This window comes from Kribbella yunnanensis (genome assembly GCF_039529655.1).
Classification (GTDB): Bacteria; Actinomycetota; Actinomycetes; order Propionibacteriales; family Kribbellaceae; genus Kribbella; species Kribbella yunnanensis.
This window is the reverse complement of record NZ_BAAANF010000006.1, coordinates 113,929-171,599: the sequence shown is the minus strand read 5'-3', so window position 1 is coordinate 171,599 and position 57,671 is coordinate 113,929. Positions and strand designations below refer to the sequence as shown.

The 57,671-nt window shown below is 67.1% G+C and carries 43 protein-coding genes (2 of these 43 only partly in view); 17 read left to right on the top strand and 26 right to left on the bottom strand.

Annotated elements, in window-relative coordinates; genetic code table 11:
• Together ABD231_RS10285 and ABD231_RS10280 are read left to right on the top strand one after the other, a co-directional pair.
• A protein-coding gene (locus ABD231_RS10285) for a polymorphic toxin-type HINT domain-containing protein (RefSeq protein WP_344148733.1) crosses the window boundary here: on the top strand, positions 1-4,816 show its 3' portion. The gene continues 1,859 nt to the left of window position 1, outside the view; only the last 4,816 of its 6,675 coding nucleotides appear in the window; its start codon lies beyond the left edge, outside the window; it ends in the stop codon at positions 4,814-4,816.
• Between the two features lie 481 nt (positions 4,817-5,297).
• Entirely contained in the window at positions 5,298-5,843 is a 546-nt protein-coding gene (locus ABD231_RS10280) for a CbrC family protein (protein WP_344148730.1), read from the top strand.
• Between the two features lie 122 nt (positions 5,844-5,965).
• On the opposite strand, the gene ABD231_RS10275 is transcribed toward ABD231_RS10280, so the two are convergent.
• Entirely contained in the window at positions 5,966-6,880 is a 915-nt protein-coding gene (locus ABD231_RS10275) for a GGDEF domain-containing protein (RefSeq protein WP_344148727.1), read from the bottom strand.
• A 205-nt stretch (positions 6,881-7,085) separates the two neighbouring features.
• Entirely contained in the window at positions 7,086-8,303 is a 1,218-nt protein-coding gene (locus ABD231_RS10270) for an MFS transporter (RefSeq protein ID WP_344148724.1), read from the bottom strand.
• Between ABD231_RS10270 and ABD231_RS10265 the strand changes: the two genes are divergently transcribed.
• Positions 8,302-9,066, top strand: a complete 765-nt coding sequence (locus tag ABD231_RS10265; protein ID WP_344148721.1) for an alpha/beta hydrolase — start codon at positions 8,302-8,304, stop codon at positions 9,064-9,066. The genes ABD231_RS10270 and ABD231_RS10265 overlap by 2 nt on opposite strands.
• On the opposite strand, the gene ABD231_RS10260 is transcribed toward ABD231_RS10265, so the two are convergent.
• Genes ABD231_RS10260 through ABD231_RS10240 form a run of 5 tightly spaced genes read right to left on the bottom strand, consistent with a single transcriptional unit; the run spans position 9,044 to position 14,705 of the window.
• On the bottom strand, positions 9,044-10,198 hold the full coding sequence (locus ABD231_RS10260) for a Gfo/Idh/MocA family protein (protein ID WP_344148718.1): 1,155 nt from the start codon (positions 10,196-10,198) through the stop codon (positions 9,044-9,046). The genes ABD231_RS10265 and ABD231_RS10260 overlap by 23 nt on opposite strands.
• Complete coding sequence (locus ABD231_RS10255; RefSeq protein ID WP_344148715.1) at positions 10,195-11,244, bottom strand: Gfo/Idh/MocA family protein; 1,050 nt, start codon at positions 11,242-11,244, stop codon at positions 10,195-10,197. Before ABD231_RS10255 ends, ABD231_RS10260 begins: the two co-directional genes overlap by 4 nt.
• 40 nt (positions 11,245-11,284) lie before the next feature.
• Entirely contained in the window at positions 11,285-12,895 is a 1,611-nt protein-coding gene (locus ABD231_RS10250) for an extracellular solute-binding protein (RefSeq protein WP_344148712.1), read from the bottom strand.
• A gap of 2 nt (positions 12,896-12,897) precedes the next feature.
• Positions 12,898-13,800: a carbohydrate ABC transporter permease gene (locus ABD231_RS10245; protein ID WP_344148709.1), complete on the bottom strand. Its 903-nt coding sequence runs from the start codon at positions 13,798-13,800 to the stop codon at positions 12,898-12,900.
• The gene (locus ABD231_RS10240) at positions 13,797-14,705 is read right to left on the bottom strand and encodes an ABC transporter permease (RefSeq protein ID WP_344148706.1); all 909 of its coding nucleotides are present in this window, start codon (positions 14,703-14,705) and stop codon (positions 13,797-13,799) included. Before ABD231_RS10240 ends, ABD231_RS10245 begins: the two co-directional genes overlap by 4 nt.
• 118 nt (positions 14,706-14,823) lie before the next feature.
• On the opposite strand from ABD231_RS10240, the gene ABD231_RS10235 reads away from it, so the two are divergent.
• From ABD231_RS10235 to ABD231_RS10225, 3 genes are all read left to right on the top strand, one after another.
• Entirely contained in the window at positions 14,824-15,852 is a 1,029-nt protein-coding gene (locus tag ABD231_RS10235; protein WP_344148703.1) for a LacI family DNA-binding transcriptional regulator, read from the top strand.
• Positions 15,849-16,424 carry an HAD family hydrolase gene (locus tag ABD231_RS10230; RefSeq protein ID WP_344148700.1) on the top strand — a complete coding sequence of 192 codons (576 nt, stop codon included), beginning with the start codon at positions 15,849-15,851 and terminating at the stop codon, positions 16,422-16,424. Before ABD231_RS10235 ends, ABD231_RS10230 begins: the two co-directional genes overlap by 4 nt.
• Positions 16,425-16,539: 115 nt before the next feature.
• On the top strand, positions 16,540-18,162 hold the full coding sequence (locus tag ABD231_RS10225; RefSeq protein WP_344148697.1) for an RICIN domain-containing protein: 1,623 nt from the start codon (positions 16,540-16,542) through the stop codon (positions 18,160-18,162).
• Positions 18,163-18,178: 16 nt separating this feature from the next.
• Here ABD231_RS10225 and ABD231_RS10220 read toward each other — a convergent pair whose 3' ends face one another.
• Positions 18,179-20,695, bottom strand: a complete 2,517-nt coding sequence (locus ABD231_RS10220) for an SEC-C metal-binding domain-containing protein (RefSeq protein WP_344148694.1) — start codon at positions 20,693-20,695, stop codon at positions 18,179-18,181.
• 13 nt (positions 20,696-20,708) lie between these two features.
• A complete protein-coding gene (locus ABD231_RS10215; RefSeq protein WP_344148691.1) occupies positions 20,709-21,413 on the bottom strand; it encodes a hypothetical protein in 705 nt (234 codons plus the stop codon).
• Positions 21,414-21,446: 33 nt separating this feature from the next.
• Here ABD231_RS10215 and ABD231_RS10210 point away from each other — a divergent pair, with 33 nt between their 5' ends.
• Positions 21,447-22,244: an aldo/keto reductase gene (locus ABD231_RS10210; protein ID WP_344148688.1), complete on the top strand. Its 798-nt coding sequence runs from the start codon at positions 21,447-21,449 to the stop codon at positions 22,242-22,244.
• Between the two features lies 1 nt (position 22,245).
• Here the strand turns inward: ABD231_RS10210 and ABD231_RS10205 are convergent, their stop codons facing one another.
• The 7 genes from ABD231_RS10205 to ABD231_RS10175 form a co-directional block, all read right to left on the bottom strand.
• Positions 22,246-23,031 carry a hypothetical protein gene (locus ABD231_RS10205; protein ID WP_344148685.1) on the bottom strand — a complete coding sequence of 262 codons (786 nt, stop codon included), beginning with the start codon at positions 23,029-23,031 and terminating at the stop codon, positions 22,246-22,248.
• Positions 23,032-23,102: 71 nt separating this feature from the next.
• Positions 23,103-24,380, bottom strand: coding sequence for an epoxide hydrolase family protein (locus ABD231_RS10200; protein WP_344148682.1), 1,278 nt, complete (start codon positions 24,378-24,380; stop codon positions 23,103-23,105).
• Positions 24,381-24,479: 99 nt separating this feature from the next.
• Entirely contained in the window at positions 24,480-27,095 is a 2,616-nt protein-coding gene (locus ABD231_RS10195) for an ATP-binding protein (protein WP_344148679.1), read from the bottom strand.
• A 9-nt stretch (positions 27,096-27,104) separates the two neighbouring features.
• A complete protein-coding gene (locus ABD231_RS10190) occupies positions 27,105-27,752 on the bottom strand; it encodes a response regulator (RefSeq protein ID WP_344148677.1) in 648 nt (215 codons plus the stop codon).
• Entirely contained in the window at positions 27,749-28,855 is a 1,107-nt protein-coding gene (locus tag ABD231_RS10185) for a sensor histidine kinase (RefSeq protein WP_344148800.1), read from the bottom strand. Before ABD231_RS10185 ends, ABD231_RS10190 begins: the two co-directional genes overlap by 4 nt.
• Positions 28,856-28,872: 17 nt before the next feature.
• Positions 28,873-30,363 (bottom strand): alpha/beta hydrolase, encoded by a 1,491-nt coding sequence (locus ABD231_RS10180; protein ID WP_344148674.1) that lies wholly within the window; start codon positions 30,361-30,363, stop codon positions 28,873-28,875.
• Positions 30,364-30,470: 107 nt separating this feature from the next.
• Complete coding sequence (locus ABD231_RS10175; protein WP_344148671.1) at positions 30,471-31,157, bottom strand: class I SAM-dependent methyltransferase; 687 nt, start codon at positions 31,155-31,157, stop codon at positions 30,471-30,473.
• A 129-nt stretch (positions 31,158-31,286) separates the two neighbouring features.
• Between ABD231_RS10175 and ABD231_RS10170 the strand changes: the two genes are divergently transcribed.
• The 4 genes from ABD231_RS10170 to ABD231_RS10155 all read left to right on the top strand — a co-directional run bounded on the left by ABD231_RS10170 (position 31,287) and on the right by ABD231_RS10155 (position 34,865).
• Positions 31,287-32,045: a carbonic anhydrase family protein gene (locus ABD231_RS10170; protein ID WP_344148668.1), complete on the top strand. Its 759-nt coding sequence runs from the start codon at positions 31,287-31,289 to the stop codon at positions 32,043-32,045.
• Positions 32,046-32,127: 82 nt separating this feature from the next.
• Positions 32,128-32,955, top strand: coding sequence for an NADPH-dependent oxidoreductase (locus ABD231_RS10165; RefSeq protein WP_344148665.1), 828 nt, complete (start codon positions 32,128-32,130; stop codon positions 32,953-32,955).
• Positions 32,952-33,956, top strand: coding sequence for an aldo/keto reductase (locus ABD231_RS10160; RefSeq protein WP_344148662.1), 1,005 nt, complete (start codon positions 32,952-32,954; stop codon positions 33,954-33,956). Before ABD231_RS10165 ends, ABD231_RS10160 begins: the two co-directional genes overlap by 4 nt.
• Positions 33,957-34,046: 90 nt before the next feature.
• Positions 34,047-34,865: an alpha/beta hydrolase gene (locus ABD231_RS10155; RefSeq protein ID WP_344148659.1), complete on the top strand. Its 819-nt coding sequence runs from the start codon at positions 34,047-34,049 to the stop codon at positions 34,863-34,865.
• Positions 34,866-34,878: 13 nt separating this feature from the next.
• Here the strand turns inward: ABD231_RS10155 and ABD231_RS10150 are convergent, their stop codons facing one another.
• The 3 genes from ABD231_RS10150 to ABD231_RS10140 form a co-directional block, all read right to left on the bottom strand.
• Positions 34,879-36,504, bottom strand: coding sequence for an ABC-F family ATP-binding cassette domain-containing protein (locus ABD231_RS10150; protein ID WP_344148656.1), 1,626 nt, complete (start codon positions 36,502-36,504; stop codon positions 34,879-34,881).
• Between the two features lie 179 nt (positions 36,505-36,683).
• On the bottom strand, positions 36,684-38,099 hold the full coding sequence (locus tag ABD231_RS10145; protein ID WP_344148653.1) for an amidase: 1,416 nt from the start codon (positions 38,097-38,099) through the stop codon (positions 36,684-36,686).
• A gap of 1,015 nt (positions 38,100-39,114) precedes the next feature.
• The gene (locus tag ABD231_RS10140; protein WP_344148650.1) at positions 39,115-39,930 is read right to left on the bottom strand and encodes a helix-turn-helix transcriptional regulator; all 816 of its coding nucleotides are present in this window, start codon (positions 39,928-39,930) and stop codon (positions 39,115-39,117) included.
• 102 nt (positions 39,931-40,032) lie between these two features.
• Here ABD231_RS10140 and ABD231_RS10135 point away from each other — a divergent pair, with 102 nt between their 5' ends.
• On the top strand, positions 40,033-40,809 hold the full coding sequence (locus tag ABD231_RS10135) for an SDR family NAD(P)-dependent oxidoreductase (RefSeq protein ID WP_344148647.1): 777 nt from the start codon (positions 40,033-40,035) through the stop codon (positions 40,807-40,809).
• 61 nt (positions 40,810-40,870) lie between these two features.
• Here the strand turns inward: ABD231_RS10135 and ABD231_RS10130 are convergent, their stop codons facing one another.
• From ABD231_RS10130 to ABD231_RS10120, 3 genes are read right to left on the bottom strand one after another with little or no spacing between them, the layout of a single operon-like run.
• Complete coding sequence (locus ABD231_RS10130) at positions 40,871-42,226, bottom strand: ATP-grasp domain-containing protein (protein WP_344148644.1); 1,356 nt, start codon at positions 42,224-42,226, stop codon at positions 40,871-40,873.
• Positions 42,223-43,434: an MFS transporter gene (locus ABD231_RS10125; RefSeq protein ID WP_344148641.1), complete on the bottom strand. Its 1,212-nt coding sequence runs from the start codon at positions 43,432-43,434 to the stop codon at positions 42,223-42,225. The genes ABD231_RS10130 and ABD231_RS10125 overlap by 4 nt, the downstream gene beginning before the upstream one ends.
• 5 nt (positions 43,435-43,439) lie before the next feature.
• Entirely contained in the window at positions 43,440-45,383 is a 1,944-nt protein-coding gene (locus tag ABD231_RS10120; protein WP_344148638.1) for a PEP/pyruvate-binding domain-containing protein, read from the bottom strand.
• 123 nt (positions 45,384-45,506) lie between these two features.
• Between ABD231_RS10120 and ABD231_RS10115 the strand changes: the two genes are divergently transcribed.
• A complete protein-coding gene (locus ABD231_RS10115; RefSeq protein WP_344148635.1) occupies positions 45,507-48,263 on the top strand; it encodes an AfsR/SARP family transcriptional regulator in 2,757 nt (918 codons plus the stop codon).
• On the opposite strand, the gene ABD231_RS10110 is transcribed toward ABD231_RS10115, so the two are convergent.
• On the bottom strand, positions 48,250-48,834 hold the full coding sequence (locus ABD231_RS10110) for a TetR/AcrR family transcriptional regulator (protein WP_344148632.1): 585 nt from the start codon (positions 48,832-48,834) through the stop codon (positions 48,250-48,252). The genes ABD231_RS10115 and ABD231_RS10110 overlap by 14 nt on opposite strands.
• A 104-nt stretch (positions 48,835-48,938) precedes the next feature.
• On the opposite strand from ABD231_RS10110, the gene ABD231_RS10105 reads away from it, so the two are divergent.
• Positions 48,939-49,379 (top strand): OsmC family peroxiredoxin, encoded by a 441-nt coding sequence (locus ABD231_RS10105; protein WP_344148629.1) that lies wholly within the window; start codon positions 48,939-48,941, stop codon positions 49,377-49,379.
• A gap of 83 nt (positions 49,380-49,462) precedes the next feature.
• Positions 49,463-50,629 (top strand): serine/threonine-protein kinase, encoded by a 1,167-nt coding sequence (locus ABD231_RS10100; protein WP_344148626.1) that lies wholly within the window; start codon positions 49,463-49,465, stop codon positions 50,627-50,629.
• Here ABD231_RS10100 and ABD231_RS10095 read toward each other — a convergent pair.
• Positions 50,626-52,884 carry an ATP-binding protein gene (locus ABD231_RS10095; protein WP_344148623.1) on the bottom strand — a complete coding sequence of 753 codons (2,259 nt, stop codon included), beginning with the start codon at positions 52,882-52,884 and terminating at the stop codon, positions 50,626-50,628. The two genes, ABD231_RS10100 and ABD231_RS10095, sit on opposite strands and share 4 nt — an antisense overlap.
• Positions 52,885-53,008: 124 nt before the next feature.
• On the opposite strand from ABD231_RS10095, the gene ABD231_RS10090 reads away from it, so the two are divergent.
• Positions 53,009-54,175 carry a peptidoglycan DD-metalloendopeptidase family protein gene (locus ABD231_RS10090; protein WP_344148620.1) on the top strand — a complete coding sequence of 389 codons (1,167 nt, stop codon included), beginning with the start codon at positions 53,009-53,011 and terminating at the stop codon, positions 54,173-54,175.
• Positions 54,176-54,211: 36 nt separating this feature from the next.
• Here ABD231_RS10090 and ABD231_RS10085 read toward each other — a convergent pair whose 3' ends face one another.
• Positions 54,212-55,390, bottom strand: a complete 1,179-nt coding sequence (locus tag ABD231_RS10085) for an acyltransferase family protein (RefSeq protein WP_344148617.1) — start codon at positions 55,388-55,390, stop codon at positions 54,212-54,214.
• Positions 55,391-55,872: 482 nt separating this feature from the next.
• Between ABD231_RS10085 and ABD231_RS10080 the strand changes: the two genes are divergently transcribed.
• Positions 55,873-56,943 (top strand): acyltransferase family protein, encoded by a 1,071-nt coding sequence (locus ABD231_RS10080; protein WP_344148614.1) that lies wholly within the window; start codon positions 55,873-55,875, stop codon positions 56,941-56,943.
• Between the two features lie 7 nt (positions 56,944-56,950).
• Here ABD231_RS10080 and ABD231_RS10075 read toward each other — a convergent pair whose 3' ends face one another.
• On the bottom strand, positions 56,951-57,671 hold the 3' portion of the coding sequence (locus tag ABD231_RS10075) for an epoxide hydrolase family protein (protein ID WP_344148611.1). Its footprint extends 566 nt past the window's final position; only the last 721 of its 1,287 coding nucleotides appear in the window; the start codon falls outside the window, past its right edge — the gene reads right to left on this strand; the stop codon is at positions 56,951-56,953.

The following is a 57,671-nucleotide window of genomic DNA, read 5'->3' as shown; positions in this document are numbered from 1 at the left end:
GTCCAATCCGACGGTCAGTTTCATCGGTGTGCAGATGCCGAATCGGGTTGATGTGATCAAGGATGCTCGGCCGGCGATGCAGAAGTGGCGAGTCGGCAAGATCAACTCCGAGTCCGGACTGACCACTGACGTCACCTACAGCGTCGCGGACTGCCCGTTGAAACGTGGCGAGGCCGACGCGCCGACGAACGCCAAGCGATGCTTCCCGGTCTACTGGGCGATCGACGGTGCCGAAGAACCGACTTTGGATTGGTTCCACAAGTACGTTGTCACCTCGGTCGTGGCAGACGATCGCGTGACCGATGCGCCGTCTCAGCAGACGCTGTACGAGTACGTCGGCACACCGGCGTGGCATTTCGACAACAGCGAGTTCACCCGGGTGAAGAACCGGACCTGGGGCCAATGGCGGGGCTACTCGAAGGTCAACGTCAGGACAGGACCTGTCGGCAACCAGACCCAGACCCAGTACACCTACTTCCGGGGGATGGACAACGACTACCTCGACAGGGCAGGAACGTCCCGCAAGTCGGTTGCGGTGACCGACAGCCGCGGAGACACCGTCGAGGACGCCGAGCGTTACAACGGGTTCGTCCGGGAGCAGATCACCTACAACGGCTCTGGCGGCGCCGAGGTCAGCAAGACCATCTCGACTCCGTGGACGAGTTCCACCGGATCAGCCGGTGGCTACACCGCGCTCCTTCTCCGGACGGAGTCCACGGTCAATCTGACCCGTCTGAGCTCTGGCAATTACCGGATCACTCAGACAAGTGCAACGTTCAACGGGCATGGTTTTCCAACCGTTGTTGATGATCTAGGCGATACCGCAACCGCAGCCGATGACCGGTGCACCCGCCTGACCTACAACCCGAACGACGACCTGTGGCTTTGGGGCTCGGTCAGCCGCGAGGAGAAGGTCTCAGTCGCTTGCACCGCCACGCCGAACCGGCCCGCGCAGGTCATCTCTGACATCCGCAACTACTACGACAACGCAGGTAGCCTCACAGCCCCCCCGACGCGTGGTCTTACCACCAAGGTCGAGACGATGAGCGGCTGGTCGTCCGGCCCTGTCTACGAGCAGCGCTCCCGGATGGTCTACGACTCGCTTGGTCGCGTGGTCGAGACCTACGACGGGCTCGACCGGCGGACCAGCATGGTGGAGTTCACGCCGAAAGCCGGCGGTCCGGTCACTGCCATGAAGACGACCGACGCCAAGAACTTCACCAACACGACTGAGATTTCCCCGGCCTGGGGATCGTCCTTGGCCGAGATCGATGCGAACCAGCGTCGTACCGACCTGACCTATGACGCCCTCGGACGCTTGACGGCTGTGTGGCTTCCGGACCGGTCGAAGGCCGATAAGGTCACCGCGTCGATGATCTTCAGCTACGTGGTGCCGAACAACGCGCCGAACGTCGTCGTGACGCAGCAGCTGAAGCCGGACGGCACCTACAAGACGAGCAGGACGCTTCTCGACGGCCTACTCCGCCAGCGGCAGGTACAGACACCTGCAGCCAACGGTGCCGGACGCATCCTGATGGACACCAGGTACGACGAACGCGGGAACGTGGCCTTCTCTGACGGCCCCTATCACGACAGCACCTCCCAGCCCTCGAACGTGTTGTTCGATGCCAACGAGCCGAACCTTCCGGCACGGACCGCGAACACCTATGACGGAGCCAACCGGAACGTCTTGTCGCAGTTCATCGTCGCCAACAATGAGCAGTCGCGGACAACGACGACGTACAACGGTGACTCTGTGACTGTGGTCCCGCCCGAGGGCGGCACTACTACAACCACGTTGACGGATGCTCGCGGGCACAAGAGTGAGCTCAGGCAGTACCGGGGACGTGCGGCCACCGGCGCTTACGACTCGACGAAGTACACCTACACCCCCGACGATCAGCTCGCCTCTGTGACCAACGCGGCCGGCAGCGTGTGGAGCTTCGGCTACGACATTCGCGGCCGACGAATCCAGTCCGATGACCCGGACAAGGGAACGACCACCTCGGTCTACGACGCAGCCGACCGCGTCGTGTCAGCCAAGGACGCCCGCGGTCAGCAAGTGTTCTACTCCTACGACGAGCTCGACCGGAAGACCGCCGTCCGCAGCGGCTCCGCGACGGGACCGGTACTTGCCAGCTGGACATACGACACCTTGGGCAAGGGCCTGCTCACTTCGTCCACTCGCACTGTCAACGGCAACGACTATGTGTCGGCTGTCACCGGCTATGACGCCATGGACCGGCCGACCGGCACGAAGGTCGTGATCCCGGAAACCGAAGGCGAGCTCAAGGGCACCTACACCAGCACGACGGCGTACAACCCGGACGGCAGCATCGACTACGCCCGGCTCCCGTCGACACCCGGTCTGCCGGACGAAACGATCAATCTGGAGTACGACGCCAACGGCAACCCGCAGCGAATGGGCGGCTGGCAGGCCTACGTCAGCGAGACCACCTACACCGCATTCGGCGAGCCGCTGCAATACAACGTCGGGCAGCGGACAGGCAAGTCTGCCTACCAGACCTTCAGCTACGAGAACGGTACTCGTCGCCTGTCGGAGATGAAGGTGAACCGCGAAGGCATCGCCCAAACCGACGACACCTTCAACTACACCTACGACGACGCATCCAACGTGAAGTCGGTCTCGCACAAGTTCGGCACCTCGGTCGACCTGCAGTGCTACGCCACCGACTACCTACGACGCACCACCGAAGCATGGACACCCGCCGGCACCTGCGCTGACACTCGCTCCGCATCGACGGTCGGCGGGCCGGCGCCGTACTGGCAGTCCTACACCTACGACGTCACCGGCAACCGCAAAACCATCACCGACCACAAAACCGCCGGCGACACAACATCGACGTACACTTACCCGGCAGCAACGGCTGCACGGCCGCACGCGGTGACCGGTGTGTCGGAGTCGGGGCCAGGCGGAACAGCGGTCGACACCTACGCCTACGACGCGGCCGGCAACATGTCGTCGCGGCAAGTCGGTGGTGACACCGACACCCTCACCTGGGACGCCGAAGGACACCTCGCCTCGGTATCAGGACCTGCGGGTGACACCAGCTTCGTGTACGACGCCGACGGCAACCGGCTGATCCGCCACGACCCGAAGGGCGCAACGCTCTACCTCGCCTCGGCCGAGGTCCGCTGGGACACGGGCGAAACGCAAACTGTCGGCTCCACCAGGTACTACGACTACAACGGCAAAACGATCGCCATGCGCAACGACGCCTCGTCGGTCGAATACCTGATGCCCGACCCGCACGGCACCGCAACCGTGTCCGTCGACGGCCTGACCGCCACCGTGTCGCGTCGCTTCATGGACCCCTACGGGAACCCGCGCGGAACACCATCACCGACCTGGGAACCGAAGGCCAGAGGCTTCGTCAACGGCGTCGACGACCCATCAACCGGCCTGACCCACCTGGGCGCCCGCGAATACGACCCCAAGCTCGGCAAGTTCATCAGCGTCGACCCACTCGTCGACACCGCCGACCCGCAAACCCTCAACGCCTATGCCTACTCCAACGGCAACCCGGCAACCTTCAGCGACCCCGATGGCCTCATGTTCCTTGGAGGCAAGGGCGAAGAAGGAACCGAAACCCGCGGCAACACTTCAGCCCCCGACGAACCCAACGAGACCAACCCCACCACCAACCGCAACAACCACCCCGACACAACCCCGGGCCCCTCGCCCCAACAGGACCTCTCACAGCACCAGCAAAAGCGCGATCAAGCCAAAGAACGCGTCAAGCGCGTCATCAAAGACATCGTCAAGATCCTCGCCGACGAACTCGGCATCACCGACGCAATCAACTGCTTCACCAACGGCGACATCGGCGGCTGCATCTCCACCGGCGTCACCATCCTGTCGTCGCTCGCCGGCGGCATCGCCGGCAAAATCATCGGCCGCTACCTCTTCAAACCCAAGAAGTTCGCCAACCTCATCGGCAACATCACCCGCCTCGCCGACGAAGCAATCGACGCCATCAAGGGCTACCGCAAAGCCGAAGACGACCTCAAACAAGCAGCCAGCTGCGCGATCGGCAACTCCTTTGTGCCAGGAACACTCGTCCTACTCGCCAACGGCGAAACCAAACCCATCGAGCAGCTGAAGCTCGGCGACAAAGTCGTAGCCACCGACCCAGCAACAGGCAAGACATCCCACGAGCCCGTCGTGCGCACGATCACCGGACGAGGGCCCAAACAGTTGGTCGATATCAGGATCATGGCTCTTGATCGCAATGGAGCAGCGCAGGCCGCGACCGTAACCGCCACAGCCGGCCACCCGTTCTACGTACCCGAACGTCGCGATTGGGTTGATGCTGGAGAGCTTCAGATCAACCAGAATCTCGCGGGCTCGGTTCCGGATCAACTGATCCGGGTGACTGGAGTCCATCTGTATACCCAGCCCGAGCGGGTGCACAACCTTACGATCCGAGGAATCCATACCTACTATGTGCTTGCAGGTCCGACACCGGTACTGGTTCACAATGACAGCTGCTGGAGCTCCACAAGAAACAAGACTTCCGTAGAGAACGCGTTCAAACATTGGGACAAGCACAAGACAGAGTTCCCGAATCTAAACAATGCGAAGGAGTATGTGGAGGCAGGGACAACCTTCCTTCGCAGTACCAACAAGAATATTCTGACGCGAACGCGGGGGAATGGAGATTCGGTGCGCTATAATCCAGTGACGAACGAATTTGGCGTCATGGATCGATCAGGTGTTCCGCGGACGTATTTCAGGCCAGATCCAGCAGATCATGGACATGCGACGAACATGGACTACTTCAATGCCCAGTGAGACCTACATGCACTGCCGAGTCTGCGGCCTCCTGCAACCGGACCCTCCATGGGGGGAAGACGAGAGGACGCCCAGTTACGAGATATGTGATTGCTGTGGGGTTGAGTTTGGATATGAGGATTCAACCCCTAAGGGAGTGATCCGGGCTCGAGCGAAGTGGAAGAATTCAGGCTTCCAATGGGCGAATCCAGGCGCTCGGCCTGACGGCTGGGAAGCCGATGTTCAGTTGGCTTGGTCCATGTCGTTCGACGATCGTGAATGAGCGTCGCTGGTGCAGCTCCCCTACTGGGGATCTGGTGGGCCGTGGTCTCCCTGAATTTGCGAGTCGAGTGGAAGGCTGTTGGAGGGGCCCGGTAGACGCTGAGGTATTCATCGGGGACGTCCTGTTCGCTACGTTGCGGAACGGCGAGCGTCCGGGATGGTCCACTCGAGTTCGGCGCACTGGACCATTGGCGAGGCTATATCTGGACGAAGGACGCTGATGAACGGTCCGACGCTTCCGTCATTTCGTTATCATCCACTACCGGTTTCAACGGGCTCAGTGGCGCTGGAGGACGGCGCATGCTCGGTGTGTTGCCAATCGCGAGGAGCCCTCTATACGGGATACCTCATAACGGACGATGGCGACGACGTTCAGGTCTGCCCGTGGTGCATCGCCGACGGCACTGCCGCGGACGCGCTGGATATCTCGTTCACAGATATCCAGCCGATCACCTCCAGTGGGATACCTCCTGAGGTGCTGGATGAGATCGAGTTGCGGACCCCGGGCTTCACCGGATGGCAGCAGGAACGCTGGATGTTCCATTGCGACGATGGCGCCGCCTACCTTGGCACGGCCGGGACCGAGGCGCTGAGGCAGCATAGCGCTGCCATCAAGGCGATCGAGGCGGAAGGACGTGAGAGCGGGTGGTCCGACGATGACATCAGTTCCTACATCAACTCGCTATCCCGTGACGCTCCGCCAACTGCATACCTCTTCCAATGCCTGCACTGCAGCACCTACTTGGCTTACTCCGATTTCACCTAGACGCCCTGAAGGCCTGGAAGCTCATAGGCTTTGTCGAAGAAATGCTGCAGGGCGTCAAAGTCGTCCGCCAGGCGGGTAACTGGTTCAGGTCCAGCACGGGCTGAGGGCTCGACGGCGGCTGATCAGGGGGCCGCGATGACTTGGGCGGAGCCCGTAGTCCGGAAAAAGTGATCGAGATCCAGGTAGAGAACGCCGAGCGACGTGTTGTTGTTGTGAGCCCGTTCCAGCTCTTTGGCGGCGATCTCGTGCCAGAAGGCAGTGTTCGTTAGGCCGGTGTTCAGATCGGTGCGGGCGGCGAACTGGAACTGCCCGACGAGCAGCGCTCGGTGCAGACCGAGAACCGTGATGAGCAAGGCGACCGTGAGCCAGGGCTCGAAGATGAGCAGCGTTGCGGTGCTGGTGCCTAGCCCCAGCGCGCCGGCGACGATGAACTGGTCCGACAGTTGGCCGAGGGCCTTGCGGGCATTCGCCTCGGGGTTGGACAGCAGGACTGCGCCGACGACGAGGGCGAAGTTGATGAGCCAGTAGGCCAGTGCCGCCGCGGCGACTGCGACCAGGCCGATGAGCCCACCGGCGAACCCGGGGTGATTGTCGGGGTTGATCGTCCGCAGGCACATCGTGGCGACGGCCGAACCGAGGACAACCGTCGCGCCGGAGAAGAAGCAACGGTGCGGCGGGCTCCTCCGCAGCCGGGCCCACGAATGCACGAAGCTGAGTGCGATCACCGCGATGGCCAGCGGTGGCGGAAGGATCAGGATGGCTGCGAACATCCACATCGACTTCAGGTTCACGTACGTCGAGCCCTCGGCGACGACTAGGCGGACTCGCTCGATCTCCCGTCCGGCCTCGATGTGGATGGCCGAGCCGGCCACCAGGACGGCGAACCGGATCCAGTCCGGGGAATGCACGTCCGCGCCGATGAATGACGCGCCGAGCACAGCCAGTGCCAACGCATCGATGGCCAGCACGTAGCCGAGCACGACCGAGGGGGCGGACCAGAGCGCCCAACGGGTAGGTAACCAGTTGGACACAGCCACGTCAGTGTCACGACGGTGCCTGCGGCGCAGGCGCCAATGGCGGATACTCAGCATTAACGTTTCCCCCAGCCCCACTCGTCCTCACCGTTCAGAGTAAACGCGATATCACGCAAAGTCACTGCGTTGTCGGATGGTGATGCCGGGCCGGTTTCCGGGAGGAGGTGCGTGGCGATGCGCTCCAACGACTGGCCGTGATCGGTCTCCCTCACACTTCGGCGCGCCGGTACCCCCGGGCGGCGCCTGCAGCGTAGATGACGCCTAGTGCGCCTGCGACGGCCACGACTATGGCCGGTTTCCAATGATCCGCCGCCGCCCCGGCGATGAGGATCCCCATCCCCTGAGTAACCACCAGCGCAGTGCGGGCCAGGCCGATCACCTGGCCGCGCTGCGCATCAGGAATCTCTTGCACGAATGTGGCTTGCGCGAGCGGCATGAAGCACGCACACATTCCCGACAGCATCCACAGTCCTACCGTTACCCACAACCCCGGCTGGAACACGCATCCGATCAGTACGGCGCAGGTGCCGATCGCGAGCGGGCCCATCATGGCCATCCGGCGGGCCGGGGGGATTCGTGATGCCGCGAGGATGCCGATGACCTGGCCGGCCGGGTTCGCGGCGAACAGGATGCCGGCGGCAATGGGGCCGCCCCCGACCGAGGCGGCGTACGGCGTCGCTAGTCCTTCGACGGTGATGTAGAAGCCGGGCACGCAGATGAGGGCGAGCAGGTAGCGCAGTCGGCGGTTGTGCCAGACGAGGCGCGCGCCCGCGACCAGGGAGCCCCACCAGCTCAGCCGGGCGGTCGGGTCGTCACCGAGAGGGACCGGACGTTCTTGGACTCCGAACCGCAGCAATACGGCCGAGACCGCAAAAGAGAGCGCGTTCAACGCCAGCGCCTGGCTGGAACCGAGCAGCGCGACAATGGTGCCGCCAGCCACGAAACCAGCCAGCTGAGCGGCCTGAACGGTCACCGTCGACAGCCCGACCGCCGCCCGGTAGGTGTCACCGCTCATCAGCGTCGCCAGAAACGCCGTACGGGCTGATTGGAACGGCGCGGCGAGTAGCTGCACCGCAACGAGCAGCACGCACAGGATCCACAGCGGCGTACCCGGAATGGCCATCAGCGCCACCAGACCCGCACGGGCGGCATCGCAGCTGACCATGATCCGGCGCCGCGGGAACCGGTCCGCCAGCCCGCCCAGCAGCGGCCCGCTCACAACATCCGGCAACATTGTCAGCGCATACGTCAGCGCCGACAGCCCAGCCGAGCCCGTGCGGTCAAATACCAGCACCGCAAGCGCAACCCGCGCCAGCTGGTCCCCGATCACCGACCCGACCAGCGCCAGCCACGACCACCTGAACTCGGCAACCGCGAAAACCTCCGCGTACGTCGCAGAGCGTTCTGGCTGACCGGGGCGGGACATGAACCTCAACGTACTGACTGCCCCCGCGTCCCTGCTCGCCGTACCGGTGCGCCGTTATCGCTTCGAAGCCGACGGTAGCGTCAAACGTATGACAGACGTGATCCTCCTCCACGGCGCCTGGCACCAACCGGCGCACTTCGACGAACTGGCGGGTCTGCTGCGCTCACGCGGGCTCAGCGTCGAGATTCCGGACCTCTACGAACTGACCCTGGATGAGAGCACCGCCCTCGTCGACGAGCTCGTCGCGGCCTCCGAGCAGCCGCCGTTGGTGGTCGGTCATTCGTTCGGCGGGGTCGTTGCGGGCACCATCCGGGGCGCCAAGGGGCAGATTTTCCTCGCGGGCTGGTTGCTCGACGCAGGCGAGTCGCCCGGTCAGCTACTGGCCGAAGTCGCCGCGGAGACCGGCGCCCCGCCGAAAGGCCTGGCGATGGCCCCCGACGACAACGGGCGCCTCGCCCTGGACCCCGCCGACGCCCGCGTGAACCTGTACGGCGACGTGGACGACGCCACGGCGGCTCGTGCCATCGCGCTGCTCCGCCCTGAGCCACCCGCCATCTTCGGTGCCGCCCCAAGCAGCGTCACCTGGCGCGACACTCCGACCATCTACATCGCCGGCAGCGAGGACCAGGCCGTCCCCGCTGCCCTCACCAAGCGCTTCGCCGGTCGCTGCACAACCTCCGAAACCTGGCCGACCAGCCACTCGCCGTACCTCAGTCAAGCCACCGAGGTAGCCGATCTGATTACGTCATCGTCCGGTCGATGACAGCCTGCGGTACGTCGCCGTGGAGGGCCCGGTAGAACGGGTGATCCGGGGTCAGGTCGGCCCGCCGCATCGCTGTACCGGTGAGCGCCGACGCGTAGAGCGCGGTCACGAACTCCATCGTCGGCCGCGTGCTCGCCAGCGTGGTCTCGTGGGTCCGCCCGGCCAGCAGGTCGTCGACCAACCGGCCGAGTTGGGCCTCGTGGTTGCTCGGTACGTCGTCGCCCGCCGAGGCAACCCACGGATCCGCGCCGGAAGAGACGTCCGATGACGAGCCGGTACGGCGGACGCCCGGATCGAGCCCGAGTGTCGCAGCCCGCGCCGCGTCGGGGACCGGGTGGAACGTCCAGTCCGCGTCGGAGTACCCGTACAAGTGGTTGACCTCGAGCGAGCCGCCGGTGGTGTCGATGCGGATCCGGCTCAGCTCCCGCGGCGACAGCAAGCTGTTGATAACAGTCGCCACCGCACCGCTCTCGAAGATCACCGACGCCATCGACACATCCTCGAACTCCACCGGCCGATCCAGCCGGACCGCAGTCGCGGTCAGCGACTTCCACGGACCGAGCAGATGCAGCAGCAGGTCGATCTGGTGGATGCCGTGGCCGAGCGTCGGCCCGCCGCCCTCGCCCACCCACGTGCCGCGCCACTCGGGATCGAAGTAGCTGACCGGCCGGAACCACAACGTCTCGCAGACGGCGACCTGTGGCTTCCCCAGCGAGCCGTCGGCCAGCAGTGATGCGGCCCGCAGACCGCCCGACCCGTGCCGATGCTGGAAGACGACGTACACCGAACCAGCGCTCGCACGCTCGGCCGCTGCCACCGCGTCCATCTCGGCCAGGCTCAGTACTGGCGGCTTCTCCAGCAGCACGGACTTGCCGGCGGCAAGGATCTCGATGGCGAGTTCGGCGTGACTGCCCGGGGGAGTGGTGACAGACACCAGGTCAGGATCAGTTGCCGCCAGCAACTCGGTGGCGCTCGCGTACGCCGTACCGCCGATCTTGCCGGCGAGCTCCTCGGCCTTGGCCAGGACGATATCGGCCACCCCGACCACCTCGGCCGGGGCAGCGGCGTACGACCGGGCATGGCTGCGGCTGATGTTGCCGCAGCCAACGATCGCGACCTTGAGCACCGTCATTCGGCGGCTCCGCGAATGACTGCCTGCTGCTGTGCGGTCAGCGCCAGCCGCATGGTCTCGAACGTGTGCTCCTGCGGCGCCGCCGTACTCGTTCGATCCCGTACGTCGTTCACGAGGTCGGCGTAGTACGTCAGCTGCACATCCGCACAGTCGATGTACTCCATGCCCTCGTGGTTGACCAGGAAGACGTGGTCAGTGCCCGGCCGCCCGGCGATGTCGACGTACTTGCGCAGCTCGATGTAGCCCTCGGTGCCGAGGATCATCAGCCGGCCGTCACCCCAGGTCGGCAGGCCGTCCGGCGTGTACCAGTCGACCCGGATGTAGCCCTGCGCGTTCTCGCTGCGGATCAGCAGGTCGCCGAAGTCCTGCAAACCGGGCTTGTCCGGGTTGGCGAAGTTGCCGACCGAGCTCGCCACGACCTCGGCGGTCCGCGAGCCCGTGTAGTACAGGAACTGGTCGATCTGGTGCGACGCGATGTCGACCAGGATGCCGCCGTACCGGTTCTTGTCGTAGAACCAGTCCGGCCGCCCGGCGCCACCGCCGAGGTGGCCGCGGTCGCCGATCCGGTGCGGTCCGAGCCCGATGGTCTGCACCACGGTCCCGATCCGGCCCTCGCGGACGAGCTCACCGGCCTTGACCGCCGAGCGCACCTCGAACCGCTCCGAGAACGTCACCGACCAGAACCGACCGCTCTCCGCGACGGCCTTCTCGATCTCCTCGAGCTGCGCGAAGCTGACGCAGCCGGGCTTGTCGGTGACGACGTCCTTCCCGGCGCGCAGGGCGGCGACCGCGATCGGCCCGCGCCGGTCCGGTACGGCGGCCGTCACGATCAGGTCGATCCCGTCCCGCGCGATCAGCTCGGCCGGGTCGTCGACGACCGGTACGTCGGGATACCGCTCCCGGACCTGGACGGCGATCGCTGCCGCCGGATCCTCGGTCGCCATCGCGACGAATTCGGCGCCGGCGGCGATCAGACCGGCGATCTGACCGTGGATGTGGGCGTGATCAAGACCGACGGCCGCGAACCTGACGGTGTTGGTGGTCAAAACAGTTCCCTTCAACGTGAATCAACGGGACGCAGCGTCATTAGCGTGATTGATGGAGTGCCTGGGCGAACTCTTCGGCGATCTTGTCACCGCCGCCACTCTTCCATTTTTTCACCGCACCGGCCCAGGCGGAGACCGGCTTACGGCCCTGGATGATGTCGTTGGTGATCTGGGTGATGTCGGTGGTCAGCTGCGGGCCCTTGCGGACATTGGTCTCGGAGTACATCCCGGCCACCGGATCCGCCACCGCGGTCGGGCAATTCTGCTTCATCGCGGTGAACTCGGCCTCGGCGTCGCCCGGCTTCTCCGGCAGGAAGATCGTCCACGGCGCGTCGGCCGTGTACATGAGCCCGAGCTGAACTTCGCTGAAACCCTTCTTGGTCAGCACCGGACTGCCGTCGACGACCTGGTGGTGCAGCCCCGGCTGGCCGTACTTGCGGAACAGGTACTCCTGGGTGCCGAACGGCGTCGCGAGGAAGTTCAGGTAGGCCAGCAGGGTCTCGACCCGGGCCTCGGACTTCTTGCTGATCGCGGCGAAGCCGATCGCCGGCGCACCCAGCCAGATCCGGCCGGGTCCCGAACCGTCGTGTTTCGGCGGCCCGATGATCGCGATCTTGGCCTCCTTGTCCACCGCGGTCTGCAGGTAGCTCGGCCAGGCGCTGAAGGTGTCCTGGACCAGCGCGCTGGATCCGTTCCCGAACCGCACCTTGAGGTCCTGGTTCTGGCCGGAGAAGCCGTCGGGGTGGATGTACCCGGCGCTCCACAGCTTGCGCAGCGCTTCGAAGACGTCTTCCTGCGCCTCGTGCTCGAGATTGCTGACGAGCGTCTTGCCGTTCTCGCTCCAGTTGTTCGGGATGTCGAACATGTTCCGGACGAACTGGGTCGGCGAGCCCGCCAGCGCGAACCGGTTGTTCCGCTTGTCGGTCAGCGCCTTGCAGAGCTCGAAGAAGTCGTCGAGGTTCTTGATGTCACCCTGCAGTCCCTGCTTGGCCAGGATGTCCGCCCGGCTGTAGAGCGTCTGCGAGCTGATCGCGCCGCGGGGGATCGGTACGCCGAAGATCCGGTTGCCGAAGATGCACGGGTTCCACGCGGTCTCGGGGAGGTTCGCGAGGAACGGGTACTTCTTGATGTTGTCGCCGGACAGGTGTGGCGTCAGGTCGACGGCCTTTGCCTCCAGCAACTGTGGCACCTGGGGAACCGCACCGACCAGGAAGATGTCGCTGAGCCGGTCGCCCGCGACCACGGTGGCGAACTTCTGCGTGTAGTCGACCGACGGCGTCAGGTTCACCGTGACCGGCGATCCGACCCGCTTGTTGAATTCCTGCCAGAAGCTGTTCTGTTCGAGTCGCGGCGGGATCGGCGTGTTCGTGTAGGTCAGGACGTCGATCGGTTTGCCGTCACCGGGCGGAGTCTGGATCGCCTGCACCGGATTGGCGGGGTAGCGGGTGAAGGCGTTCGGGATGTTGTACTCCGCACCCGGCAGGTCGGCCTTCACCTCGGTATAGCGCTGGTACGTCGGCCGCACGCCGGCGGCGGTGCCGCCGCCTCCGGTCTCGCCGCCGCGACCTTCGTTGGAACAACCGGCGAGGCCGATGGCCGCGGCGCCGGCGAGCAGGGTACGGCGGCTCAGCCGCGCATCGTGATTACTCATTCTCAGCCCTTCACTGCTCCGGTCAGCACGCCCTTGGCGAAGTGCCGCTGGATGAACGGATAGACACACAGGATCGGGACGACCGAGATCATCAGGATCGCCATCTGAATCGAGGTTTGCGGCGGCAGCGCCTCGCCGGCTGCACCGAGGTCCTGGGCACCGATCTCGACGCCGTTGACCACGTAGGTCCGCAGTACGAGCTGCAGCGGCCACTTACTGGGGTCGTTCAGGTAGAGCAGCGCACCGAAGAAGCTGTTCCAGTAGCCGACCCCGTAGAAGAGCCCGACCACCGCGACGACCGCCTTCGACAGCGGCAGGCCGATGTGCCAGAACAGCTTCCACTCCGAAGCGCCGTCGATCCGGGCCGAGTCGAGGACCGCGGCCGGCAGACCGATGAAGTACGCCCGGACGACGATCACGTTGAACGCGCTCACCGAGGTCGGCAGGATGACCGCCCACAAGCTGTCGAGCAGCCCGAACTGCTGAATCACCAGGTAGCTCGGGATCAGCCCGGGGTTGAAGAGCAGGCTGATCAGCACGAGCAGCAGCAGCGGCTTGTTGCCGACACTGCCCCGGCGGCTCAGCGCCCAGCCGAGAGTGCACGTGAGGAACAGGGCGATCGTCGTACCGGCAGCGGTGATGAAGGCGCTCACCAGGAGCGCCTGCGTCACCGTCCCACCGGACAGGATCGATTGGTACGCCGACAGGTCGAATCCGTGCGTGGGGAGCAGCACGAAGCCGCCGGCGCGGATGACCTCCTCCGGCGAGGACAGGCTGGTGGACACGACCCCGACGAACGGGAGCACGACCACCGCGCAGATCGCGGTCAGGAAGATCGCTTTGACGATTCGTTCGGTCAGGCTCGGCATCGGCATGCCGCCGACCAGCACTTGTTGGCGTTTCATCCGCGGTACACCCCTTCCTCACCGAACCGATGGGCGAGTTTGTTGGCGCCCAGGACGAGGATCAGCGCGACCACGCTCTTCACCAGACCGACCGCGGCCGACGTCCCCCAATCGCCGCCGAGGATGCCGTTGTTGTAGACGTAGGTGTCGAGCACTTCGCTGACGTCTGTCCCGACCGCTTGCTGCTGCAGGATGATCTGCTCGAAACCGACCGTCAGCGAGTCGCCGAGCTTGAGGATCAGCAGCAGGATGATGATCGGTTTGAGTCCTGGCAGGGTGATGTGCCAGGTCTGTTTCCAGCGGCCGGCGCCGTCGACCGCGGACGCTTCGTAGAGCGATCGATCGATCTGCGACAGGACGGCGAGGAACAGGATCGTCGCCCAGCCGGTGTCCTTCCACATCACCTGGGAGGTGAGCAGTGCCCGGAAGGCGTCGACGTTCCCGATGATGTGGACCGGGTCGTACCCGTGCGAGCGCAGCCAGTTGTTGATCATCCCGGTGCCGCCCAGCACCTGCTGGAAGACCGCGACCACGATCACCCAGGACATGAAGTGCGGCAGGTAGATCACCGTCTGCACGAACTGGCGGATCCGGTTCGACAGCAGGCTGTGCAGGACCAGGGCCACCACGATCGGCGCCGGGAAGACGATGACGGTCTGGATCGCGGTCAGGACCAGGGTGTTCTTGACCGCGTTCAGGAACTCCGGGTCGCCGTCGACGATGGTCTTGAAATTGTCGAACTGGGACCACAGGCTCTTTCCCACACCGAGATAGGGCTGGTAATCCTGGAAGGCGATGACATTTCCCCAGAGCGGGAAATAGTGGAATGCACAGATGATCAGCATTCCGGGGATCGCGAGCAGGAGGACGGGGTAATCGCGACGTAGCCGGGTGAAGAGAGACACTTTCCTCCTTTGTTGTGGAGGCGCATTAAAAAAGTGATCGATCCACTTCTTGATGCGGTAGCTAACCGCAGCCCGCAGAGGGTGTCAAGGGCTCGCTGGATCGGCTAATCTGCTGCCCGTGACAGATCCGGGGGACAAGCGGCCGTCGACCATCCACGAGGTGGCCCGGCTGGCGGGCGTCTCGCACACCACCGTGTCGCGGTACCTGCAGGACAAGGACAGCCTGAAACCGAAGACCAGGATCAAGGTCGAGTACGCCGTGAAGGCGCTCGACTACCGGCCGAATCTGGTCGCCCGCTCGATGCGCACCCGCCGGACGAACCGGCTCGCGATCGTGCTCGCGGCCGGCCCGCATTTTCCCGGCCAGCAGCTCGCTGCCGCGTCCGAGATTGCGCACCAGGCTGGTTACCAGGTCGACATCGTCAGTGTCGAAGGTGGGCCGCGGGCACGTTCGGCGCGAATCGAGGATTTGGCCAGGTCCGGTCAGATCGACGGAATCCTGGCGATTTCCTCGATCGACCTGAAAGGCGCGAAGCGGCTCGGCATACCGATTGTCCGGAGCGAGAGCCATGACGAGAAGCTGCACGTGCTGGGCCAGCTCGCCGGTGCGTCCGAGGTCCGCGAGATCATCGAATACCTGAGTTCGCTGGGGCACCGGACGTTCTTTCACGTGGCCGGCGACCAGGAGTTCGCCTCGGCCCGCAACCGCAAGAACGTCTACCTGGAGACGATCGAGCGGCTCGGCCTGCGCTCGGTCGGTGTGGTCGACGGTGACTGGTCCGGCCAGTCCGGATTCGACGCGATCACCGCACTGCCGGCCGACTGCGGAGTCACCGCGGTGGTGGCCGCCAACGACGTGATCGCGATGGGCGTGATCCGCGGCGCGCGGTCGCGCGGCTGGGAAGTGCCCCGCGACCTTAGTGTGTTCGGATGGGACGACGAGGACATGGGCCGGTTCGCGACCCCGTCGTTGTCGACGGTGGCCGTCGACCGCGAGGCCCAGGGCCGTGACGCGATCTACCGGCTGCTCGCCGAGATCAACGGACAGCCCGCTCCGGAGCCGTCCGTGCTCACCGTGAACCACGTCATCCACCGAGAATCGACCGCGCCACCGCCCCAGGCGGACGGGCGCTCGGAGGCACAGTGAAACTCCTCGCAAGGCTGGCCGCGGCAACCCTCGCGGCCGGCGCCCTCGCCCTGCCCGCGATCCCGGCAACGGCCGCCCACCCCGCCGCCACCGCGACCCATTGTTCGGTGGTGTGGTTCGACCTCGGCAACACGTTGGTCGACACCAAGGTGGCCGGGAAGATGACGTGGATGGCGGATGCGCAACGCCACCTCCGGCAGTTGCGGGCGGTCGGCGTACCGGTTGGGCTGATCACGAACGTGCCGCCGGAGTGGGGTGCGACTGATGCCGAGCGGGCGGCGGCGACGAAGGCGTACGTCGACGGTCAGTGGGCCGAGGCGGATCCGTTCCCGTGGGCACAGTTCGGTGACCGGATCCTGACCCCGCGGACCAAGGCCGAGTCGAAGCCGGCGCTCGCCCTGTTCGAGCGCGGCAAGTCGGCCGCGTCCCCCTGCAGGTCGTTCTACGAGGGGGAGACCCCGGCCGAGATCACCGCGGCCGAGCAAGCGGGTCTGATCGGCTACCTCACCGGCCAGCCGGACCAGCCCGCCTTCATCCCGCTCTGGCGCGTGCTGTTCCCCACGAAGCCCTAACCGAACATGTCGGAGGGCTGTCGCCACTGACAGATCGGTGACAGGGTGTCGGGTGCATCATGAATACATCGTTGTAACCGATCTGTCCCCGCCCCGACGCATTGGAGAAGCTCCGATGAAGCGCGCACTGATGCAACGCTGTCTGCTGTTGCTCACCACCGGCCTGTTGCTGGTCACCGGCTTGGTGGCCGGCCAAGTCCCCGCCTCGGCTGAATCCGCTGCTCCGGCCGCCAGCGGCACCTTGCTGCAGCCGGCCGGAGCGAGCCTCTATCCGCGAGCCGTCCGCCTGCAGTACAGCGGTACGGCGAATGGCCGGATCCTCGCGAGCGTCGTGTCGTTCCGCGGCTCAGCGAGCGGTGTCGGCGTGATCCACGAGAGCACGAACGGCGGCGCGAGCTTCGCCGAGGTCGGCGTGGTCGCCGATCCCGAAGCTGCCAACAACCAAGGCCTGTGCTGCGCGACGCTGTTCGAGCTACCGCGGCAGATCGGCTCGATGCCGGCCGGCACCCTGCTGTGGGCCGGTTCGGTCGGTTCGAACGACCGCCCGATGGCCCTCCGGATCTGGCGCAGCAACGACCTCGGCCGGACCTGGAGCTACCTGTCGAACTGCGCGACCGCGCCGAACGACCGCGGTCTGTGGGAGCCCGAGTTCTCCGTGGCCGCCGACGGCCGGCTGGTCTGTCACTACGCCGACGAGACCGACGGCGTACACAGTCAGAAGCTGATGGAGGTCCGCAGTAGCGACGGCGTGAACTGGACCGACCGGCAACCGACAGTGCAGAGCACGACCGGCGGTCACCGCCCGGGGATGCCGGTGGTGCGTCAGCTCAACCCGAGCTTCTACATCATGGTCTACGAGATCTGCGGCCTCGGCGGGCAGTACGACTGTGTCGTCCACAAGCGCACCTCGAGCGACGGCTGGAACTGGGGATCGCCCAGTGACCTGGGCATCAGGCCACAGACCATCGACGGCAAGTACTTCGCGCACACCCCGACGATCGCGGTCGTCGGCAACAAGCTGTTGCTGATCGGCCAGATCCTGCTCAACGGCAACGGTTCGGTTGCCGCGGACAACGGTCGCACGATCCTGGCCAACACCGAAGGCGCCAACGGCTACTGGTACGAACTCGAGGCCCCGGTCCAGGTCCCGAACCCGGTCAACCACTACTGCCCGAACTACAGCTCGCCGCTAGTCGGTTCGGCCGACGGAACCCGCGTCCTGCAACTCGCCAGTGACTTCAGCAACGGCGATTGCCAGACGTTCTTCGCCACCGGCTCCGCAATCGGCACCGGCACGGACACCGGCGTGGCCGGCGGAGCGACGTACCGGCTGCTCAGTGCGCAGAGCAGCCACTGCATGGACGTTGCCGCGGACTCGCGTGAGTACGGCGGCCGGATCCAGCAGTGGTACTGCAACGGCCTCGGCCCGCAGAACTTCCAGTTCACTGCCGAAGGCAACGGCTACTACCGGATGAAAGGCCAGAACAGTCAGCTCTGCGTCGAGGTCACCAAGAACTCCTTCGAACCCGGCGCGAAGATCCAGCAGTTCGCCTGCCAGGACGGTGGCTGGCAGCGCTGGAAGTTCGTGAACGTCGGCCGCAGCTACTACCAGGTCATCGGCCAGAACTCCGGCCTCTGCCTCGACGTAGCCGGCGGCTCCACCGCAGCCGGCGCCGACCTCCAGATCTGGCACTGCAACAACCTCCAGCCCCAGATCTGGAAGCTCGAACGCCGCTGACGGCACTCGAGGACGCTCAGGATCCGGCGGCCGGCAGGTCGAGCGCGGCACGCAGGCGGGCTGGGCTCATCGTGCCCGGCCCGTCGGCCTCCGGGAACGATGCGAGCAACCTGATCAGGTCGTCACGACGAGTAGGATCCGCAGCAGCTTGCCGTGGCGTGAACCCGGACAGCGCCGGGATCGGCTCCGTCAACCACCTCTTCTCGTATTCGAGAACGAACTCCTCGAGTACGGCGGCGGTCGCCGGATCGGCCGGACCAGCGACGGCCCCGCGGTCGTGTGTAGGCCCCGCGGCAAGCGCAGCCATCTCGCGTGCGTCCCGGGCCGGCCTGCGGGATTCGCTGACCAGAACGATCGCAGGCATCAGTTCGCGAATCGTCGTGACGATCCGCTGGTGCCGCCGCTCGCTGTTCGTCTCCACCTGCAAGATGTCTTCGCTCAGCCGGAGAGTTGCGCTGATGCGCGGCAGGTCGTCGGTCATTGCGTGCTCGATCCAGGTCGGTTCCCGCGGATCGCCACGGTCGAACTGCTCGTCGAGGAGCTTGCTCAAGGCAACTGGATCCTCGGTACGGAGGCTTGCCTCGCAGAAGACCAGCGGATCACCGTCGGTGTTCTGCAGGACTGCCGGCGCGAAACGCCGGGTGAGGAATTCGACCAGCTCGTCCGGCATTGGTTCGGAGTCGAGCAAGGCGATGAGTTCGTCTCGCTGACGCAGATCGACGGGCTCGATCCCGCCGAAGATCTGCGTGGTGTCGCCTGCTGCGGCAACCCGGGCACAGATCAGCTCGCCGACGATCAGGGCAGTGCTGGCTGTGCGTTCGCGGACCTGCTGGATGTCGCCGGTCCGCAGGTCGCGCAAGGTGAGGTTCTCGCCGGCGCGGACATCCGTCACCTCGTGCACCGAGCGAGAAGTCAGCAGCCACTGCTGCGCGAGCAGTTGCTCGTCATCCGGTAGCAGGACGCCTCGAGTACTGAGGAAGTCCTCCAACAACCCACCTTCGAACAACAGGACGTCAGCGATGAGTGGGTCCGATAGCGCCGCCTCGAGCTCGTCATCGGTCTCGGCATACTCGGCGCGCAGGTCACCCAGCTGGTCGTACAAGATCTGGCGGGGCGGGTCGTCCAGATACCGCTCCGCCTTCTGGTACAGCCACCGTGCGCGCTCCTCCAGCGGGAGCCCCCTGTTGGTGAGGTGGCACTTCTTGTACTTCTGTCCTGATCCGCACCAGCAGGCATCATTGCGACCGATGTCCACGCGAGGAGTGGCGTCGTACCGCTCGAGAGCCTGCAGCATGGGATCGTCGTCGGGCGCCCCGATGCGCCGGAGCAGCGACAGGCCACGCGTGGCGTCACCACGGTCGAAGGCGTAGCGAGCCAGGTCGAACGCAGCCAGCGGCCAGTCCGGATCGAGCGACTCGGCGGACAGCAGCGTCTGCTCGGCGGTCGCGATGTCGCCTTGTAACTCCTGGGTCTTGGCGCGCAGCCAGCGCAGTGCGGGACGGGTGGTCCGCGGCATCAACGGTTCGAGAGCCTCGGTGAGCAACCCTAGGGGCGCGGCCCGGTCGGCTTCGTAGCCGGTCGTGTGCACCAACAGCGCACTGACGACGATCGGCTCGTCCAGAAGCGCGAGCAACTCCTTGATCTGTCCGGTCAATCCGTCGAGCAGGGTGCCGTCGGCCATCTGCTCGTACATACCGGTGGCTGCGAGCACGGCCAGGGCTTCGTCGTCGTCCAGCTCGAAACGATCCATGACGCTCTTGAGCCGGCTGTTCATCCGCCACGCGGCGAAGTCGAAGTCTTCCCGCGCCACCCAGTCGACGAGCCGGGTCAGGCCGTTCGCGGCGAACAGCTCGTCCAGTGGCGGCAGCGGCTCGCGGAACAGCTCGGGATCCTCGGCACACACCGTCCAGATCGCCGTGTCGAGCTGCTCAGGCTCACGCCGATCCAGTACGGCGGTCAGCGCCTGCACGACCGCGGTCGTCGCCTTCGCGTCGACCGGCGCATCTGGAGCCTCGAGCGCGAGCCCTTCCCCGCTGATCCGCAGAGCGATCAGGTCGCCGGAGCGAACATTCCTACTGCTCCAATGGCCGGCGGGCAGCAGGACCACCTCGTAGTCGGTCACCGCCTCGAGTGATACGCCGCGCTCAGCCAGTTTGTCGGGCTCGAACGGAACAACGATCAATTCGACCGGTGTCCCGTCCAGCAGACGGGCGTCCTCGGTTTCGAACAGGAGCGCTGCCGCCGTGAGATCAGGCGTCAGGAACAGGAGGTCGTGGGCAGCCTCCACGTCCGTCACCCGGCGGACGAACACCCGCCCGGCAAGCAGGCTCGGCAACCAACCCCAGCGACCGTCGCCGAGGAGCACGATCTGGCTGTCGGGCACCTCGTCGAGCGCTTCCGTCCAGCCGTCCACAGGCAGCGGGCCGAGATCGACGCCGCGACTGTCCAGCTCGGCGAAGAGCTGATCATCCGTCAGCGGTCCACGCGCAGCAAGGATCTCCGCGGCAGACTCCAGCACTGCGTCGTACGGCACGTCGAATCTCCGATTACCTCGTGGGAATGCTCGGTCGGTAGCCCGCTGCGGCGAGCCAGGCCCGGGCGCGCCCCAATTGGCGCTCGTCCCGGAACAGCGTCCAGCGCGTGAGCTGATCTTGCACGGCCTCGCCGTCCAGGACGCGGCGGAATCGCCGAAAGGCGCCTTTGCCTTCGAGCGCCTGCCGGAGTTGCTCTTTGAGCGGTCCATCCGCCAGGCTGCTGGTGAAGTCACGCATGTCCCAGTAGCCCGAGCTGCTCTCCGGCTGAAAGTACCGGATCCGCTCGTCGTCGAGGTCTTCGCTGTCATCAGCGAACCACTCGGGAGGATCAGCGTCGAGCAGGCCCGGCGGGTAGACGTCCCCGGTCATCAGGTCGAGGGCGCCGTCGCCTTGCATCGGATCCCCGTCGAGTGCTGAGCCCAGCAACGACAGATCAACCGGTACGGCGGTCAGCGCCGGCCGCGCAGCTGGTTCCGCCGGGCTGAGCTCGGCCAGCAGTTCGGCGGCGAGTTCACGATCGCCTTCGGCATCGCGCTGCTGAAGGGCCGCGCTGCAACGCTGGACGAGTTCTCGGTCGGCGCGGTCGCCTGCCCGGAGGAGTTGTTCGCCCGCATGGTGCAGAACCGGTTCCAGCGACCGGCCCTCCGACAGCACCTCGAGCTCACCCATCCGCAGTCGGCGCTGGGCCGCGCGGTCCCAGAAGTCGTCGTCGCCCATGGACGGCAACTCTAGGCGACGTACTGTGGCCGCATGACTCTGAAGCTTGTGAACGGTGCCGAGATCCCCGCGCTGGGGCTGGGGGTGTGGCAGACGCCGGATGGTGCGGAGTGTGAGCGCGCGGTCAGTACGGCGCTCGAGGCCGGCTACCGGTTGATCGATACAGCCCAGGACTACCGGAACGAGGTGAGCGTCGGGAAGGCGATCCGGGCCAGCGGGATTCCGCGCGAGGAGATCTTCCTGACCACGAAGTTCCGCCCGGTCAGCGACGACCCGTACGCCGCCGCCGAGCAGAGCCTTGAGCGCCTTGGACTCGACTACGTCGACCTGTATCTCGTGCACTGGCCGCAGGGTGGCCCCACCTGGGCCTGGCCTGGCATGGAGAAGGCGGCCCAGGCAGGGTTCGCCAAGGCTATTGGCGTCTCGAACTTCAGTGCCACCGAATTGGCCGAGCTGGCCAAGGTCGCCGAACTCCAGCCCGCCCTCAACCAGGTCTACTTCAGCCCCTTCGCCTACCGCCGCGCCCTGCTAGAAGCCGGTACGGCGGCCGGCCTGGTCACCCAGGCCTACAGCCCACTCGGCACCGGCGACCACCTCACCGACCCGACCGTCGGCCGGATCGCGACCGAGGTCGGCAAGACCCCGGCCCAGGTCCTGATCCGCTGGGGCCTGCAGAAGGGCCTGTCCGTCATCCCGAAGTCAGCGAACCCGGACCGCATCCGCCAGAACTTCGCCGTCGACTTCGAACTGGGCGATGCCGCCGTGGCCGAGCTTGACGCTCTCGACCGGACCGGCGGCACCGCCGAGTCCAACGAACACAAGTGGTGGTGACTCAGTACGAGTAGTCGCAGCTCGCCGTACCGGAGCCGAGGGTCATTCCCGTGTACGGCGAGCGGACCGTCACCCAGACCGTGCGTGTCCCGTAGACCCCGGGTGGCCGGTAGGTGATGGTGTCGGTCCAGCCGACGTCGCTGAAGGCCCCATCCACCGCGGACCTGCGGTGGGTCGCCCGCAGGTAACGCGCGGTGCCGAACACCGGCTCGTTGGTCCTGCTCTTGGCAGTGGTCTCGTACTCGTACTTGATCTCCAGCCCCGACGGCTGCGGCTCGTTGTACTGCGCGCCTTCGACCGCGGCGGTGATGGTGCTCGCCTCCTCGTCACACGACAGCGTGACCTTCGTGCGCGTGTCGTAGGCGCAGTACGCGGATCGTTCGGCGAGGAAGTCGCCGGACAGGTTCTTGACCGTCGCGACGACCTTCTCGGTGTAGAAGAGGTTGCTGCTGATCGGGAAGCTGCGCTGGTATCCCGCGACCGTCAGGTTGCCGTCGGCGTCCGACTTGCCGGAGACGGTGGTGGTCGTCCCGAAGGCCGGGATCTTGGCCGAGGTCGTCGCCGTGGCCGAGTAGCCGGACTCGACCTTGAAGTCGACCTTGACCGGCCAGTTCGCCGCCACGCTACCGACTCCGGTGACGCCGGTGCGGATGGTGTTCGTGGCCGGGTCACAGGTGATCCAGGCACGGAAACCGTTGGTTGCGGCCGAGGCCGGAACGACGGTCAGAAGTGATAGGAGCAGGCCGGCGGCGGCAGCCGGCACCGCCGCCAGGCGGAAGTTCTTCACAGGGTCCCTCCCAGGGGGTCGAATCGTGCCGATGATTCGACCACGCTGCGCGGTCACCCACTAGACCAGAATTAGCGCAGCGTCTTGAAGGCGGTGCGTAGTTCTTGGGCGAGGAGGTCGGGCTGCTCCCAGGCGGCGAAGTGGCCGCCGCGGTCTACCTCGTTCCAGTGGATGAGGTTGCCGAAGGTCTGCTCGCCCCAGGTGCGCGGCGCGGGGTAGATCTCGCCGGGGAAGACGGTGACCGCGACCGGGAGCCGGGGGATAGGTACGGCGTTGAACGGGCCGCCGCCGGCTTGGGCGCCTTCCCAGTACGAGCGGGAGGACGACGTACCGGTGTTGGTCAGCCAGTAGAGCGAGATCGCGTCCAGGATCTCGTCGTACGTGAGGACCTTCTCGGGGATGCCGCCGCTGTCGGTCCACTCGGCGATCTTGTCGTAGTAGTAGGCGGCCATCGCGACCGGTGAGTCGGCGAGTGCGTAGCCGATGGTCTGCGGGCTCTGGTTCATCATCGCGGCATAGCCGAAGCCGTCGCGGTAGAAGTGCAGGAGCCGGTCGTAGGCGACCTTCTCGCGCGGGGTGAGGGTCTTGGGCGCCGCGTCGAAGTTGCGCAGGTGCCGCAGTACGTCGTCAGGCACCGTGCCGGGCATGTTGATGTGGATCCCGAGCAGTCCCTTGGGCTCCTGAGTCGCCAGGACCTCGGAGATGATCGCGCCCCAGTCACCACCCTGCGAGACGTACTCCGGGTAGCCGAGCCGCTGCATCAGCTGGTGGAACGCGGTCGCCATGTGGCCCGGGTTCCAGCCGACCTTCGTCGGCTTGCCCGAGAACCCGTACCCCGGAAGTGTCGGCAGCACGAGGTGGAACGCGTCCTCGGCCTTGCCGCCGTGCGCGGTCGGGTTGGTGAGCGGGTCGATGATCTTGAGCAGCTCGATGATCGAGCCGGGCCAGCCGTGTGTCATCAGCATCGGCAGGGCGTTCGCGTGCTTGGAGCGGATGTGCGCGAACTGGATGTCCAGCCCGTCGATCGAGGTGATGTACTGCGGCAGCGCGTTGAGTTTGTTCTCGATCTTGCGCCAGTCGTAGTGCGTACCCCAGTACTCGACGAGCGGCCGGACCTGGTTCAGCTGTGCGCCCTGGGTGCGGTCCGCGACGGTCTCCCGGTCGGGCCAGCGGGTGGCCTTGATCCGCCGCCGGAGATCGGTGATCGCGGTCTGCGGCACCTTGATCTTGTACGGACGGATCCGCGGGTCGTCGTGCGCGGTGCTGGCGTGCGCCAGGTCGGGTACGCCGAACTGGACGGCGGCCGCACTCGCGGCGGCGAGGCCGAGGAACTGACGACGATCGGTCATGGGGGAGGCTCCTTCTGCGTGGCGGACCGGCATGTGCCTGTCCACCATCGCCAGCCCGGCCCCGCGTCGCCCCAGTGATCCCACTGGGGGAGTCCCTGGTCACCGGGGCAGGGTGTCCCGCAGTTGCCGACGAGAAGTGATCCCGAGCTTCGCGAACGTCTTCCGCAGGTGCCACTCGACGGTCCGCGGACTCAGGAACAGCTGCGCCGCGATCTCGGGGTTGGTCAGCCCGTCGCGGGCCAGTCCGGCGATCTGCGCCTCCTGCGTGGTCAGGTCGTTCGCCGTCTCGACCGAGCGCTTCCGAACCGTCTCACCGGTCGCGAGCAGCTCATGCCGTGCCCGCTCCGCGAACGCCCCAAGCCCCAACGCGGTCAGCGTGTCGTGCGCCGTCCGCAGCTCGCCACGTGCGTCCGCGCGACGGCCTTCGCGACGCAACCATTCGCCGTACAGCAGCCGGCTGCGCGCGGCCTCGCCCTGCAGGATCGTGCGGTCGAGGCACTCGATGGAACGCCGGTACTGCGCCTCGTCGCCGTCCCGAAGCGCCCGGACGCGCGCCTCGATCCCGCGACTCCAGTCCGTCGGTACGGCGGTCGCCCGCTCGCTCAGCCAGGTGAGCGTCGACTCGACCAGCTTGCTGTCGCCGGTCCGGGATGCGGCCTCGGCGAGCTCGGCCGCGATCAGAGCGCCGTACCCGATGATGTCCTGGTCGAGGATCCACTGGGCCGCGTCCCGGGCGAGCTCGTAGCGACCGAGCCCGTTGTTCAGCACGGCTTGGGCATACCGGTTGAGGACACCAGCGCCGGTGCCGGCCTCGGTACCGCGGAAGGCGGCGAGCAGCAGGCCGCCGTACTGGATCGAGGGGTTGCCGGTGGCGGTCGCGATGCGGTCTTGTTCGTCGACCATCCGGGCCGCCTCGGCGAGCTCACCGGACAGGCAATGCAGGGCCGCGCCGAAGTCCAGCGCGAACTGCAGGCGCAGCAAGGCGCCGGTCTGCCGGGCGAGCCGTTCCTGGCGGGCAACCAGCCTGCGCGCGCTCTCGAGATCCCACAGGTCGATCGCGATGATGCCGGTGGCCAGATGCCCGGTCGGCTCGTCGGTGTGATCGCGCAGCTCGGCCGCGATCGCCTTGACCAGCCCCGGCGCCGCCGCGACATAGCCACTCGTGAACCGCGCGGCGAGCGCCTGCAGGAGCGAATCCTCCGGGGTAAGAGGTGCCGGTACGGCGGCCGCCGCCTCCGCGACGATTCCGTTCGCCTCGCGACCGGCCGCCCAGATGGCTGCGGTCAGGGCAGCGAGATGGGTGCTCTGGGCAAGGTCGGGCTTGAGCGGTTCGAGTCGCCGCGCGGCATCGAGCAGCGTCGCAGCCGCCTCGTGGTTGCGGCCTTGATCGAACTGGATCTGACCGCGCAACCGCTGAGCCAACGCCGATCGCAGTTCGTCCGGCGGACCGTTCTGCAGCTGGTCAAGGAGACCGAGCGCGGTGTCGAGCGCACCACCGGCACACCGCGCGGTCGCGGCGGCGAGCAGGCGTTCGGCTCGGCGATCGGGATCGAGGGTCAGCTCCACCGCTCGTTCGAGGAAGGCACCGGCAGCGAAGTGCCCGCCGCGTTCCCGGACCCCGGCCGCGGACCGTTCGAGTTCGGCGGCCACGTCCTCGTCGGGGAGCGGGGCTGCCTGACCGCGATGCCAGGCGCGGCGGGCCGGGTCGCGATCCGGATCCGTCACCTCGGCCAGCGCCAGATGGGCGGCCTGCCGATCCGACGCGGCCGCTGTCCGGTACGCCGTCGATCGGACCAGTGGGTGCCGGAATCGGATGTGCGTGCCGAACGTGATGAGCCCCGACTCAAGGGCCGCGGTAGCTGCGTCGGCTCCGAGCCCCAGGCGTTCGGCGGCGCGCCAGAGCAGGGTCGGATCGCCGAGCGGTTCGGCGGCGGCCAAGATGAGGAGTTGCCGGGCCTCGGCCGGTAGGTCGTCCAGCCGATGTTCGAAGCTCTCCTCGATCAAGGCGATCCGGCCGTCGGCGCGACCGACGCCGGTGTGCGGAAGTTCAAGCAGCGCAAGGGGATTGCCCTGCGCTTCGGCGACGATCCGGTCCTTGACCCGCGGATCGATCAATCCCGGGACGGTCGACTCCAGCAGGGTCTGGGCATCGGCACGATCCAGTCCGCCGAGCTCCAGTTCGCGCAGTCCCGTGAACCCGTGATCGAAGCCGTTGCGGACAGCAATGATCATCACCACCGACTCGGCGTTCAGTCGGCGGGCCACGAAGGCGAGGATGAGTTCGGACATCTTGTCGAGCCACTGCGCGTCGTCGATGACACAGACCAGCGGTTGGTCGGCGGCCGCGTCGGCGAACAGGTTCAGGACGGCCAGTCCGACCAGGAACGCGTCCGGCGTCGGCCCGCTGACCAGGCCGAACGCCGTACCGAGGGCTTCGGCGAGTGGAGCCGGCAGCTGGTCGCGGTGATCCAGAAACGGCTGGCAGAGCGGATAGAGACCGGCGTACGCGAGCTCCATCTCGGCCTCGACCCCGGCGGTCCGGGTGAACACGCAGCCGCTGGTCCGCGACTCCATTGCCTCCAGCAACGCCGTCTTCCCGACGCCGGGCTCACCGCGCAGTACGAGGACCGCACTGCGGCCGCCACGGGCCGCGTCGACCAAGCGGTCGAGTTCGGCGCTCTCCAAGCGCCGCCCCACGAGCTCTGCTCTGCCCACCAGGGCATGCTAGCGAACGAGCCCTGATTCCCAGGCCCAGACGGCGACCTCGGTCCGGTTGCGGGCGGTGATCTTGCGCTGGATCGCGGTCAGGTGCGACTTCACCGTGGACAGTGAGATCAGCAGTTCCTTGCTGATCTCGGCGTTGGTCCGGCCGCGCGCTACGGCCATCGTGACGTCGAGTTCGCGCTGGGTGAGCGCCGGTACGGCGGGCCGCGCCTTCCCGCTCGGTCCGCTGAACTGGGCGAGCAGCCGGGTGGTGATCGACGGGGAGACCAGGGACTCGCCGTTCGCCGCCGCGTGCACGGCCTCGACCAGCAGTCGCGGACCGGCGTCCTTCAGCAGGAAGCCACAGGCGCCCGCGCGGAGAGCCTCGTGCACGAGCTCGTCCAGATCGAACGTCGTCACAACCAGTACGCGGAGCGGGTCGGCGACGTCCGGACCGGCCAGGATCCGGGTCGCGGCCAGGCCGTCGACGAGCGGCATCCGGATGTCCATCAGCGTCACGTCCGGCCGGAGTTCCTGGGCGAGGGACACGGCCTGCCGACCGTCGGCCGCTTCGCCGACCACCTCGACCCCGGGCTCACGCTCCAGGATCAGCCGGAACCCCGTCCGCACCAGAGCCTGGTCGTCGGCTATCAGCACCCGCAGCGTCACAAGCCATCCTTCGGTAGGGGGAGTTCGGCGAGAACCCGCCAGCCGCGCTCACCATCTGGTCCGGTGGTCAGCCGGCCGCCGAGCGCCTCGATCCGCTCGCGCATCCCGATCAGCCCGTAACCATCCGCCGTACGGCGGGAGCGGGCGACCCCGTCGTTGTCGATCGCGACGCGCAGCCGGCGGTCCTCGACATCGACCGCGACCGTCACGTGCCGCGCCTCGGGCGCATGTTTCGCGACATTCGTCAGCGACTCAAGCACGATGCGGTGGACGGTCGAGACGGTCTCCGGAGCAACCGCCAACTCGGCGAGACCCGGTGCCAATTCGAGCGCGACCCGATCGTTGCCATCGACAACGGACTCGATCGCCTCGACCAGACCGCCGGTCGTCACGGGCGGGGCGTCTTCGGGACTGCGCAGTACGCCGACCAGCCGTCGTACCGCGGCCAGCGCCTCGGAACCGGCCTGCTCGATCTCGCCGAGCATCTCGTGTTCGGTGCTGTCGGCAAGCACCACTTGGGCCGCCTGCGCGCGGACGACCACGCCGGTGATGTGGTGCGCGACGAGGTCGTGTAACTCCCGGGCCAGGGCCAGCCGCTCGCGGTTGCGGGCGGCTGCCAAAGCGGCCTCGCGGCGGGCGTCACTGTCGCGCAACATCAGCCCGACCGCCACCCCGACTCCCCACAGGATCGCCCAGAAGATAGCGACAGTCAGTCGCGGCTGGTCCTCGCCGTACCGGAGTTGAGGTGCGACGACCATCGCCGCCCCACCGAGTACGGCGAGGATGCCCGCCCGGAGTGAGGCGAGCCGATGGCAGCACGCGCCGATCAGGAGCGCGAGCCCCGTGGTCTCGCAGTCGCCTCCCAGTGGCGCGGACGGCGTGGAGAGCAGGCTGACACCGCTGACCAGCAACGAGATGGCGATCGCCACAGCCGCGAGCTGCCCGGTCCAGCCGGGGTAGCGACGGCGCAGCAGCGCGAGGACACAGATGACCGCGCCCGACGAGTAGTAGAGAACCTCGCCGGGCTGGGCTCCGTTCAGGATGATCCGACGGATCAGCTCGTCGACGTTCAGGCCGGCGAGGAGCAAGATCTCGAGGATCATCACGGCGCGGGAGCGTGTCACCGAGGCGCCGCCGCTGCCGAGCAGGCGTAGTCGTGCGCCGGGCGGGCACCAGTGGTCAGGAAGGTCGTCACCGCGTAGTTCGCGCACCGGTTGCGCCCGAACAGGTAGACGCCATGACCACCTTCATCGGCCGTGACCATCGTCGTCCGCTGCCCCAGGGCCTGGCGCAGCTTCCGGGCACCGGCCAGGGGAGTGGCGGGATCGCGGAGGTTCTGCACCATCAGCACATTAGCCGGACCGTCGTCATTGACGCGGACGGGTGGCTCGGTCGAGTCCGGCCAGTAGGCGCACGGCTGGATATTGGCCCCGGCCGCACCCCACAGCGGGTAGCGCACGCGATCGACGGCGACGGCACGCTGGTAGGTCGCGACCGACGTCGGCCAGCGCGAGTCGTTGCAGATGATGGCGTACCGGCCCGAAATGAGCTGGTCAGCACCGCTCGCAGCCGACTTCATCTCACCAGGCGGAGCCGGCGGCTGGTTCGCGTCCAGCGACTTCCACAGCTGGGCAAGCATCGGCAGCTGAGCGGCGCCGTACAAGAAGCCGAAGGTGATCAGCCGGAACATGGCACCGTCGTACACGCCGTCGGGTGCGACCACCGGCTTCTTGTCCAGCCGCGCCGCCAGCGCGTGGTACTTCGCGATGACCTGAGCCTGCGTCCGGCCCAGCCCGTACTCACGGAAGTTGGCCGCGACGTACGCCGCGAAATCCGGCAGCCGATCCTCGACACCCTGACTCCACAGTCGGTCGCTGGGGTAGTCCCAACCGCGCGGAGCGAGGTTGCTGTCGAGCACGATCCGGTCGCTGCGCTGCGGGAACAGCGTCGTGTAAACCGCCCCGAGATGCGTACCCCACGACGCGCCGAGGTACGACGCTGTGGTCTCGCCGAGTGCGCTGCGGATCTGGTCCATGTCGCGTGCCGTGTTGGCAGTCGACATGTGGGGGAGCAGCGCGGCCGTCTCCGAACTCCAACACTGCTTGGCGATCTGCTGTACCTCGGCCGCGCGCTTCGCAACATCGGCCGCAGACTTCGCGTACGGCGGGATGTTCCCGTACAGCTGCTGTTCCGCGGTCAGGCCGCACGACACCGGCGTACTGTGCCCGATCCCACGCGGATCGAACCCGATCACGTCATAGCTGTCGAGCACACTCTGCGGCATCTTGGCGGCCACCAGCGTGGCCGGATACCCGAGCCCGGCACTAGGCCCACCAGGGTTGACCAGCAGGATCCCGCGCCGCTGATCCGGTTTCTTACTGGCCACCCGCGAGATCGCGATCTCGATCTTCTGGCCGCCTGGATTGCGGTAGTCGAGCGGGACTTTCAGCGTTGCGCACTGCATTCCCGGTGGCACGGGCACGCCCGGCGAGACATCTGCCGGACACGCGCCCCACTTCAGATCATGTGATGGTTCGGCCTGTGACGTACCGGGGATCAGCGCCGTCGCCACAGTGGCGGCGGCAACCGCCACGGACAAGGTCTTCCGCATCTCGAATTCCTCCCGAGCTTTGTGGACGACCCCAACCCTTCCGGCTGGCTCACCGCCTCACATCCCACGCTCGGCCACTTCGGACCCGGCCAAAAGTACGAGGCTGTTCAGCTGGCCCGGAGGATCATGAACGGCGGTCGATCGGCCAGCTCGGTCGGCACATCGCGGCCGGTCGCCGCGATCCGCCGTACGGTGTCGTAGCCGGCGGCGTGTAGGCCTTCGATGAGTACGTCGGTCGCCCAACTGCCGGACTGGAAGCTGAAGCTGCCGCCGTCGTAGAAGATCGTCGCCTCGTAGGGTTGGCGGCCGTCGACGGCGGGGCCGTTCGGGTGCTGCTGTACGCCGAACCGTCGATCCTGCGTGCTGAGCACATTCCAGTCGGCGTCGGCGTTGGCGGTCACGAGTAGGAGGTCGTCACCGGCGACGGCGAAACCCTTGAGCATGGCGTCAAGGTCGGCCCGCGTTTCCGCGTGGTTCACGAGCCACATGGCGGTGACGAGATCGAACCGGCCGTCCTGGGCGCCGCGGGTGGCGTCGCCGAGCAGGTACTCGATCTCGCCGGGGACTGACTTGGCGATCGCGATCATCTCCGCGGACAGGTCGACGCCGACGACTCGGTCGGCACCTTGTGCTGCCCAGAGCCGGCTGTAGAAGCCGGTGCCGCAGCCGACGTCGAGGACGGTTCGCCCGGCCAGTCCGCCGACCTCCGCGAGTACGACGTCCTGCTGGAACTGGCCCGCGACGGACAAGTTCCATTGGTCGTAACGGCCGGCCAGCGTTGCGTACGTCTCCATGATTCGAGTTTGTCAGCGGGTCGGCCGCAAACCCCAGCCCCTTCGGGCAGCTGTCAGGGACAGGCGCATACTGCTCCAGGCGACCGGATGAGGCCGGCCGCCTTTCTGCCCACAGTTCGGAGTATTCCCATGTCCGGTTTGACCCGGCGTTCCGTCCTACTCGCCGTACCAGCAGCCGCCGCCGCGATCGCGTCCCCGGTCCTGATCAGCAGAGCGACCGCCGCTACCCCGCATCAGAGCCCGATCGACATCCACCGCAGTGGAGTCGTCGTCAGCCACGATCTGCCCGCGTTGCACGTGCACTACCCGCACTCGCTCGACCTCGAGATCCGTTATGAGAGCAAGGACTCCGGTCAGCCCGGCGGCTGCGAGCACCGCACCTCCGAGGAGACCGTGCTGGCCGAGATCCCGGCCGGCGCTGCCTGGGTGACGCTCGGCGGTGTCCGCTACAACCTCGCCAACTTCCACTTCCACACCCGCTCGGAGCACCGGCTCGACGGGCATCAGTTCCCGCTCGAGCAGCACTGGGTCCACCTCGGCCCGAACGGCGAGAAGCTGGTCATCGGCCAGTTCATCACCACCGGCGGCCACGGCGGTACCCTCCAGGACCAGGCCCTCGCGACCGTCCCGGAGGAGTGCGGCGAGAACGTCCGCCTGCACCACGCCAACCTGGCCGCGGCCCTCCCGACCGACCTCTCCACCTTCCGGTACGACGGTTCGCTGACGACCGCGCCGTACTCGGAACCCGTGTCCTGGCTGGTGCTCAAGCACATCCGCGAGATCAAGACCTCCTCGCTGACGCACTTCCAGACCCGCTTCCCGGACGGCGACAGCCGCCCGGTGCAGGCGCTGAACGGGCGGACCGTCAAGTACCGCCCCCAGCACTGAGTTTCAGCGCCACCTCTTGAGACGGCCACGGGTCGTGGCGGAATGTCTTCTAAGTTGGTGGACAACTGAGGAGGAGATACCCGTGAGTGTGTCTGCGGAGGCGTCGTACCAATTGCGGTACGGAGGACAGCCGGTGGGTGAGCCATCGGCCGAATGGACCGAGGTGCTGGCGCAACAGCTAGCGCACCGGTCGGTACGACGGTATCGGGCGGACGACCAGGTGTCGGACGAGACGCTGACCGCGTTGATCGCGGCCGCTCAATCCGCGCCGACCTCGGGGAATCTGCAGTTGTGGAGCGTGGTGGCGGTGCGCGACGACGCGCGCCGCCGCCGGCTCGCCGTACTGGCTGGTGAGCAGGACTTCATCGCGCAGGCGCCGTTGTTCCTGGTCTGGCTGGCGGACCTGGCCCGCGCTCGGCAGGTGACGTCGAGCGTCGGGTCGCCGACTGCCGAGGGCGCGGACTTCGTCGAGGCCGCCCTGCTGTCGTTTATCGACACCGCGCTGGCCGCGCAGAACGCCTCGCTCGCGGCCGAGTCGCTCGGTCTGGGCACGGTCTTCGTCGGTGCCATCCGCAACAACCCGCTGGAGGTGGCCGCTGAGCTCGGGCTGCCGCCGAATGTGTTCCCGGTCTTCGGGCTGACGATCGGTCACCCTGATGAGCTCGTGGAGACCGCGGTCAAGCCGCGACTGCCACAGGAGGCGGTGTTGCATCGCGAGCAGTACGCGTCGGAGCCGCCGACCGCGCACCTCGAGAACTACGAGGATGTCCTCAACGGCTTCTACGCCGCCGCCGGCCTCCCGGAGAGCTGGGCGCAACGAGTCGCTCACCGCTTCGGCAGTGTCGCCGGACTCAAGGGCCGCGAACACCTTCGCGCCGCGCTCCTCGACCGCGGGTTCCAGCTCCGATGAGCGCCGAGCCGACTCGCTACGAGACGCTGGACTACCGTCGTACGGGGAGCTCGGGGCTGAAGTTGCCAGCGTTCTCGTTCGGCTTGTGGCAGAAGTTCGGGCGCGACTACTCCTACGCCACGCAACGCGAGATTCTCTTACACGCCTTCGATCTGGGCATCACCCACTTCGACAACGCCGACCGCTACGGCCCACCGCACCGGGCCGCTCAGGAGACGTTCGGCAGGTTGCTCGCGACCGACCTGGCGCCGTACCGGGATGAGCTGATCCTGGCGACGAAGGCGGGAAACCCGATCGGACCCGGCCCGTATCAGAGTGGCGGTTCGCGCAAGTCGTTGCTGACCTCGCTCGACCAGAGCCTGCGGGATCTCGGCACCGACTACGTCGACATCTTCTATCACCACCGTCCCGACCTGGACACGCCGCTGGAGGAGACCGTCGGCGCGCTCGTCAGCGCAGTCGATCAGGGCAAGGCCCTGTACGTCGGCATCAGCAACTACCTGCCTGATCGCGCCGAGGCCGCCGCGAACCTACTCAAGGCCGCCGGCGTCCCACTCCTCATAGACCAGAGCCGCTACTCGATCTACGACCGCCGCCCCGAAACCGACGGCCTCCTGGAAACGGCCGATCGCAACGGCTTCGGCGTCATCGTCTACAGCCCACTCGCCCAAGGCCTGTTGACCGACAAATACCTCGACACGATCCCTGACGGCGCCCGCGCGCAGAACAGCACGTTCCTCTCACCGGATGTCATCGACGACACCTACCGCCGCCGTACGGCGGAGCTGAACAAACTAGCCGAATCCCGCGGCCAGTCCCTCGCCCAACTCGCCTTGCAATGGGTACTGCGCCGCCCCGAGGTCACGTCGGCACTGATCGGCGCCAGCTCAACCGCACAACTCGACCACAACCTGCAAGCACTCACCTTCGCACCGCTGACGGTCGAGGAGCTCGCACTCATCGACCGCCACGGCGTCCACGGCACGGGCCTTAAGTTGTGACCTCGGGCTCGCCGAGCGAGAGGCGAGATGTTGGATCAGATCGTGAGATAGCCATCGTCCGCGGTGAGGTTTCTTGACTAGCGTCAAGATATGCCGATCAGCCCGAAACTCCCGATCGTTCTCGTCCACGGTCTGTGGATGACACCGAAGAGCTGGGACACCTGGGCGGAGTACTTCCGCAGCCAGGGCCACGAGGTCGTCGTACCGGGCTGGCCGGGCATTGACGACCGCAGCGTCGCCGACATCCGGTCCAACCCGGAGCCGCTGCGGGGGATCGGCCTCAAGCAGATCGCCGACCACTACGAGGCGATCATCCGCAAGCTCCCGGTGAAGCCGATCATCATGGGTCACTCGTTCGGTGGCGTCCTGACCCAGATGCTTGCCGACCGCGGTCTGGGTGCCGTGTACGTCGGAGTCGCGCCCGGCCAAACGGCCGGCGTCACAACACTCCCGCTCTCGACCCTGTGGACCGGCTTCCCGATCCTGTCGAACCCCTTCGGCAAGAACGGCGCCAAGCCGCTGTCGAAGCGCCACTTCCACTTCACCTTCGGCAACGACCTACCCCGGAGCGAGTCGGACAAGCTCTGGCAGGAGTACGCCGTCAACTCGTACAACCGGGTCTTCTTCGAGGGTGTCTCCTCCGTCCTGAACAGCAAGACCGGCGTCACCAAGGTCGACTACGGCCGCGCCGACCGAGCCCCGCTCCTGATCATCGTCGGCAGCATCGACCACGTCGTACCGCCGGCCATCGGCAAGGCAGTCCTCGCCAAATACAAGAACTCCGGCGGCCCCGCAACCGTCGAGTTCAAGGAGTACCCCGGCCGCACCCACCGCCTCGTCAGCCAGGACGGCTGGGAGGAAATCGCCGACTACGCCCTCACCTGGGCCGTCGCCCACGCCCAGGCGTAGCCGGCGCTCACGGTCAAAGTTGCAACGCCGGCCAGTCGGACAGGTCCCGGAGGAGTTGGCGGTCGTGGGTGGCGATGACGACCGCGGCCGGGGTGGTGCGCAGTGCGTCGGTGAGTTCGTCGACCACGGCGATCGACAGGTGGTTGGTTGGTTCGTCCAGCAGTACGACGTGGGGTCGGGCGGCGAGCAGGATCGCCAGATCGAGTCGGCGCTGCTGGCCGATCGACAGTTCGCCGATCGGGCGGGACGACTCCTTGGAACCCAGCAGGCCGAGTTCGCTCAACGAGACGCGCTCGGACTCGGCGAGCTTGCCGGTACTGACGAGTCGACCGACCGCCGCGTCGTACACCTCATAAGCACGGCGAGCGGACGGTTCCGGCGACTCCTGACTCAGCAACCCGATCCGGACGTTCGGCCCGTGCTGGACCACACCTGTTGCTGGAGGCAACTGACCGGCTAGGAGCGAGAGCAGCGTCGATTTCCCCGCGCCGTTCGGGCCGGTCACGAGCAGGCGGTCACCCGACTGCAGTAGGGCCGACTCGATCGGCTCGAGTCGACCCGGCATGCCAGCCGAGGTGGCCTGGATCAGCGTCGCGCCAGGACGCGAACCGAGCTCTGGCATCCGGAACCGCATCGGCGGCCGGGGGACTGAGATGACGTGGGCTTCGAGATCCTCCTGTCGTCGGTGTACCGCGCGGACCAGTGCGGGCGCGCGAGTCGCACGAGCGTGCTTGCCGGTGCCCTTGGGTGGGCGCCAGCCGGTGGACAACCGGTTCTGCGCGGTCGACAGATCGTTCGCGAGTTGCTGACGTTCGGCGACCTGCGTGCGGTACTCGTCCTCCCACCGGTCGCGCTCGGCCAAACGGCCTTCCTGGTAACCGACATAGCCTCCGCCGTACGTGCGCGGTAAGTCGTCGCTAGTCGGATCCAGATCGAGGATCGCCGTAGCGACATCCGAGAGCAGCGCGCGGTCGTGGCTGACGAGAACCACGCCACCGGGATGCGCTTGCAACTGCGCGGTCAGATACGCGAGACCGCCTGCATCCAGATGGTTGGTGGGCTCGTCGAGCAACAGCAGCTCGTGCCCGGCGCCGAGCAGACACGCCAGCCGAATCCGGTAGCGCTGCCCGACCGAAAGCGTCGACAGCACGCGACTCCGATCGTCAACCGCACCCAACGCCGCGAGCGCAATGTCGACCCGCCGATCGGCGTCCCACGCGTCCAACGCCTCGGCGACGGCGAGAGCATCGGCGTACAGGTCGTCCGCGCCAGGCCGCTGCTCGGCAAGCGCCGCGGCCGCAGCGTCGAACGCCGCCAACGCAGCCCGTACGTCGGTCAGTTCGACGTCGATGAGGTCGCCGACAGTGCGGTCGTCGGCGACCGGCATCTCCTGGTCGGCGATCCCGATCGCACCGGTACGGCGGACTTCGCCGGCGTCGGGAACGAGTCGCTCGGCCAGGATCTGCAGCAGTGTGGTCTTCCCGCGACCGTTCTCGCCGACCACACCGAGCCGATCCCCGGCCGACACGGTGAGGTCGACACCGTTCAGGACGGGATGACCGCCCCGCGCGATCCGGATCCCGCTCGCGGTCAGGTGCGCTCGGGCACGGGTAGCTAGGGCAGTGGTGATGCTGGACATACTTCCTCCGAAGCGAACCCGGGCAGAGCTCTGCCGAGGTTCGGTGACATGGATTGACAGCGGACGTCTGAACCGCGGCCGAGCCCGATCGGGCGCCGCGGGATCCAGGTCTGTCAGAGGAAGTAGTAATACTGCATGCCCAAACCGTACCAAAGCCCTCAACCGACGTCGTGCCAATTTCAGAGCAACTCGGCCAACCGAAGCGGCGTGCGATCCTCGAACATCGGGCCGATCAACTGCACCCCCACCGGCAGTCCCTCCGGCGAACGACCAGCCGGTACGGCGGTCGCCGGCAGCCCGGGCATCGTCGCCAAACCCGCCCAGACGAGCTGATCGAAGTACGGGTACTCGACGCCGTCGATGTCGAGCCGCCGTTCCAGCACATCGGGGTTGTGGTCATGCCGGAACGCAGGCGTCGGTGTGATCGGACACACCACGACATCGAACTCCTCAAACAGCCGCCGCCAACCATGCCGATGAAGCTCGCGCTGGCTGTTGACCTCGAGCCAGTCGCGATGACTGAGCACCATGGCCCGCAACCGCGCCGCATCAAGACTCTGGTCGTCCGCGCTCAACCCGGCGGCCTGGATCTGCAGCTGCTCGTATTCGTCCACGGGGAAGCGCGCGACAGACCCCGAGAACAGGAACTGCATGTAGAGCCGCGCGCCCTCAACCAGGTCAGGCAGCAACGGACTATGCCGTTCGACCTGAGCCCCGCCATCAACCAGCGCGCCAGCCACCCGCTGCACGCCAGCCCGCACAGCGGCCCCCGTCGGGATGAGCGGATGCTCGTCGACAACCAGCACCCGAAAGTCACTCAACCGCTCGTGCCGTGCCGGCGGCAGGCTCGTGACCTGCGCCTTCCCGCCCGTCAGCGGATCCGCTCCGGCCATAACATCAAGCAGGAGCGTGAGATCCCCGGCACTACGCGCCATCGGACCGACCACCGCCAGATCGAGATCGACCGGCAACGCAGGCTCCGGCGGCACCACCATCCCCCGAGTAGCCGCCAACCCGAGTGTCGGCTTATGCGCATACACACCACAGAAATGCGCCGGCGTCCGCAACGAACCGCCCAGATCCGAACCGATCGACAACGCACCGAACCCAGCCGCCAGCGCCGCCGCCGATCCACCGGACGAACCACCCGACGTACGGTCGTGATCCCACGGATTGCTGGTAGTGCCGTAAATCTCGTTGAAGCTCTGAATGTCCTGCAACCCCAACGGCACATTCGTCTTCCCCAGCACCACCGCCCCCGCCGCCTTGAGCCGAGACACCTGTACGGCGTCCTCAGTCGGCACAAACTCCCGGTACTCCGGCAGCCCCCAGGTGGTCGGCAGCCCGACCATGTTGTAGCACTCCTTGACAGTCACCGGAATCCCCAGCAACGCCCGATCCTCACCACGCGCCCGCTCCCGGTCGGCCTCCCGCGCCGCAACCCGCGCCCCCTCAAAGTCCCGCACACAAATCGCGTTGATCGCCGTGTCATCCCGCTCGATCCGCGCAATCGCCTCCTCGGTCAGCTCCACCGAGCTCACCTCACCCGCCCGCAACGCCGCCAGCATCTCTTCCGCCGTCTGAAATTTCTCCATGAATCGACCGTATAGACGCCCCCGAGAAGCCATAAAACCCAAATTCCCGCCACCCCCGCTGTGTGGAAAGAAGTCGTCGCCAGGTGACTGCGATCGACCACAAAGCGGCCAACTAGGCCACGGCGATGCGGCCGGAAACCTACGGCGGTCCCTGACCGCCGCTGCGGCCGGCTTACAGAGGAGGTGTGGCTGGCCGGACGTGTGGCTGAGCCGCTTGGCGAGGCCAGCGACCAGAGGCGCACGCCGCCTCGGGCTGACGGTCTTCGGTTGCCGCCGAGGGTGATGTGCCCTGTCAAGTGACCCATCGCGGTGGTTTCTGCCGTTACACGAATGCCTACTGTCACCCAGCGGCAGTGGACCTCCGCAAACCCTCACCCGCGCCCCGCCCCTCCCCGGAATCCGCACTGTGGGGCGCATCTCGGGCCGGTGAGGCCAACTATCTTCCCCACCCGCTGAGCGGCAGCCGGTCGACCGCGGCCGGCGACTGCCGCCAGTCGCTGACGTCCGTTCCCGGACTCGGCCGAGCCGGCAACCGGGGGTTTGGACAGGAACTGGTGGCGGTGAACAGGTGATTCCTTGTTCACGCCCACCGTGCGGTCTCCGCACCCCCCGGTTCGCTCCCCAGCTCGAGCCGGCGTGCGCCCAGCAACTCGCTCGGGCGGCCGCCGTCCACCGCTGCACCCCGCCCTCTTCCGTCCCACGTCATTTGGTGGGCTGACCCAGCGGGTTGTGGGTGGTCCACCCGCATGCGGTGGGTAGACCCACAACGGGATGGGCTGACCCATCAAATGCCCGCGGTCGGGGCGGGTGCCACGGGGTGGGTGGGTTGGTTGGGAGGCGTGCGATGCATTGGCCTCAGCCATAGCCCGGAAGCCCAGGCGACGGGAACCGCGGTAACCGACCTCGCCAACCCGCCCAGCCACAGACCCGCCTAGCCACAACTCCTCTGTAAGCCGGCCGCAGCGGCGACCAGCCACAGCCCACGTTTCCGGCCGCACAGGAATGCAACGGGTGTTCAGGCGCCGACTGACATGAGCAGGGCTAGCTTCTCGGCGTCGGAAGATCCCGGTTCGGCGGTGTAGATCATGATGCGGAGGTCGTCGCCGGCCACCTGTAGGACGTCGCAGTCGAGGGTGATCGCACCGGCGACGGGGTGGTCGATGATCTTCCGTCCGGCTTGGTGTTCCGCGACGACGCCGGATTCCCAGAGTTCGGCGAAGCGGGGTGAGCGGCGACGGAGTTCGTCCACAAGCGCCTGCAGGTTGGGGTCGTTCGGATAGCGGCCCGCTGTACGGCGGAGGTCGGCGACCTGCAGTTCTTGGAGCTGACCGAGGGAGGCGGGGGTTTGTCGGACGCGCGACGTGGAGCCGAGGAAGTTTCGCCAGGCGGCGTTGCGTTCGTGGCCGGTTCGCTCGCCCATCAGCTCGACGTAGAGCGCGTTGGCGTGGAGTTCGGTCAGCATCGCGTCGAACACTGCGACCGGGGTGTCGTTCAGTCGGTCGAGCATTCGTTGCACGCTTGGCGAAATGGTCCGCGGAATGCGATCGGGAACAGGTGAGGCCAAGCCGGCCAGTTGGTAGAGATGACTGCGCTCGGGGGTGGCCAGCTGCAGGGTTCGGGCGAGTGCCTCGATGACCTGGGGGGACGGGTTGGCGGCTCGGCCCTGTTCCAGTCGGGTGAGGTAGTCGGCCGAGATTCCGGCTAGCTGGGCGAGCTCCTCGCGACGCAGACCCGGCGTACGGCGGGTGCCGTTGCCGGGCAGGCCGACGTCGCCGGGCGCGACTGCTGCACGCCACGTCATGAGCGCCTCGCCGAGGCCTGTCCGCGCCATCGCTCCCAGTATGCACGGACCGATGGAGTCTGCCTGGCCCTGTGAGTCCTAGGAAGGAGAGGCGACTACCTGTCCGAGGATCACCGGGGCAGTGTGGAAGACATGAAGAACAAACTTGCTCTCGTCACCGGTGCCACGTCCGGCATCGGCGCGGCCTTCGCCGAGCGGCTCGCTGTGGACGGCTACGACCTGGTCCTGGTCGGCCGCAGGAAGGAGCGCCTCGACGAGTTCGCTGCCGCGCATCCGGAGGTGGCGGTCACCGCCGTCAGTGCGGACCTCTCGACCGATGACGGGATCGACACCGTCGCACGTCTCGCCGCGACCGAACCGCTGGATCTGCTCGTCAACAACGCCGGTGTCTCGCACTACATGCCGATGGCCGAGTTGCCGGCCGCCAAGGCGCGTGAGCTGCTCGGGGTGAAGGTGCTCGCGCCAACCTTGATCACCCGCGCCGCGGTCGGCCCGATGCAGCAGCGTGGCACCGGGGCGATCATCAACGTCGCCGGGATGATCGCGTTCAGTGGACCGGCGGACAAGTCGGTGCTGCCACGACGAGCGACGTACGCCGGAGCGCTGGCGCACCTGGTCGCGATGTCGCAGGCGTTGAGCGCCGAACTCGACGGCACCGGCGTCCAGGTGCAGGTGCTCTGTCCGGGCGTGGTCGCGACCGAGTTCCACACCAGGCAGGGCCTGGACCTGAGCGCCGTACCGCGGATGAGCCCGGCCGACGTAGTCACCGCCAGCCTGCGCGGTCTCGCACAAGGCGAGGTCGTCACCGCACCCGGAGTCGAGGACACCGGCCTGCTAGACGCCGTCTTCCAGGCAGACCTAGCCGCCTTCGGTGCCCAGAGCCCCCAACTGGCAACCCGCTACCGCTGACCGGCCAGAGCACCCAACGTGCACGCGCCGCTGGCCGGGCCGGGCACCCGTGGGCGACGTGCTAGCGCTGATCGGACAGTGCGGCTTCCATTCCGTCGAGGATTGCGCGGCAGTCGCGGAGGAGGGTCGGGGCGTCGTTCGCGGTGAGGAGGAAGACCCCCAGCCAGTTGCGGGATCCGCCGGACGGATCGAACCGGGGGACCTGGGTGCCGGTCGGCAGCATGAAGGCGGGCACCGGCTCGACCGTGCTGCCGTCGGAGAGCAGCTGCGACCAGTCCACCTGCTCGGGATCCCACCGCGGCTGGGTCTGCCAGGGTGTGCCGTCTGCACTGGCCGGTACGACTGCGACCGATGCAGCGGCTCGACCGCCTGACACCAGCATGGCCGGTGGGTACTCGACCTCTTCGCCGAGTTGTTCGCGGATCAGCATACCGATCGGGTCCAGGTCGAAGGCGATCTCGACCTGGCGCGTGGTCAGGAGACCACCGAATCGCGCTCCCACCTCGATAACAACAAGTGAGCCGTCCGCGCGCAGCTTGAGCTCGGTGTGCGTGCCGCAGGTGTCCAGCCCGAGCGCGTCGACCGCCCGCCGCGACACGTCCTCGATCTTCCGCTGCAACTCCTCCGGGAGGACACAGGGCGACGTACTGGCAACCTCGATGTACGGCGGGACGGTCGGCAGCTTGGCGGTGATCGCCAACGGGTGGTAGATGCCCTTGGCAACAATGCCCTCGACACTCAGATAGTCGCCGTACCCGTCCTCGGTGTACCAGCCCTCGGTAGTCCCGTCCATGATCTCTTCGACCAGGCGGTCGCCGTCGGTGTTCTGCTCGAACAACTCGTTCATGCCGACCTGACCACCACGCTGCAACGCCTGCTCGATCTCGGCCCACGCGTCCGCGACCTGGTCCTGCGAGGTCAGCACGAGCTGGGCCACCGAGCCGGCGCCCCACGCGGGCTTGAGCAGCAGCGGCGGCGTCAGCGCGGCCAGCGCACCACGCAGGTCGGCGGCCGAATCGACCCGGCGGAAGCGGGGGATCGGCACACCCGCGGCCTGCCAGGCCTGCCGCATCAGCCGCTTGTCGCGCGCCACCCGGATCCCCGGACCAGCCCCGGCCAGCCCGAGCCGGTCGGCTGCATTGGCCACCGCCAGTACGGCGAACTCGGACAGCGTGAACAGCGCATCCGCACCGATCTCCTGCGCGTGCGCGATGATCGCCTCGACCACGGGCTCACCCGGCGTCAGACCACCCGGGTGCACGGTGATCGACGTACAGGCGGGTTCCCAGATCGCCTTGGCGGCTTCGGGCAGTGGCGACAGGGCGAGCACGTGCAGCTCACCGCAGGCCGCGAGCCGCGGGAACGCGGTCTCCAGTGGGGCGCCGCCCTTGACGTAGACGTACAGGATCTTCTTCACGCGAGGCTCTCCTTGGTGGCCGCGCGATCGCGGCTGCGAGTGACGAGTACGGCGAGGGCGACCATCGCGACCGTGATGGCCGCGGCCAGCGCGACCAGGAACTCCGGCATGGCGCCCCGGGCGAGGAACCCGCCCATGATGAACACGACCAGCGCGCAGACGGCGCGGTCGGCGAGGGATTCGATCGACAGCAGGGTGGCGCGGCGAGCCGGTTCGGTGATCGCCTGGTTGACCAGCTTGCGCTGCACCGGGAACGCGAGTCCGGACGCCAGCGAGAACACGGCAAGACAGGCCATCGTGCCGACGAGTCCCAGCGGGACGACCGACGCGAGCGCGACTGCCATCAACACTGTCAGCGCGAGGACGACACGGATCTGACCGAAACGCGCCAGTACGGCGGATCGCGCGGCCCCGGCGACTTCGAACACGGTGGTCGCTGCCATCAGCACGCCGAACCAATGCAGCGGCAGGTTCTTCGACTCCAGAATCGGCTGAAACAGATTGGCCTGCCCGATCCGCACCAGCGTGAACACCGCGATGCCCTGAGCCATCAACAGCATCAGCCGCTTCGCCTTCACCAGCGACCGCATCGCACCCACCAGGGCCGGCCAAACCGGCTCAACCTTCGCAGGACCCGTGGCAGGCAAGGCCGGGAATCCGAGCGCGATCACCGCCGCAACCCCGCACGTTGCCGCCGACAGCACGTACGGCGACGGTCCCCACCACGCAGTCAGGAACCCGGCCGCCGGCAGACACGCGATCCGTCCGATCAGAGTCCACGCCCGCGCCGACCCTTCAGCACCCTGGTACGACGCCTCGTTCCCCGTCCGCTGCAAATACTCATACAGGTAAGCACTGCCCGCACCCGAGAACAGCGAGTGCGCCAGCGCGATCAGCAGGAACTGCGCGAGGAACCCGGCGAACGTCGGCTGCCACACCGGGATCACGTTCGCCACCACCAGAATCGCCGCACCAGCCTGCAGGCAGCGCCGGTAGTCGAAGCGGTCGGCGATCATCCCGGTCGGGATGTCGAACAGGCAGAACGCCAGGTAGAAGATGCTCTGGATCGAGAAGATCTCGGTGTCCGACAGCCCGGCGGACCGCTGGAACACGTAGAAGACCGGCAACCACCAGAGCAGTCCGGCGAACAGCTGGAAGGCGTTGTAGCGACGGATCACCCGCGCCGCATCGGCCGTCGGCGAGCTCACGGGACTCACGCCGCGAGCTGGTACGGACGGCACTGCAGCAGCACGATCCGGTCGCCCTCGACCAGCCACTCGACATCGACCGGCGCGTCAACCGGTCCGTCGGCGCCGGCGAAATGGGCCTGCAGCAACCGTCCGATCAACGCGAGCCGGCCCAGCGTGGCCTTGGCCTGGTCGTCGACATCGACACCATCGGTGCCCAGGGCAACCGTTCGGCTGCCGCCCTCCATCGTGTTGTAGAGGTGCTGCAACGGATCGCCGGCACCGGAGACGACATCGTCGACCGAGTTCCGCGCCAGGTTCAGCAGGACCGAGCGGAAGTCGCGCCGGTCGAGCGGGTTCGTGGTGACCATGACGCCACCGAGCTCACCGTCGAGCTGCTGCTGGATGACGACACCCATGAAGCAGTCGGACAGACCGATCCCAGCCTCGTCGCGGAGCAGCACACCGCGCGTCGTCACCAGCGACGCCCAGACCCGCTGGATCGCGTGCACGACATCCTCGATCGACTCGACCTCAGGGATCGACTCGTAGATTCCCGCGGCCGAGAAGCCGATCAGGTCCTCCGCGTTCGACGAGCTGCGGACGACGACTCGACCCGCGCCGGTGAGATGCCGCAGTACGGCGTCCTCGATCAGCGTCCGCAGATCCGCCGGCAGCGGGGTGTCGCGGATCAACGCGCCCAGCTCAGCGCACAGGCCGTCGACCTCACTGCCGAGCGCGAGCGCCATCTTCAGCTTGCCGATGGTCTGCTGGATCGCCGGTGACGACTCCAGGAACTGCTGCTGCAACGCGAACGGCAGCGCAACCCCGCGCGGCACGGTCACATACTGCTGCACCATCCGCAGGGCGGCCTGTGACAGCACGCCCGGGTCGGTGTCACCGACCTCGAGATGCCGCGCCAAGTACTCGAGCAGATGCGGTCGCGGCGGTCGAGGCGCGGCGTAGAACCCAAGCCAGTAAGGCGATCCGTCCCGTACGACGGCAGTCAGCTCGCCCAGGTTCGCTGCCTTCGTACCGAACCGATGCGCGTCGCTCGCCCGCAGTTCTTCCAGCGGCAGGATCTGAGCCGCGGCCAGGTCCGGCTTGCCGATGTCGACCTGCGTGATCGCCCACGCCGGACCGGCGTCGATCGAGTCCGGCCGGGAGATCTCGGTGACGGACACCTCGGCAGCGGCCGCGTCCACGGTCACCGCGACCCACGCGCCATCTAGACTGCGGAGACCGGTCAGCGCGTCGATCTGAATGGCGTTCGGGATGCCCCAACCGGCCGCGAGCACGTTGGTGTGCGACAGGGGAGTGGTGTGCCGGGAGTTGATCAGCCCCGAGACCCGCGGGATGTCGTCGGGCATCCGGTCCATCACCAGTACGTCGTACCAGCGCACGGGATCCGTGGTCGTCCGGTACGCCGCCTCGGACGCGAACACGCGCAGCCGGCCGGTCGTCGTACCGGGGTTGAGTGGTACGTACGGCGCGGTCGAATACAGCTCGTGGGCGAGGATCCGGGGCAGGTCGCCGAAGGCGAAGCCCTCCTGCAGGTGGTTGGCGGGCTTGAGCAGCACAGGCACGGAGTCGACCACGAGCGCGCGAACCGTGTCGTAGAAGCGGCGAAGCAGCTCGGCGCTCATCGTGTCGACCTCGACGGTCTCCAGGCTGAAGAACAGCCCGCCGTACTCCGGCCGGTTGTGCAGCGCGAGGGTGCCGAGCAGGAAGCGCCGGTCGTCGGCCCGGTAGACCGAGTCGTTGAAGGCATCCAGGTTGCGGGCCAGCTCGGCTCGAGTCATACCGAGGATCCGCTCGGCGACGTACTGGACGTGCAGCAGGCGATCGGCTCCGTCGATCAGGTGGACGATCGACGTCTCCTGGTCGAGGACGAGCTTCACGTAGGGATACCCGGCGACGGTGGTCGCGAGGCCGTCGAAGTCGGCCAGGGTCAAATGGGCATGGGGCAACGCGGGAACTGTGGGGGCGGAGGACACAACAGATCACACTAGGGTAAACAGTCGTACTCACGGTAGTTTGCGTGACGCTGTGTGAGCACAATCACGAGTTCACAAGAAAGCTGGGGGCAGGCGATGCAGTTCGGAGTGCTCGGCCCGCTCGAGGTGCGCGCCGACGGGAATCCGCTGACCCCGAGTCGCGCCCAGGCGCGGTTGCTCGCTGTTCTGCTCTGCCGGCCCAACCAGTGGTTGCGCGCGGATGCGTTGATCGACCTGTTGTTCGGAGACGACGACGGCAACGCGGCGCGGTTGCAGGTGCTGGTGTTCCGGCTGCGGAAGTCGCTCGGTGACCCGGCCCGGATCGAGCAACGGGAGGGCAGCTACCGGATCGTGGTCTGCCCCGGCGAGTACGACGTCGATCGTTTCGCGAGTCTTCGGCAAGCGGGTGCGGCCGCGCTCAACCGGGACGACCTGGACGACGCGGCGTCGTCCTTGCGGGAGGCCGTCGGGCTGTGGCGCGGCGATCCCTTCGCCGGGATGGACGAGCCGGCGCTGGTCGCGGCCGAGGCACTGCGGTTGCGAGGCGAACGGATCGCCGTACAGGAGGCTTTGTACACAGCGGAGATTCGGCGCGGTGCTGCGGCGGAGATCATCGACGAACTCTCGGAGCTCGCCGCGCAGCATCCGCTCCGCGAGAGTCTGACCGCGCTGTTGCTGCGCGGTCTGCATCAGTGCGGGCGCCGGGCCGAGGCGCTGACCATCTACCAGCAGACTCGCGCGCAGCTGATCGAGGAGCTCGGGCTCGAGCCGGGCGACGAACTGCGCGCGACCCAAGCGATGGTACTGAGCGACGCCGAGGATGCGTCGGTCGAGCAGGCAGCGGTGCCGCGGCAGCTGCCGCCGGAGCCGGCCGGGATTGCTGGGCGGTCCGAGGAGCTCGCGCAGCTGACTGAGCTCGTGCACAAGCACGGTACGGCGTCCGCCCCGCTCGTCATCGCGATCGACGGGCCGGCGGGGATCGGGAAGACGACATTCGCCGTTCATGCCGCACACCAGGTCCGCGAGTTCTACGGGGACGGTCAGATCTTCGTCGACCTGAGGGGGTACTCGTCCGGCGAACCTGTCGATCCGGCGACCGCCGTACGGTCGATCCTGCTGGCCCTCGGCGTGCGGCTGGTGGGGATTCCCGAGGGATTGGACGAGCGCTCGGCGATGTTGCGGTCGAGCCTGGCCGGGAAGCGGCTGCTGATCGTGCTCGACAACGTCCGGGGCGCGGAGCAGGTGCGGCCGGTGCTGCCCGCGTCCGACTGCCTGTTGCTGGTGACGAGCCGCAACCAGCTGCGCGGGCTTGCTGTCCATGACAACGCGCACCGAATCACCTTGCGTCCTTTGGTTCCTGAAGCCGCTGGCGATGTCCTCGCTGGGGTGGTTGGAAGTAGCCGGGCTGCGGGGGATCCGGATGCTGTCGCGCGGCTGGTCGAGTTGTGCGGCCGGATTCCGCTCGCGCTGCGGATCGCCGGTGAGCGGGCCTCGCGGTTTCCGGCGGACGGACTGTCCGCGTTGGCGGCCGAGTTGTCCGATGAGCATCGGCGACTGGATCAGCTCGCTGACGCCGACGACCCGGCGGCGGATCTCCGGGCGGCGTTCTCCTGGTCGTACCGGGCGCTCGCGGCCGAGGATGCGCGGACGTTCCGGTACCTCGGTTTGCATCCGTCCGGGGCGATCGGTCTGCCCGCGATCGCCATACTTACGGAAGGGACCCCGCGCGAGATCCGCCGTTCCGCGGATCGGCTCGTTTCCCAGCACCTGCTGGAGGAACCGCAGCCCGGCCGGTTCAAGCTGCACGACCTGCTCCGCCTGTACGCCGGCGAGCTCGCCACCGAACAGGAGAGTGCCGAGGACCTTCGCGCGACCACGCGCCGGATGCTGGACTGGTACCTCGCCACGGTGGGAGCCGCGAGCAATGCTGTCCGTCCGCGGGGTGCGGTGGCCCCGGTCGTCGACGCCGCCGGACCGGAGGCCGGGCCGCTGCAGTTCGCCGGGGCCGCGCAGGCTCTCGACTGGTTCGAGATCGAGCGCCCGGTCCTGGTCGAGCTGGTGCAGCGCGCGTACGACGAGGGCCTCGACGATCACGCCTGGCAGTTCGCCTGGGCGCTGAATGCGTACTACGCCGCCCGGCTGCACTTCGACGACTGGCGAACCGTCACGGCGATCGGGCGGCGCGCGGCAGACCGGTCTGGTGACAAGCGCGCGATGATGTACGCCGCGATCGTCGAGGGATTCATGTATCTCGAGTCGTCGCGGCTGGACGAGAGCGAGGCCTGCTATCGGACCGCGCTCGAGCTGGCCGAGCGGACCGGTGATCTGACGCGGCAGGCGTCGCTGCTGTCCAACCTCGGTCTCGTCGCCTCCCGCCGTGGTGACCACGCAAGAGCGCTGGAGCTGCAGGAGAAGGCCTTGGCCGCGCAGGATGCGCTACCGGAGCACGAGAGCGCGATCCTGTACACCGCGCTCAATCTGAGCGCCACACATGGTGCCCTAGGCAACTTTCAGGAGGCGGTCCGGTACGGCGAACTCGCGCTCGCGCATTTCCGCCGCCATCGGATCAGCACGATGGAGCCGCTGGCCTTGTCGAATGTCGCCGAGGGTCAGCTGGAGCTCGGCGATCCGGAGCGGGCTCGTGCCTACTGTCTGGAAGCGCTTGAACTGTTCGATGCTCTGGACGCCAAGCTAGGCCGGGCGAACGCTCTGACCGTGCTGGGTCGCGCGCACCGGGCGTCCGGTGACCCGGCGCTCGCCGGAGAGGTCTGGACGCAGGCGCGCGAGCTGTTCCGCGAAGCCGGTAGCCCTCGGGCCGCGGAGGTTGATTCGCTCCTGGCTACGGTGCAGTGACGGCGGTGATGGCCTTGGTGAGGTTGGCCTCGACCAGCGCGGGATCGTCCAGGTAGCCGGCCACCAGCGCGCCGTCGCGGAGCATCATGATCTGACCGGCCGCGCTGTCCGCGGGTGCTCCCGCGGGAACCCCCAGGCGCTCGGCGAGTGAGCGGAAGAAGTCGGTCCACCACTGACGCTGCTCGGCGACCAAACGCCGTACCGGGTGGGTGACGTCGGCGTACTCGGCGCCCGCGTTGATGAACGGGCAGCCGCGGAAGCCGGGCTGGCAGCTCGAGTTCGCCAGTACGCCGACGACGCCGCCGAGGGCGTCGTACGCGTCGGGGGTGTCGGCGGCGGCCGTGATCGCGGTGCGTTCCCAGTCGGCCTTGCCGTGCAGGTAGGCCAGCACCAGGTCGTCCTTGGTGGGGAAGTGCCGGTAGAAGGTCGCCTTCGTGGTGCCGACCCCGGCGATGATCCGGTCGGCGCTGATCGCCCGGATGCCCTCGGCGTAGAAGAGCTCGCTGGCACAGTCGATCAGCCGCTCGCGTACCGGGCGGGCCCTGTCGGCGGTCTGGGTCTGGTTCGTCATCACGGCCACTATCCCATCGTTTGGTGCTGAAATCAGTGTTTGACAGCTGCAAGAGTAACTAGTTAGTCTACCTGACATCAGCCCCTGGAACCGAGGAGATCGAGATGCCCACACGTACGGCGCGCACCGCTTGGAACGGCACCCTGCAGGAGGGTGCAGGTCAGGTCGAGCTCACCAGCTCGAAGATCGGCACCTACGAGGTCTCGTTCCCGAAGCGCGCGGCCGATGAGGCCAACGGGACGACCAGCCCGGAAGAGCTGCAGGCGGCGGCGCACTCGTCCTGCTACGCGATGCAGTTCTCGGCGCTGATCGGCGAGGCCGGCGGCGTGCCGCAGGCGCTCGACGTCAAGGCCGACGTCACGCTCGGCCCGGACCCGGCCGGTGGCTTCAAGCTGACCGGCATCGCGCTCACGGTTCGCGGTGAGGTCGACGGCATCGACGCCGACACCTTCGCGAAGCTGGCCGCCGAGGCCAAGGCCACCTGCCCGATCAGCAAGGCACTCACCGGCGTGGAGATCACCCTCGACGCCACTCTCGAGCAGTAACAAGGGGGCGGCCCCACGGGGGGGGGTCGCCCTGCTTTTGCGTTCGACCGCATGGTCGCCCTTGTCGTGGGTACTGTTCGGCGGTGAGACGTTCAGGGGACGTGATCGCAGACAGGTACCGGATCGTCGAGGCCATCGGCCGCGGCGGTATGGGTGATGTGTACCGAGCCATCGACGAGGTCCTGCATCGAGAGATCGCTCTCAAGCTCGTGCGGCCCGTCCCCGAGACGCTGATGGCCTCGGAACGATTCCTGCGCGAAGCCCGCGCTATTGCGACGATCCGGGACCCGTACGTCGTCTCGGCGTACGACTTCGGTGATGACTGCGAAGGCAAGTACCTCGCGATGGAGTTGGTCAGCGGCTGCACTGTCGGCGAGGAACTGCGGGAGAACGGTCCTTTCGACGCCGACCGGGCTTTGCATGTGGTGCGGCAGGCCGCGGCTGGATTGGCTGCGGCGCATCGGCATGGGGTCGTTCATCGTGACGTCAAACCCGGCAACCTGTTGCTGGCCGAGGACGGCACGGTCAAGGTCGCCGACTTCGGCATCGTCCGGTTCCTCGACGATGCCACGACGACGATGACGTCGAGCGGGCAGATCGTTGGCACCAGCTACTTTCTCGCGCCGGAACGTGCGCTGGGCAAGCCGGCCGGTCCTGCCTCGGATGTCTATGCACTCGGGTGTGTTCTCTACCAGTTGGTCACCGGGCAGTTGCCGTTCTTCGGTGATGAGCCGGCGGCGGTCATGTTCCAGCATGTCCAGCGCGAGCCGCAGCCGCCGAGCGAGCTTCGCCCCGAGTTGGCCGGTGAGTGCGAAGCGCTGATCCTCTGGATGCTCGCCAAGGATCCCGCACACCGCCCGACAGCCGCGCAGGTCGCCGCGGGCGAGCAACCGGCGTCCGAGGCAACCGCGGTGCTGCCGCTGGTACGACGTACGTCCCGTCGACTCGTGCTTGCCGGGGCAGGCGCGGGTACGGCGCTCGCCGCCTCGGTGGCGCTGGGGATTGCGCTGAACACCGCCGAGGTGCAGGTGCCGGCCACCAACGACCTGATGCCGACGAAGCCAACCGTCGCTCCGAAAACCACGACACCGCCTCCCACCGGCGAGGTCGCCGCCGTACACACAACCACCCACCCCTCCGCACCCCGAACAACCACCACGAAGGCCGACAAGTCCGGCCCGCAGAAGACCAAGAACCCCGAAAAGACCAAGCCGCCGAAGAAACCGAAGAAGTCGACCGGCAAGCCCTAACGAGCTCGCCGCTGTGTGTCGGTCAGGGCGGCGGTGGCGGCTGCGAGGCGTTGCCATTCGCCGATTTCTTCCAGGCCTCGGATCGCGGTTCGGTAGGCCGTTGCGGCCTCGCCTAGGCGACCGAGACCGGCTAGTGCGCGACCCAGCTCGTACTGCGTGACCGCCGTACCCCATTGGTCGTCGTGGGCCTCGAAGACCGCGAGCGCTCGGTTCCCCCGTAGCAGCGCCTCTTCGTGGTGGCCCTGATGGTTGCGCAAGGCACTGAATCGGTACTCCGCCATCGCGACACCACGCTCATCACCAAGGCCAGAACGCATCTTCAGCGCGAGCTTGAGACAGGCGGCAGCTTCGGTGTGCCGACCGAGCATCTGCAACGTGAGCGATCTCCGGCCGACCGCGGCGGCTTCGCCGAACGCATCCCCAAGCACCCGGCACTGCTCGGCGTGATCAGCGTGCCGCGCCTCAGCTTCGGCGTACTGTCCGAGTCCTTCATAGGCGAGCCCCATCCGCCCGAAGAGCTCGGCCTCTTCGGCAGCGAGCCCGGCCGCGCGGGCGTCGGTCAGGCCGAGCTCGCACGACGCGAGAGCAGCGCGGTACCGATGCTGACCGAGTTGCCCGAGACCGAGCATGCTGTAGGCGAAGGCGCGCTCGGCGTGATCACCCGACCGCTCAGCGACGACGCGGGCGTGCTCGGCCACCTCGACCATGTCGGACCACCGGCAGCGCAGGTCGTAGTACCACGGGATCAGCTGGGTCAGGTCGCTCAGCAGGGCGTCGTACTCGCCGTCAGCGCGCTCACTGATCCGCCGTACGGCGCCGAGGATCGTGCCAGCCTCGGCGTCCAGCCAGGCGACCGCCGTCGGCCGACCACCCGGATAGTCGGAGGGCTCGGGGGAGAGTGCCGCCGCAGCTCGGCGCGCTTGCTCGAAAACCCAACCCAGTAAGGCCATTTCGGCTTTGTCCCGCTGGGCATCCTCTTGCAGGAGCTCACAGGCGTACAGCTGCAGGAGGTCGTGCATGCGGTAGCGCCCCGGCGTCGCGGCTAGACCGATCAGGCTCGCGCCGGCCAACACCTCCAGCGCAGCCTCTGCTGGTTCGCCGAGCAGCGCGCTAGCCGCCTGTACGTCGAAGTCCGCGCCTGGCGTGAGCGCCAGCCGCCGGAACAACCGACCGGCCACGGGGGAGATCTCGCGGTAGGACAACGCGAACGCACTACGCACGGCCAGGTCACCCGCGGTCAGCCGACCGAGCCGGTTCTGTTCGTCGCGCAGCAGTTCGGCGAGATGTGCGATCGACCAGTCCGGCCACGACGCCAGCCGATTCCCCGCGATCCGCACTGCCAACGGCAGCCGACCGCACGCGGCCACCACCTCAGCCACCGACTCCGGCTCTGCCTCCGCACGAGTCGCGCCCACGATCTCGGTGAGCAAGGCCTGAGCGTCCGCCCGCGTCAGCTCAGCCAGGCTGACCCGTCGAGCACCGGCCAACCCAGTCAACCGCTGGCGACTGGTGACGACGACAAGAACCGGACCCGGACCGGGCAGCAACGCGCGAACCTGCGCCTCGTCCCGCGCGTTGTCGAGCACGAGCACGCACCGACGCCCAGCCATCCGCGACCGGAACATCGCGGCGGCTTCATCGACCGCGGTCGGCAACTGCGCATCCGGTACGCCGAGCGCCCGCAACAGCCGGCGCAGTACCGCCTCAGGTTCGGCCGCACCCAGTTCGACGAAGAACTGCGCATCCTGCAGCCCAAGCCGGAACGCCTGCTGTGCCGCCCGCACCGCGAGAGTCGTCTTCCCAGCGCCCGGCTGACCGGTCACCACGACCGTGATCGGCCCACGCCCCGCCAGGCAGTCGGCCGCGGCCGCGAGTACCGAGGCGAGCTCCGCATTGCGCCCCTGGAAGTCAGCCGGGACAGCCGGCAACTCGGCGATCGTGAGGGCGGGCGGCTGATCGGCCGGCTGGGCGCGCGGCTCGGCGACCGGCTGGGCGGTTGGAGGGGATTTGCTGGTGGCGCGTTCGGCCAGGGCTGCGGTGTGGAGGGCACGGAGCTCGCCGTCGGTGATCCGGAGTTGGTCTTCGTAGCGCTCGATCAGGTCGATCGGAGCAAGCCGCCGGCCTTTCTCGTAGTCGGACAAACCGCCGTGCCCTTGCATGCCCAATCGCCCCGCGAGCTGTCGCAACGACAGACCACGGGCCAGGCGGTACCGCAGCATGGCTGCGCCGAGCGCACCCAAAGCCGAGCTGTCCATTGCCTCACCTCGCCCCCAGTGGACAGTCTCTGGACGCCGATCAGTGCACAAGATAACCGACGCTGCGTAGTCGGCGGATAGCTTTTTGCCACCGATCCTGTTCCGTCCCATCAGGAGGACCGTTATGACGTTCAATTCGAGATTGCGCTGGGGTGCAGTGCTGACCGCCGGCGCGCTGGCGGTCCCGGCGGCGGCCGCCCAGGCCGCTCCCCAGCAGCCGAACCTGCAGCAGGCCGTGACGGCGAAGGTCAGCGCCGCGAAGACCAGCAAGGCCAAGTCAGACATCCAGGTCAACGTGACCCGTGGCGGAGGGACCGACACGGTCTTCGGGACGACCGTCGCGCTCGTCCCGCAGGGCCAGGACACGCACCCCGAAGGCTGGTTGTTCGCGGCGAGGCTGGTCGACGGTAAGTGGCAGGTCGGTCTGGAAGGCGAGCGTGCCTTCACCGAGCTGACTGCGGCATCGCCGGTCGTCTCGGCCAAGGAGAAGCAGTTGTTCGGCCAGCAGTCGTTCGCGCCGCAGGCCGCCGGTGGCGACTTCCGGACCGGTATGCGGCTCCCGTTCGCGATCGGCGCTTCGTGGAGCATGCCTGGTGGCGCACACGGCTGGGCCGGGACAGACACGCCGTACAGCTCGGTGGACCTGGCCGGCGGTAACGGTCAGGTGCTCGCGGCCCGCGGTGGGACGGCGTACACGATGTGTGGCAACGGCAAGGGCTGGATCCGCGTCATCCACGACCGCGGCTACGCGACCGACTACTACCACCTGTCCGGCAACATCGCGGCCAACGGTCTGGGCGTCGGCGAGGGCGCGTTCCTCGGCAACATCGGCACCGACGTGTCGTGCGGCGGCTCGGCCAGTGGCGCGCACGTGCACTTCGCGCTGCGGCAGAACAGCGCGTACGTCGGGATCGCCAACCACAACGTCGGCGGCTGGGTCTTCCAGAACGCCGCCTCCGCCTACAACGGGACCGCACTGCACGGCAGCACGGTCCGCAGCCCCGGGCAGCAGCTCTACAACTACGGAGCGCTCGGCTTCACCCAGGGCATCATCGACGCGTTCGGTGGCGGCACGGTCAACAAGCGCACCGGACCGGGCACCAACTACGGAATCGCAGGAAGCGTGGCCGACGGTACGACGGTCAACATCTCCTGCTCCAAGAACGGCACCTCGCACAGCGGGCGCTGGGGGACCACCAGCCTCTGGAACCGGCTGAGCGATGGCACCTGGGTCAGTGACGCCTTCATGTGGACCGGACTGTCGACCCCGGTCAACGGCACCTGTCCCTGACCTGAGGTGGCCGGGGTGCCCCCAGCACCCCGGCTGTCAGGCCAGTTTGCTGCTGATGAACCGCTTGCCGACGTTGATCATCGGCTTCTCCACCCAGAGGAAGCACAGGTGGGCCATCACGATCGACATCAGCGACACCGCGACGAACGGCACTGGAGTCTTGCCCAGGTTCTGGCCGAACAGCAGGTAGATCGCGACCACCGCCTCGTGCGCGATCAGCTGCACCAGGTAGATGGAGTACGACCGCTCGCCCAGGAACACGAACGGCCGCATGGACAGCAGGCGCTGCGGGAACGCGTCTGCGAGCAGTGCCGGCAACAGCAGGAACCCGACCAGTACGACGTACGGCGGGGGGACCGCGATGAAGCCGGGGACGTTGCCGGCCAGGTGGTGCTTCTCGATGAACGCGCCCCACAGGTGGACGGTGCCGTGGATCGCCACGAACGCGGCGGCCGCCGTACAGGCGACCCAGGGGCGGGTGAGCGGCTTGAAGAGGTTGTAGGTCCGCGGGTTGTGCATGAGGATCGCGACCAGGCAGCCGACCAGGATCGAGAAGTAGTGCGCGGTCCAGCCGCGCGGGTCGCCGCCCATCGACAGCGGCACCATGGCGAGCATGATCGCCATCAGGACCAGGGTGAGGCCGACCCGGCCGCGGAACTTCCTCCGGCGGCGCTGCACCAGGATGGCTGAGAACGCGAGTAGCGGCCAGAACAGGTAGAACTTCTGCTCGATGCCCAGTGACCAGGACTGTCCGTACTGTCCGCCCTGACCGAATTCGTTGAAGAAGAACAGGTACAGCGGCAGTTCGGTCCCCGGCGGGCTCTTGGGCAGCGTCCCGTGCCAGAACTGCAGGATCAGCGTGACGGCGAGCAGCAGGAAATACACCGGCAGGATGCGGAAGATCCGCCGGGCGTAGAACTTCCTGAACGAGATCTGGCCGGCGCGGTCCTCTTCGCGCAGCATCAGCGTGGTGATCAGGTAGCCGGAGATCACGAAGAAGATCTGGACGCCGATCCAGCCCTGCAGCCAGTCCGGTCCCTGGTTGTGGAAGACCACGACCATCAGCGCCGCGATCGCGCGCAGCCCGTCGAGGGCCGGGAACCGCTTGAGCGCCAGGTACTCGGCGTGACTCATCGGCTGGTTCGAGCCGCCGACACGCTGTCCGGATCTGTCGAGCTCGCGCGCTGCGACGTCGGCGGTCGGCGTTGAAGTCATCCTTGTCAGGCTCCTCTACGTCGCCCGCGGTGTCGGGCTGGGGTCGGGCAAGTGAACAGTGGGACGCCGGCGCCGAGAGAAAAGTTCACACCGTTACACCCAGATACCGGCCGCACTATATCGGTAGCGATGGGTCACCACCCAAACGTACCTATTGGTACAGCGGCGTGGCCGGTCTGTGACGCGGCTGTGAAACGACTGTGAAACGGCCGCCCCGCACGCTGGTCGCAGAGCCGCTGAGGGGTGGTTCCCGGGGGAGAGCGACGTTGTGATTCAGACCACGTCGCTCAACCTCGCACGCCCTCCAGCCGCTCGTTCCTGGTGCCGGGCCGCGGGGGTCTGCCCTTTCGGTGTACGGCGACGGGTCCGTGTCAGACCACGGGATGACATCGGCTGCCACCTGCGGGCTGATGGCGTGAGGCCTTGATTTCCTTAGTTTTTAAGACATGTTGACGGCGGATGCGACCGCGGAAGGATCAGAGATGCCGGAGCGGAACCGCGTCGCCTGGGCAGATGTTGCCAAGGGCGTCTGTATTTTGCTGGTAGTCCTGTGGCACGTGCTGATGAAGCACTACCTGCAGATCGACTGGCACATCGGTGGCCAGATCAAGGGCGCTTGGGGAACCTTCGGGGAACAGTTGCTGCCCTTGCGGATGCCCTTGTTCTTCGCGGTTTCCGGCTTCTTCGCAGTCCGCGCGGTGCAGCGGACCTGGCCGGAGGTGCTGCGCACCAAGGTGGCGAAGTTCTACTACATCTATGTGGTGTGGCTGGTCATCCACACGGTGATCCTCGCGTTCGTGCCGGACTTCGGCACGGAGAGTGCGGACGGCCCGCTGAAGTTCGTTGCCCAGCTGTTCATCACACCGTCGAACCTCTGGTACCTCTACGCCCTCGCCCTGTACTTCGTCGTCGCCCGCGCCACTCGCCGCGTGCCGCCGTGGGTGGTCCTCGGGCTGGCGTTCCTCTTGTCGGCAACGGCCTCGGCCGGGCTGGTCGCCGTACCGGGTGATCGCGCCGGCGTCTATCAGAACCTGGTGTTCTTCCTGGCCGGCATCTATGGCAAGAGCTTGATCGAGAAGCTCGCCGCTGACGCGAGCTGGTTGCGACTCATCGCGATCGCGGTCCCGTACGGCGTACTTCTCGGAGTGGTCGCTCTGTTTGACGCCAAGACGTGGTTCGGGCTGTGGCCGCTGGTAAGCGGAGTGGCGATTCTGCTTGGCGTGACCGCTGCTGGGCTGGTGACTCGGTGGGAGCGTCTGTCCAACGGGCTGGCCAGTGTCGGGCGCCGAACGTTGCCGATCTATGTGATTCACATGCCGCTGCTCGCGCTGATCCACGAGGCGCTGCTGAAGCCGCTGTCGTCCGCGAGCCCGACGATCCAACTGGTCACGCAGATCGTCGAGCCCATCGTCCTGACCGCGTTGGTGGCCTGGCTCTGCCTGGTCCTCTACAAGTACTTGCCCAAGGCCCTCTTCGAACTACCGTTCGGACTCGGCGTCAGCCGCCGTCCTGCGCCAGCCCACCGTCGTACCGCACCGGCCCCATCCCGCTGATCAGTTTCTAGCGGAGGTACTTGAAGGCTGCTTGGAGTTCGGTGGTGAAGAGGGTGGGTTCTTCCCAGGCGGCGAAGTGGCCGCCTTGGGTGGGCTTGTTGTAGTAGTTGAGGGTGGGGTAGGTCTTTTCTACCCAGGTGCGGGGGGCTTGCATGATCTCGCCGGGGAAGGCGCTGAAGCCGACCGGGACGCCGACGGGCAGTGGGGGCGGGGTGGTGGCTCGGGCTCGGGCGCTTTCCCAGTAGACGCGGGCGGCTGAGGCGCCGGTGCCGGTGAGCCAGTAGAGGGTGATGTTGTCGAGGATGTGGTCCCGGGTGAGGTTGCCGGTGGGGTGGCCGTGGACGAAGGCCTTGGAGATTTTGTAGTAGCTGTCGGTGTCGTGGTCGAGCATCCAGGCGGCCAGGGCGACGGGGGAGTCGAGGAGGGCGTAGCCGATGGTTTGGGGGCGGGTGGTCTGCTCGATGCGGTAGCCGTTGCCGGTGGCATTGAATTCGGCGACGGCTGCGGCGGCCGTACGTTCCTCGTCGGTGTTCGTGGGCCAGCCGACTCCGCCCAGGGCGGCGCCTAGCAGGTTGACGTGGATGCCGAGTAGGCCGTCGGGTGCCTGGCGACCGAGGCTGTCGGTCACGGCGGAGCCGACGTCGCCGCCCTGAGCGACGTACTTGGTGTAGCCGAGTCGCTGCATCAGTTCGTGCCACGCCTTGGCGGTGTGGCCTGGGTCCCAGCCG

Excerpts from the sequence above, each read along its gene's own strand:
- ABD231_RS10280 (WP_344148730.1), top strand. The coding sequence starts at position 5,298 with ATGAACGGTCCGACGCTTCCGTCATTTCGTTATCATCCACTACCGGTT.
- ABD231_RS10265 (WP_344148721.1), top strand. The coding sequence starts at position 8,302 with ATGAACCTCAACGTACTGACTGCCCCCGCGTCCCTGCTCGCCGTACCG.
- ABD231_RS10270 (WP_344148724.1), bottom strand. The coding sequence starts at position 8,303 with ATGTCCCGCCCCGGTCAGCCAGAACGCTCTGCGACGTACGCGGAGGTT.
- ABD231_RS10260 (WP_344148718.1), bottom strand. The coding sequence starts at position 10,198 with ATGACGGTGCTCAAGGTCGCGATCGTTGGCTGCGGCAACATCAGCCGC.
- ABD231_RS10250 (WP_344148712.1), bottom strand. The coding sequence starts at position 12,895 with ATGAGTAATCACGATGCGCGGCTGAGCCGCCGTACCCTGCTCGCCGGC.
- ABD231_RS10245 (WP_344148709.1), bottom strand. The coding sequence starts at position 13,800 with ATGAAACGCCAACAAGTGCTGGTCGGCGGCATGCCGATGCCGAGCCTG.
- ABD231_RS10225 (WP_344148697.1), top strand. The coding sequence starts at position 16,540 with ATGAAGCGCGCACTGATGCAACGCTGTCTGCTGTTGCTCACCACCGGC.
- ABD231_RS10215 (WP_344148691.1), bottom strand. The coding sequence starts at position 21,413 with ATGGGCGACGACGACTTCTGGGACCGCGCGGCCCAGCGCCGACTGCGG.
- ABD231_RS10210 (WP_344148688.1), top strand. The coding sequence starts at position 21,447 with ATGACTCTGAAGCTTGTGAACGGTGCCGAGATCCCCGCGCTGGGGCTG.
- ABD231_RS10200 (WP_344148682.1), bottom strand. The coding sequence starts at position 24,380 with ATGACCGATCGTCGTCAGTTCCTCGGCCTCGCCGCCGCGAGTGCGGCC.
- ABD231_RS10185 (WP_344148800.1), bottom strand. The coding sequence starts at position 28,855 with ATGATCCTCGAGATCTTGCTCCTCGCCGGCCTGAACGTCGACGAGCTG.
- ABD231_RS10180 (WP_344148674.1), bottom strand. The coding sequence starts at position 30,363 with ATGCGGAAGACCTTGTCCGTGGCGGTTGCCGCCGCCACTGTGGCGACG.
- ABD231_RS10175 (WP_344148671.1), bottom strand. The coding sequence starts at position 31,157 with ATGGAGACGTACGCAACGCTGGCCGGCCGTTACGACCAATGGAACTTG.
- ABD231_RS10170 (WP_344148668.1), top strand. The coding sequence starts at position 31,287 with ATGTCCGGTTTGACCCGGCGTTCCGTCCTACTCGCCGTACCAGCAGCC.
- ABD231_RS10160 (WP_344148662.1), top strand. The coding sequence starts at position 32,952 with ATGAGCGCCGAGCCGACTCGCTACGAGACGCTGGACTACCGTCGTACG.
- ABD231_RS10155 (WP_344148659.1), top strand. The coding sequence starts at position 34,047 with ATGCCGATCAGCCCGAAACTCCCGATCGTTCTCGTCCACGGTCTGTGG.
- ABD231_RS10150 (WP_344148656.1), bottom strand. The coding sequence starts at position 36,504 with ATGTCCAGCATCACCACTGCCCTAGCTACCCGTGCCCGAGCGCACCTG.
- ABD231_RS10145 (WP_344148653.1), bottom strand. The coding sequence starts at position 38,099 with ATGGAGAAATTTCAGACGGCGGAAGAGATGCTGGCGGCGTTGCGGGCG.
- ABD231_RS10140 (WP_344148650.1), bottom strand. The coding sequence starts at position 39,930 with ATGGCGCGGACAGGCCTCGGCGAGGCGCTCATGACGTGGCGTGCAGCA.
- ABD231_RS10135 (WP_344148647.1), top strand. The coding sequence starts at position 40,033 with ATGAAGAACAAACTTGCTCTCGTCACCGGTGCCACGTCCGGCATCGGC.
- ABD231_RS10115 (WP_344148635.1), top strand. The coding sequence starts at position 45,507 with ATGCAGTTCGGAGTGCTCGGCCCGCTCGAGGTGCGCGCCGACGGGAAT.
- ABD231_RS10110 (WP_344148632.1), bottom strand. The coding sequence starts at position 48,834 with ATGACGAACCAGACCCAGACCGCCGACAGGGCCCGCCCGGTACGCGAG.
- ABD231_RS10105 (WP_344148629.1), top strand. The coding sequence starts at position 48,939 with ATGCCCACACGTACGGCGCGCACCGCTTGGAACGGCACCCTGCAGGAG.
- ABD231_RS10095 (WP_344148623.1), bottom strand. The coding sequence starts at position 52,884 with ATGGACAGCTCGGCTTTGGGTGCGCTCGGCGCAGCCATGCTGCGGTAC.
- ABD231_RS10090 (WP_344148620.1), top strand. The coding sequence starts at position 53,009 with ATGACGTTCAATTCGAGATTGCGCTGGGGTGCAGTGCTGACCGCCGGC.
- ABD231_RS10085 (WP_344148617.1), bottom strand. The coding sequence starts at position 55,390 with ATGACTTCAACGCCGACCGCCGACGTCGCAGCGCGCGAGCTCGACAGA.
- ABD231_RS10080 (WP_344148614.1), top strand. The coding sequence starts at position 55,873 with ATGCCGGAGCGGAACCGCGTCGCCTGGGCAGATGTTGCCAAGGGCGTC.